The following is a 55,521-nucleotide window of genomic DNA, read 5'->3' as shown; positions in this document are numbered from 1 at the left end:
GCTTCTTCATCAGCGGGTTGACGAAGCGCCAGCCGATGGTGGTGTCATAGATCTCGGCGTTGCGCGAAAACGCCGTGTCGGCCTTGGGCATGACGAAGGGCGCGCGACTCATCGATTCGACGCCGCCTGCGATCATCAGTTCGGCCTCGCCGGCCTTGATCGCCCGCGCGGCGATGGTCAGCGCATCCATGCCGGAGCCGCACAGCCGGTTGACGGTGGAGCCCGGGATCTCCTTCGGCAGACCGGCCAGCAGCAGCGCCATGCGCGCCACGTTGCGGTTGTCCTCGCCGGCCTGGTTTGCGCAGCCATAGAAGACGTCGTCGACGGCTTGCCAGTCGACACCGGGATTGCGCTCGACCAGTGCTCTCAGGGGTATGGCGCCGAGATCGTCGGCGCGCACCGAGGACAGCGAGCCGCCGAAGCGGCCGATCGGCGTGCGGATGTAATCGCAGATATAGGCCTCGGCCATGTTCATGCAGCCTTTGCTTTTCCGCTTCCCTCATGCGCCGCCTTGGTGCGGGCCTGCAGGTCGCGCAATGTCGTCAGTTCGAGTTCGCTTGGCGCCGGCGTTTCGTCAAGCGCCTCCGCGAACTTTACCATCCAGCCACAGGTCTCCTGCACCTGCTGGCGCGTGACACCGGGATGCAACGACACGACCGTGAATTCCTTGGTCACCGGGTCCGATTTCCAGATGGCGAGATCGGTGATCAGCAAGGTCGGGCCCGCAGTGTCGATGCCAAGCCGCTTTCGATGATCGCCGCCCTCGCCGTGGCCGAAGGAGGTGAAGAAATCGATCTTTTCGACCATGCCGCGCCTGGTCTGCGCCATGGTGATGTAGATCTCCTTCGACGACGTCGCGATTTCCGGCGCGCCGCCGCCGCCGGGCAGCCGGGTCTTGGGGTGGAAATAGTCGCCGATGACGGTGGTGTTGATGTTGCCGAACTTGTCGAGCTGGGCAGCACCCAAAAAGCCTATCGAGATGCGGCCGCCCTGCAGCCAGTAGCGGAACATCTCCGGCACCGCGACGGTGGTGACCGCGGTTTCGCACAATTCGCCATCGCCGATCGACAGCGGCAGCACGTCTGGCGCGGTGCCGATCGTGCCGCTCTCATAAATCAAGGTGATGTCAGGTGCATGCGTCAGCCGCGCCACATTGCAGGCGGCGGACGGCGCGCCGATGCCGACAAAGCAGACATCGTCATTCCGCAGCGCGCGGCTGGCGGCGATCGTCATCATCTCGTTGGGGGTGAAGTCCGGATTGTCGCTCATGCCGCTTTCCTCAGATGCTCGACACGGGCCGCGAAATCGTCGGCGCTCTTCTCGATGACATTCGCCTGCATCCACTCCTGGAATTTGTCTCGGTCGGCGGCGATCTCGTCCCATTCGAGATAGGCCGCATTGTCGCGCGCGTAATAGCCATGCGCGTAGGACGGATGCGAACCGCCGGGCACAACGGAGATCGCCGCGATCGTCCAGCGCGGCAGCACCGTTAGATTGGGGTGCAGATCGTCGAAATTGTCGACCACTTCCTCGACAGTCACGACCGCTCGGCTAGCCGCCAGCACCGCTTCCTTCTGGATGCCGACGATGCCTTCGACCAGCACATTGCCTTTCCGGTCGGCCTTCTGGGCATGGATGAAGGTGACATCGGGCCGGATCGAAGGAACGGCTGCCAGCACCTCGCCGGTGAACGGACAGGTCACCGACTTGATGTTCGGATTGACCGTTGCCAGCCCGGCACCGCGATAGCCGCGAAACACCGCGCAGGGCAGGCCGGCAGCACCCGCCTCATAGGCGTTGGCCATGCCGGCATGGCTGTGTTCCTCGATCTCGATCGATCTGGGAAAACCGTTCTCGATGGCGTCGCGGGCGCGCCGCAGCAGGCCGACGCCGGGATTACCGACATAGGAGAAGATGATCTTCTTCGCCATGCCCATGCCGATCATCTGGTCGTAGATCAGGTCTGGCGTCATGCGGATCAGGGTCAGGTCGCGAAACCCCTGGCGGATCGCCTCATGCGCCGCCGCCGTCGGGATCAGGTGGGTGAAGCCCTCGAAGGCGACAGAGTCGCCATTGTTCAGGTTCTCGGCCACAGCCTGTTTGAGCGGCAGGAACTTGACCATCGCATCGGGCTCCCGGGTTCAAAAAGTTCGTATTGCGAACATATGTTTTGTATGTGATACATCTATGCTGAGTGACGGCGTCGAGTCAATCCGGGCAGCGACGGCCGTTGGCGGAGGCGGGATGGACGAAGAGGCGGCTTCCCGCGACCATGTCGGCTCGCTCGAGCGAGGCCTTGCCGTCATGGAGATCCTGGCCCGGCATCCCTCTGGCATGACGCTGACGGAAATGGGCGAGGAGGCGGGCCTGACCCGCGCCGGCGCCCGCCGCTTTCTATTGACGCTTGTCGCCACAGGCTACGCCACCCAGGCCGGCCGCGTCTTTTCGCTGTCGCCGCGCCTGCTGACCATCGCCCGCACCTGGCTCGGCGGCGCCTCGCTATGGAGCTTCGCCGCCCCGACCATGCGGGCAGTGGCGGCTGAGTTGAACGAGGCCTGCTCGGCGGCGATCCTGTCGGGCCAGGATGTCGTCTACGTCGCCCGCATTCCCGGCCGCCGCATCCTCAGCGTCTCGCTCGAGGTCGGTACCAGGCTGCCCGCCTATTGCACCTCGATGGGGCGCGTCCTGCTTGCCGGCCTGACGCCCCAGGAATTGGACGCATTTCTCGGCCAGGCGACGATCGAGAAACGGACGCCAAAGACAATCACCGACACGCGGCTGCTGGCATATGCCATCGGCAAGGCCAAGGCGGATGGCTTTGCCGTCGTCGACGAAGAGCTGGAGCTCGGCCTGCGCTCGATCGCCGTGCCGATCCGCGACCGCGCGGACCGCACGGTCGCGGCCATCAACGTCTCGACCCAGTCCGCGCGTTTCACCGTCGCGGAGATGGAACGGGAAATCCTACCGGCGCTGCTCGAGGCCAAGCAGCGCATCGAGGATTTTTTCGTCGTCTAAAGAGATCTTTGCGAGCTTAGGAATAAGCCCTCATCGTCGGCGCCGCCCCTCATTGCCCTGCCGGGCATTTCTCTCCGTATAGAGACGGGGAGAAAGTAGCTGGCCGCAACGCCGACGCCTTTTTGCGACGCTGGCGATTGGCGAAGCCATAAATGAAAGCGCCCCTCTCCCCGTGACTATACGGGGAGAGGATGCCGGCAGGCAGGTGAGGGGCAGCGCGAACTTCGATGCGTAGCTGCGGCGTACTCACCCTCAATGCTTGATGCGGTCGCGCATCGCATACCACAGCATGCCGAGCACATAGAGCGGTCCGCGCAACGCCGTGCCGCCCGGGAATGGCATGGGCGTGAGCGTCGAGAACAGGTCGAGCCGCGAAGCGTCGCCGGTGATCGCCTCGGCCAAAAGCTTGCCCGACAGTGTCGACAGGATGACGCCTTTGCCGGAATAGCCATGCGCGAAATAGACCTCGCCATAGTGCCCGACATGCGGCAACCGCGACGTCGTCACCGACACCAGCCCGCCCCAGGCGTGATCGATGCGGCAGCCCTGAAGTTGCGGAAAGGTCTTTTCCATGTGCGGCCGCACAAAGCCGGCAATGTCGGCCGGCGGCGACGGCGTGTAGCGCTCGCCGCCGCCGAACAGCAGACGCCCATCGGCCGACATGCGGTAGTAGTTGACGACGAAGCGGGTGTCGGACACCGCGACATTGGCCGGGATGACATTGCGTTTGCCCTCCAGCGGCTCGGTGGCGACGATGTAGTTGCCGACCGGCATGATGCGGCTGTTGACGCGCGGCTCCAATCCGTTGAGCAGCGCATCGCCCGCCAGCACGACGTGTCTTGCACGGACCGAACCCTTGGCCGTCGAGACGCGGATCGATGGCTCGCGCTCCAGCCGCACGGCGACCGAATTCTCATGAATGGTAACACCGGCCGCAACCGCCGCGCGGGCAAGGCCAAGGGTGTAGTTCAGCGGATGCATGTGGCCGCCAAGCGGCTCGTACATCGCACCGTGGTAGGGCGTGTCGACCTTGCGGCGGGCTTCCGCCGCCGACAGGATCTCGGCATGCGGGAACTTCATCACTGTGGCAAGGCACTCAGCCTCTTCCTCGAGGTCTTTGAGGTCGGAGCCGTTGACCGCCCCGACGAGATGGCCGGTCAGCCTGAGGTCGCAATCGATGGCGTGGCGCTCGATGATGTCGAGCACCAGCCCGCGTGCCTCGAAGGCGAGGTCGAACAGGACCTTTGCCCGCTCGGGCCCGTAGAGCTTGACCAGTCCCTTGGCGCCCTTGCGCAGGCCGGGGATCATCTGGCCGCCATTGCGGCCCGACGCACCCCAGCCGATCTTGCCGCCTTCGAGCAGTACCACCTTCAGGCCGCGCTCGGCAGCGTGAAGGGCCGCCGACAGGCCGGTGCAGCCGCCGCCGACGACAACTAGGTCGGCGTCGACATCGCCCTGCAGGGCGGGATGGTCCAGCGACGGATTTGCCGTCGCGACATAGTAGGATTTGCCGATATCCAAACCGGAATTGAAGCCCATCATTACACCTTCAGCAGCAGGTGGTCGCGTTCCCAGCTCGTCACCACGCCCTGGAACAGGTCGAGCTCGACACTCTTGACGCGCAGATAGGTCTGGAAGAAGTCCTCGCCGAGCAGCTCCCGCACTGGGTCGCAAGCGGTGAAACGATCCAGCGCCTCCTCCATGGTTTTCGGCAGCGTGCTTTTGATCTTGTAGGCATTGCCCGACGCCTCGGCCGACCGCGTCAGCTTCTGCTCGACGCCGAGATAGCCCGCGAGAAGCGAACCGGCGATCGCCAGATAGGGATTGGAATCCGCACCCGGCAAGCGGTTCTCCACCCGCCGCGCGGCGCGGCCACCGGCCGGCACCCTCAGGCCGCAGGAGCGGTTGTCGTGCGACCATTCGATGTTGGCCGGCGCGCTGTGGTTCGGCCGGATGCGGCGGAACGAGTTCACGTTGGGCGCAAACAACGGCATGATCTCCGGGACATATTTCTGCAAGCCGCCGATGAAATGGCCGAACATTTCGGTGTCGGCATCGTCGCTGCCTGCAAACAGCGTGTTGCCGGCCTCGTCGATGACCGACATGTGCAGATGCATCGAGCTCCCCGCCTGTGCCGCGATCGGCTTGGCCATGAAGGTGGCATGCATGCCGCTCTGTTGGGCGGCCTGGCGCGTCAACCGCTTGAACAGCAGCACCTTGTCGGCCAGCGGCAGCGCGTCGCCATGCAGGAAGTTGATCTCCAGCTGCGCCGTACCCGATTCATGGATCAGCGTGTCGAGCGGCAGTCCGGATGCCGCCGCATGGTCATAGATGCGGCGGACCACCGGCTCGAACTCCTCCAGTGCCGCCATATCGTAGGGATGCTGCACGCTCTCGGCGCGGCCATTGCCGCCGACCGGTGCCGTCAGAGGCCGGTCGGGATCGGGATTGGGCGCGGTCAGGTAGAATTCGAGCTCCGGCGCCACCATCGCCCGCCAACCGCGCTGACGGTAGAGGTCGAGCACGGCTCTCAGCACATGGCGTGGCGAGGCCATCCATGGCCGGTCGTCCATGTGAAAGGCATCGGCGAAGACATAGGCCTTGCCTGCACCGGCGCCGGGCGCCAGGGTGAGCGTCGAAACATCCGGCACCATGCGCATGTCCGGGTCCGAGTAGGCAAAACCCTCGTCGATCGAACCGGTGTAGCGGCCGTCGATGCTGACCAGAAAGGCGCTGCTCGGCAGGTAGAGCGCGCGGTCCTCCAGCGCCTTGAGGAACTTGGCTGCCGGCAAGGCCTTGCCGCGCAGGACGCCGTTCATATCGGGCACCAGGCACTCGACCTCGTTGATGCCGTGCTGGGTCAGCCAGGCCTTGGGATCGTTGCCACTGGAGAGGGAAGTATTCGTGTTCATGTCAGGCATTTCGTTCATGTCCGTATCACAGAGAGTATGGCTTGCGCGGCCACATCCGTTCCGGGTTTCAGCGCCATATGGGCTGCATTGTCCCTGAGGCGGGCGCGCATTGCGTCATCGGCCAGCAGGCCGAGAATGGCTTTCTCCAATACTCCTTCGGTCCAGGCATCACGGCCGATATGGTCGCCAACGCCGGTTTCCTCGGCGCGTCGGGCATTGTCGTGCCCGTCCCAGCAATAGGGCATGATCAGCGACGGCACGCCGAAGCGTAGCGCTTCGCAAAAGCTGTTATTGCCGCCGTGATGGATGAACAGGTCGCACTTCGCAACCACCGACGGCTGCGGAAACCAGGCGTCGAGATAGACATTGTCCGGCACAGCGCGATAGGCGTCGCGCAGGCCGCCGGCATTGACGATGAAGCGGGCCGGCAGCCTGTCGAACACGGCCAGCATGCGCTCGATCAGGCCGACATCCATGGCGCCGAGACTGCCGAAGCTCACATAGACAAGCGGCCCGCCATTGCGCGGGAACACAGGCACTGCGAACGGCCCTTCCGAACGCACGCAGCCTTCGAGATAGACGAAGCGGTCCGGGTCGAGCGGCTCGGCGCGATCGCGGCGCACGATCGTCGGCGTCAGCAAAAGGTTGAGGTCTGGCGAGGCTTCGAGAAACAGGCCCTTCGGCAGCGGCGCCAGGCCGGCATCCGTCCGAAAGCGGTTGAAGCGGTCATGCGCCGGCGCCGAGGCTCTGAGATAGCGGGCCTCGAACGCCGCGCGTTGCGGGTCGTCGGCGCCAAGCCCCGACAGATAGGGGGGCACCCGAGCGTCCGGAAGCTCGGTCTCGGCGCAGGAGACCACCCGCACCCACGGGCAGCCGGCGGCAGCGATCGCCGGGAACATGATGACATTGTCGAGCACCACCGCGTCCGGCTTCAGCCGCGCCAGCAATTGGCGCAGCGGTGCTTCGGCGTTGACCGCGGTGTCGACGATCGCCTGCCAGGTCGGCGCGACATAGGTTTCGAGCTGGTCGATCGGGCTCAGCCTGAAATGCGGCAGATGCCTGCGCACGAAGGCCTGCCAGTAGCTCTGCCGCTCGCTGTCGCTCAGCGGCTCGTCGGTCGGCAGCTGGTATTCCTGAAAACCATAGTCGGCAAAGACGCCGGAGAACCCGGCATGACAGATGAAGACAGGCCGGGCACCTTTCGCCCGCAGCGCCTGCGCGATGCCGACGCAATTCAACGCCGCGCCGAAACTCGCTTCGGGAAACAGCGCGATGGTCGGGCTGGCTTTTCGCGTCAATTAATCCTCGTCATTCCGGCCGGCTGATCATGCCGAACAGGGCGGGCGCCCCGCGACTGGCCGCTTGCGGTCGCTGGTTGCGGGAGAGCCGCAGGTGAATGCGAAGCAGATCGGCAGCCACCTCATACTGCCGGCTTTCAAGATGGTCGAGTATGTTCAGGTGCTCACGCAGCGATTGCCGCAGCCGGAAGACGTTGACGCCGGCATAGATGCCCGGCAACCGGCGCAACCTGAGGTGATCGGCCAACGCGTCGGCCACGAACCGATTGGCGGAGCCCTCCGCCAGCATACCGTGAAAATCGATGTCCAGCCGCTGGAACTCGCGTGTGTCGAATGCGGCATCCGGCAGCGCCGACAGCGCTTCCATGCCTTGGCGCAAGGCCGCGGCCCGTGCGCCGTCGAGCCGGAAGCCGGGGGTCAGGATGGCGGCGGGCTCCAGCAGCAAGCGGTACTCATAGCTTTCGCCTTGCGCCTCCGGGTCGTCAGGCGCGCGGCGGAAGAGCCAGGACTGGCCGGGCGCACGGTCGAGCAGATTCTCTTCCGTTAGTCTGTTAAGCGATTTTAGTACCGTCTTGCGTTCAGCATTATACCGCCGCATCAACCCGGCGACGGTCACCGTCTGGTCCAGCCGCCGCGCCGACCGGTCGCGCAGGATCGCCTCGGCGAGTTCGTCCTCCTCGGTAAGCGGCAATTCAGCGGCAACGGCCGGCTGGCTCGTGAGGTCGACGGCAAGGTGATAGCCGGAATCCGCTTCCCAACGCACAACGCCCTGTTCCACAAGCAGGCTAAGCGCAGCCCGCACTGGCGTACGCGACACATTGCACAGCGAGGCGATCTGCTGTTCCGGCAGGCGCGCACCGGGTTCGAAGCCGCGCTGCCGGGCCACATCCAGGATGCGCTGCGCCAGGTCGAGGTGGTTGGTGCGGGGTCGTCGGGCGGCGGCTTGCATGACAATGCTCGTGAACGGACATGACCTATATGCTTTGACCGATCGGCCCCACGGACGCAATCGGCCAGATTCCACGGTCGCTTGGCAAATTATGGATTGACGTACTTTTTTCTGCAATAGTACTGTCAGGACAATCGGCACAAAAAAGACCGAGGGAACAGGATCGAGGCGGCGGCATGGGTCGCAGCCGGCGAATGAATTCGACGATCAACCAGAATGGGGAACCTGTCATGACCGCCACCACTCTCTTGCGGCACCGTTCGCTGAAGATGCCGTCAATCGCACTTGGCCTGGCCTTGGCGCTGGCCGCACCCGCGGCTGCGGCCGACCTGGTCATTTCCAACTGGGACGGCTACATGGCGCCCGACGCCATGGCTGCCTTCAAGACCGCCACCGGCGTCGCCGGCGAAGTGGTTGTTCATGCCACCAATGAAGAGATCATGGGCAAGCTAATCGCCGCCGGCGGCAAGGGCTATGACGTGGTCTTCGTCTCCTCGCCCTTCGCCGAGGTGCTGAATAAGCTCGGCCTGACCGAGCCGATCGACCACGCCAAGGTGCCCAACCTCGCCAACCTCTACCCTGAAGCGACCAAGCTGCCGCATGATGTCGGCAACGCCTTTTCAGTCCCCTACACCTGGGGCACGACAGGCCTCTGCTACCGCTCCGACCTGGTGAAGGTGGCGCCGACCAGCTGGAGCGACCTTCTCGCCCCCTCCGACGACCTCAAGGGCAAGACCACCATGCTGGCGACCGACCGCTGGCTGCTGGCCGCTGGCCAGCTCGACAAGGGTTTTTCGGTCAACGAGACCGATCCGGCCAAGATGGCCGAGGTCAAGGACCTGCTGATCTCGGCCAAGAAGACGCTGCTCGCTTATGACGACACCACCTTCTATTCGAAGCTGGTTTCCGGGGAGGCGCTGATGGTGCAGGCATGGGACGGCTGGTGCAACTACGGCATCGCCGAGAAGCCCGAGATCAAATACGTCATCCCGAAGGAAGGCTCGGATCTGTGGGTCGACACGATGGTGGTGATGAAGGCTTCCGCCAACAAGGACGCGGCCTTCCAGTTCATCAACTTCATGCTCGACGCCAAGAACCATGCCTGGGCGGCGCAGAACATCGACTACAAGGTGCCGAACAAGCCGGCTATGGAAAGCCTGCCCGCCGATTTCCTGGCCAAATTCCCCAACATGGCGATGCCGGTGGCCGATCTCGTCAAGTTCGAGCAGCTGCGTGACGTCGGCGACGCCCAGCGCGACTATTCGAAGATAGTCAGCGAGATCAAGGCCGCGCAGTAAGCGGCGTCAAACCAGACATCACGGCCGGCGGCGCTTCTGCTGCCGGCCTTGAGCGGTACCCGAAGAATTGTCCCAGACCCGACTTCGCTCCTCCTTGCTGATGGCCCCGGCGCTGGTCTGGCTGACCGCGCTGATGGTGGTGCCGTGCGCGCTGGTGCTGGCGCTCGCCTTCTTCCGCCGCGGCATCTATGGCGGCATCGAATACACCTTCACGCTGGAGAATTTCGGGCTGGTTTTCGACCCGCTCTATGCCGGTATCTTCCTCAAATCGGCGCGCATCGCCGGCACGGCGACGCTGATCGCGGTGGTGATCGGCTATGCCGCCGCTTATGCCATATCAGCCGCACCGCGCCGGCTGCAGCCGGTGCTGCTGTTCTTCGCCGTGCTGCCATTCTGGTCGAACTATCTGATCCGCACCTATGCGTGGATCGTGTTGCTCAACCGCGAGGGCCTGATCACCCAGCTGTTGCGCTGGTTCGGCTACACCGGCGAGCCGCCATCGATGCTCTACACCGAAGGTGCCGTCATCGCCGGCCTGGTCTACAACTACCTGCCCTTCGTCATCCTCGCCTGCTACGCACCGCTGTCGCGTCTCAACCCAGAACTCGCCGAGGCTTCGCGCGACCTCGGCGCTTCGGCCATCACCACCTTTCGCCGTGTCATCCTGCCGCTGACCGTGCCCGGCATCGCCGCCGGCGCCGTGTTCGTCTTCGTGCTGTCGATCGGCAACTTCGTTACGCCGGCCCTGCTCGGCGGTGGCCGCTTCCAGATGATCGGCAATCTCGTCTACGACCAGTTCCTGACCGCCAATGACTGGCCCTTCGGCGCGGCGCTCGCCATGATGCTGATCGCCATCATGCTGCTGGTGCTGATGGCTCAGGCGCTGGCCGCCGATCGCGCCTCGGGCCGCGCCGCGCAAGTGAGCGGAGGCGCCGATGGCTGAGCGCTCTCCCGCCACGCGGCGCACGCTCTGGCTCGTACTGAGCCTGGTCTTCGCCTTCCTCTACATCCCGATTGCCGTGCTGGTGGCGCTGTCCTTCAACGAGGGCGGCCTGCCGACCGCATGGTCGGGCTTTTCGCTGAAATGGTATGTCTCGCTGGCCGGCAATTCCGCCATCCTCTCCGCCGCGCTCAACACGCTGATCGTGGCACTGGTTTCGACCGCCATCGCCACGCTGCTCGGCACGCTGCTGGCGATCGGCGTCGAGATACGCCGGCATTATGGCAAGGGTCTCGAAGCGCTGATCTTCGCGCCGATGATCATTCCCGACATCGTGCTGGCGATCGCGCTGCTGTCGTTCTTCTCCATGCTCAACCTGACCATGGGTCTGCACACAATCATCCTTGCCCATGTCGTGTTCAACCTCGCCTTCGTCTGTTCGGTGGTCCGGGCCCGGTTGAAAAGTTTCGACTGGTCGATCGTCGAGGCGTCCACCGACCTTGGCGCCTCCGCAGTCACCACCTTCCGGCGGGTGACATTGCCAGTCATCTTGCCGGCGGTCATCGCCGGCGCGCTGCTTGCCTTCACGCTGTCGGTCGACGAGTTCATCATCGCCTTCTTCACCGCCGGCGCCGGGCGCGCCTCGACCACGCTGCCGATGCAGATCTACGCGATGATCCGATTCGGCATCACGCCGGAGATCAACGCGCTGGCGACCATCGTCATGGCGGTCTCGATCACCGCGCTGACCTTGTCGCAGCGGCTCAATCGAGGGGTCATCGGCCAATGAGCGAACCGCGCACGCTGCTGGCCATCGATCATGTGTCGAAGAATTTCGGCCGCGTGACCGCTGTCGACGGCATCTCCCTCGATATCCGCGAGAACGAGTTCTTTGCCCTGCTCGGGCCTTCGGGCTGCGGCAAGACTACGCTGCTGCGCATGCTGGCCGGCTTCGAGACGCCGAATGACGGCCGCATCCTGCTGGACGGCCGCGACATCGCCAGGACCCCGCCCAACAAGCGGCCGGTCAATCTGATGTTCCAGTCCTACGCGCTGTTTCCGCATATGAACGTCAGGGCCAATGTGTCCTACGGCCTGGAAATGGAGCGTTTGCCGGCTAGCGAAATCCGTTCCCGAGTCGATGCCATCCTGGCGACGACCGAACTCGTCCCCTTCGCCGACCGCAAGCCGGAGCAATTGTCGGGCGGCCAGAAGCAGCGTGTCGCGCTCGCCCGGGCTCTGGTCAAGCGACCCCGGCTGCTGCTGCTAGACGAGCCGCTCGGCGCCCTCGACAAGAAACTGCGCGGCGCCATGCAATTGGAATTGAAGCGCCTGCAGCACGAGGTCGGCATTACCTTCGTCATCGTCACCCACGATCAGGAAGAATCGCTTGTCATGGCCGACCGCATGGCCGTGCTCAAGGACGGCCGGTTGCTGCAATGCGACACCCCGCATGCGGTCTATGAGCATCCGGCCGACCGTTTTGTTGCCGACTTCATCGGCGTGATGAATTTCGTGCCGGGCAAAGCCGCCGCCCATGGCGTGATGGCCGGCAATGGCACGCGGATCGCCGGCAAGGTACCCGCCACGCTTGCACCCGGTGCGTCCGCTGTCGCTTCGGTGCGGCCAGAGCGCATCCGGCTTTTCCCGTCGGTGGAAACCGCCAACCGCACCACCGGCGCGGTCGAGGCATTGGCCTATCAGGGGCTCGACCTGCAACTGCATGTCCGCACCCCCCTGTCGCCGAAACCGTTCCTGGTGCGCGTTACCGCCGATGCCGCGGACCGCCGGCCGGTCTCGTCGGGCGACCAGGTCGAACTCGGCTGGGATGCCGCCGATGTCAGAATTTTCGCAGAGTGAAGGAGAAGCTTGATGGCGCAGAAGACGATCGCGTTTTTTCCAGAAGCGGCCTATGGCCCGGCGCTCAATTCCGTCGGCATCGCCCAGGCCGTCGAAGCGCGTGGACACAAGGCCGTGTTCCTCTCCGATCCCGGCTTCGTCGACGTCTACAAGGGCTACGGCTTCGAAGCCCATCCGGTGAACCTGTCCGAACCAATGCCGCCGGAGCAGATGGCCAAGTTCTGGGAGGACTTCATCAACGGCCACATCCCGAACTTCCGCAAATCGCCTTATGACCAGGTCAACAATTACGTCAAGGATTGCTGGACGGCGATCGTCGACAGCGCCAAATGGGCGCAGAAGGACCTGCCGCGCGTTCTGGCTGACATCAAGCCGGACGTCATCTGCGTCGACAACGTCATCCTGTTCCCGGCAATCAAGCAGTACGGCAAGCCGTGGGTGCGCGTCATCTCCTGCTCGGAAAACGAGATCGAGGACGAGGACATCCCGCCGCATCTGTCCGGCTGCGGCGAGAACGACCATGCCGGCCACCAGCGCTACCGGGACCATTTCAACGCGGTGATCAGGCCGATCCATGACGACTTCAACGCCTTCCTCACCGCCAACAACGAGACGCCCTATCCGATCGGCCAGTTCTTCGAAGCCTCGCCCTACCTGAACCTGCTGCTTTATCCCGAGGCGGCAAAGTTCAAGCGCCGCCATCCGCTCGACCCGGCAAAATTCCAGTATCTCGAAGGCTGCGTGCGACAGGAAAAACCCTACACGGTGCCGACCTTCGCCGAGAACAATGACGGACCGCTGCTTTATGTTTCCTTCGGCAGCCTCGGCGCCGGCGATGTCGACCTGTTGAAGCGCATCATCGCGACGCTGGGCAAGACGCGCTACCGGGCGTTGGTCAATGTCGGCGGCTACAAGGACCAGTACACGGACGTGCCCGGCAACGTCATCGTCGAGAGCTGGTTCCCGCAGCCCTCGGTTATCCCGCAGGTCGATGCGGTGATCCACCATGGCGGCAACAACTCGTTCACCGAGTGCCTCTATTTCGGCAAGCCGGCTATCATCATGCCCTATGTCTGGGACGGCCACGACAACGCCACCCGCGTCGAGGAAACCGGCCACGGCTTCGGCATGCCGCGCTACGACTGGAACGATGCCGAGCTGGTCGCCAAGATCGAGGCCTGCCTGACCGATCCGGCGATGAAGGCCAGGCTGGCGAAGACCTCGGCGCAGATGCACGCGCAGAACGGCCCGGAAAAGGCAGCTGGGTTGCTGGAGGCGCTGCTATGAGCTCCTCCGCACCACACCTCCATCAGGCCTCGACCCGCACCGATCTCGTCGACTGGGGCGCCCAGCCGGATGCACTGGACGGCGCGTCCCGTTCCACCGGCAGGCTGGTGCACAAAGGGCCGAACAACCAGCCGGAATCCGGCATCTGGGTCTGCACGCCCGGCCAATGGCGGCTGGCGATCCCGCGCGATGAATTGTGCCATTTCGTCGCCGGCCGCGCGACCTACAGGTCGAATGTCGGCGAAGTGATAGAAGTCAGTGCTGGAACCGTGGTCATGTTCCCGGCAGGCTGGGCGGGCGAATGCACCGTGCATGAGACCATGCGCAACGTCTACATGCTGGCCTGATCCTCGGAGCTTCACGATATGCCGACACCGCACTGGCAAAACGCCTCGACAGTGGACCTGGACGATTGGGGCGCGGGCACCAACACGCTCGCCGGCTCGCCGCGCGCCTCGGGCAAGATCCTGTCGCAGAACCCGGACGGATCGAGCGAATGCGGCCTGTGGTCGTGCACATCGGGCACACGGAAGGTCACCTTTCCTGCCGACGAGTTCTGCCATTTCCTGTCGGGACGCGGCAGCTATGTCCATGAGAGCGGCGAAGAGGTTCCGGTTGAGGCCGGCACGCTTGTGTTCTTCCCCGCCGGCTGGACCGGCATCTCCATCATCACCGAAACGCTCACCAAGGCCTTCATGTGCCGGTGAGCACCAATGCCATCCCAGGGAAAATCGATATGACAACACCGATCATGAAGTCCCCGCTCACTATTACCGACCTTGTCGACTGGGGCGTCATCCCGACGATGATCGAGGGCGAATCCCACACCTCGGGCAAGCTGCTTTACAAAGGACCGGAGGGCCGCTCGGAATGTGGCCTGTGGGTCTGCACGCCCGGAAAATGGCACTGCCACGTCACTCGCGACGAGTTCTGCCACTTCCTCGAGGGCCGCTGCACCTATGTCCATGAATCCGGCGAGATCATGGAGATCGAGCCGGACACGGCGGCGTTCTTTCCGCAGGACTGGAAAGGCGTCTGCACAGTCCATGAGACCATCAAGAAGGTCTACATGATCCGCTGAGCGGATCTGAGAGGGATGTCCATGCATTTCGCCCCTGACCGGCCGGCCTTCTTCGTCAATCCGAACTACCTGCCGATGACCGCCGCGAACAAACCGGTGATCGATCCGGCAACGCTGGAGACAGTTGGGGCCATCGCGTCGGCCAGCGACGGCGAGATCGACGCCGTGCTGACTGCGGCGACCAAGGCGCAGGCCGCCTGGAAAAGGCTCGACGCCAAGAGCCGCGCCAGGCACCTCCATGCCGTCGCCAATGCGAACGAAGCGGCCGACTTCACGCGTTGTGCCGAGCTGATGGTGCGCGAGATGGGCAAACCCTATCCGGAAGCCATCGGCGAGATCGCCAACTGCGCGCCGATCTTCCGCTACTATGCCGAGATGGCGCGCGACGATGCCGGCAAGATCGCCGGCACGACGCAGGCCGGTTCCTTCCAGTATGCGCGTTACGAGCCCTATGGCGTCTCCGTCCACATCATGCCTTACAACTTCCCGATCCTGCTGATGTGCTGGACTGTTGCGGCATCGCTCGCCGCCGGCAACGCCTGCGTCATCAAGCCGGCCGAGGCGACGACGCTGTCGACGCTCGACTACATGACCATGTTCCGCTCGCTGCCGGAGGGGCTGGTCTCCTGCCTGCCCGGCGGCGCTGCCACCGCGCAGGCGCTGATCGTTTCCGACCGCACCCATGCTGTCGCCTTCACCGGCTCGGTCGCCGCCGGCAAGGCGGTGGCGGTGGCCTGTGCCGAACGCATGAAGCCTTGCGTCATCGAAGCCGGCGGCAGCGATCCGCTGATCATCAGCCAACACGCCCCGCTCGATGTCGCCGCGGCCGGCAGCGTCACCGCCGCCTTCCACCTCACCGGCCAGGTCTGCACCTCGGCCGAGCGCTTCTTCGTCGTCGACGCCGTGCATGACCGCTTTGTCGACCTGTTCGCCGAAAGGACACGCGCGCTGCGCATCGGCAACGGCATGGACAAGACCGAGATCGGCCCGCTGGTCAGCGAAGGCGCGCGGGCGAAAGTGATGCGCCTCGTTGACGATGCTATTCGCAACGGTGCCAGGGCGGTCACCGGCGGGCGCATCCCGCCCGCACACAACACAGGCTGGTTCTACGAGCCAACGATCCTGACCGGTGTCACCCCTGATATGGCGATCGTGCGCGAGGAGTGTTTCGGGCCGGTCGCCGCGATCTGCCGTGTCCGGGATTTCGACGAGGCGATCCGGCTTGCCAATGACAGCCCGTTCGGGCTTGGCGCCTCGGTGTTCACCACCGATCTGGCCGAGGCGCATGAGGCCGCCGAGCGGCTCGAGGCCGGCATGGTCTGGGTCAACAACCCGCTGATCGACAATGACGCCTTGCCCTTCGGCGGCTGGAAGGCTTCGGGCCTCGGCCGCGAACTTGGCCGCCAGGGCCTCGACGCCTTCCGCCGCTCGAAGATGGTGATTATCGACCACAAACCGACGATCCAGGACTGGTGGTATCCCTACCCCGACAGCTGGTTCCGCGAGACCGGTGGCCGCAAGCATGTATGAAGGCAGCGGCGCGGCAAACACCGCGCCGCTCGATACAAACATTTACGCCGCGATCGCTTCGACCAACGCGTGCGAGACAGCGGCAATGACGGCGTTGCGTTTGGCCAGGCTCTGTTTCGTGCCCGTCAGATAGACCGACATCAAAATCGGGTTGCCGGAAGCCGGCCAGATGACGGCCGCGTCGTTGGTGCTGCCGTGCGCGCCGGTTCCGGTCTTGTCGCCACATGTCCAGCCTTTCGGCAGTGCCGCCCTTATGCGCTCGTCGCCGGTCTTGTTCGCCACCAGCCAATCGACAAGCTGCACCCGGCCCTTCTCCGACAGGCTGTTGCCGATCGTCAGCCGTTCAAAATTGCCGGTCATGGCCAGCGGCGAGGTCGTGTCGCGCGCGTCGCCCGGCAGCGACTCGTTCAGCTCCGGTTCGATCCGGTCCAGCCTGGTCACCTTGTCGCCTATCGAATGCAGATAGGCTGTCAGCTGCGCCGGCCCGCCAAACGACTCCAACAACAGATTGGCCGCCCCGTTGTCGCTGACTGTCACGGCGGCCTCGCAAAGCTGCGCCACCGTCATCTCGCCGCCGGCATGTTTCTTGGTCGTCGGAGAGTTCGCGATGACGGCGTCGTGCGGGATCTTGATGCTGCGGTCGAGCTGCTCGATGCCGCCATCGACCCGATGCAGGATGAACGCCGCCGCGAGTGCCTTGAAGGTGCTGCACATGGGGAACAGCTCGCCCTGGCGATAGCCGAATTGCGCGGTCGTTCCGGAGATCCGGCAGGACACGCCGAGCCGGCCACCGCTTTTCGCCTCGATCCGCCTTATTTTCGGCAAGACCCCATCAAATTTTGTCGGGCTCGTTGTCGCCTTCGCGATGGCACCAACCGGGGCCGTCAAAACCACCGCGAGACCACTGATGAAACTGCGTCTGCTTGTCATGTCCACACTCTCTGTCGCCCCGCGCAGCAGAACTGGACCGAATCCGGCGCCATCGCAAACGAGTAAACATCGCCCCCGCCATAAGAAAAATTAGGGCTGGATGATGAAGCGATCGCACCTCCCGTTGAATGGCTTGCGCGCCTTCGAGGCCTCCGCAAGGCATCTCAGTTTCACCGGCGCCGGTCTCGAACTGCGCGTCACCCAGGCTGCCGTCAGCCATCAGATCAAGGGCCTCGAAGAGGTCCTCGGCATCAGGCTTTTTCGCCGATTGCCGCACGGCCTCGCTTTGAGCGAGGAAGGCGAAGCCCTGCTGCCCGTGCTGAGCGATGCCTTCAACAGGATCAGCGTCACGCTCGACCGCTTCGAGGGCGGCCGCTTCAACGACATCGTCACCGTCGGTGTCGTCGGGACTTTTGCGTCAGGATGGCTGATCCCCAGATTGCCGGCATTTCACCAGGCCTATCCGGACATCGAGCTGCGCATCTCGACCAACAACAACCGGGTCAATCTCGCCGCCGACGGTCTCGACTTTGCCATCCGCTTCGGCGATGGCTCCTGGCAGGGCACCGAGAACACGCCGCTGCTGCCAGGCGGCTTCTCGCCGGCCTGCACCCCCGACATCGCCGCGCGTCTGCGCGACCCTTCCGATCTCGCGCGCGAAACGCTGCTGTGTTCCTACCGGGAAGACGAATGGCTGTGCTGGTTCGAGACGGCAGGCTGCCATTGCCCGCCGATCAAGGGCATCGTCTTCGACTCATCGGTCACCATGGCGAACGCTGCCGTCCAGGGCGCCGGAGTGGCGCTGCTGCCGATTTCGATGTTCAGCCGCGAGCTCTGTTCGGCTGAGCTGGTGCAGCCTTTCGACTGCACCGTCGACGTCGGCCGTTACTGGCTGTCGGCGCGGCGCCGGCGCCAGAACTCGCAGGCAATGACGATATTTGCCGACTGGTTGAAGGCCGAGACGGAGTGCAATTCCAGGAAACGCGTGTAGCGATTTTCCGTCCGGAATTGCACCAACAAATAGGCCGCGTCAGCCGATGCTTTCGCCACCGTCGATCACAAGCGCCTGGCCGGTCATGAAGGATGAACGGTCGGAAACGAGGAACAGGATCGCCTCGGCGATCTCTTCTGCGCTGGCCCAGCGCCCCATCGGGATCTTGGTGCGGACATAGTTTTCGATCGCCTCGCGACCGCCCATCTGGGCGATGAACGGCTCGTTGAACGGCGTATCGACCCAGCCTGGGCAGAGCGCATTGACGCGGACATTGTGGCTGGCATAGTCGAGCGACATCTGCCTGGTCATCGCCACCACCGCATGTTTCGACGTGGCGTAGGCGATCATCTCGCGGTCGTAGAACACGCCCGAATTCGAGGCGGTGTTGAGGATGACGCCACCGCCCTGTGCGATCATCGACGGCATGACCAGCCTGGCCGCCAGGAATTGCGCCCGGACATTGACCCGCCACGAGGCATCCATGCCGCCGACCTCGACTTCGGTCAGCGTGCCGCCGACCTGGATGCCGGCATGATTGTGCAGGATGTCGATACGCCCGTGCCTGTCGAGCGTGCCGGCAATGAGCTGCTCGACCGCCGCGTCATCCGCGACATCGGTGGCGAGCGCCTCGGCCCGGCCGCCCGCCGCGCGGATGTCGCAAGCCGTTGCCTCGCCGCTGGCCCGGTCCCTGTCGGCGATGACGACCAGCGCGCCTTCCCTGGCCATGATCATGGCGCCGGCGCGCCCGATGCCGGAGCCGGCACCCGTCACCACGGCGATGCGGTCTTTGAGAATCATGGCGCGACTTTCAGTTGGATGGTTTGCGTTGGCGCAGCTGCCATTGGGCAAGCACCACAAGCAACACGGAGGCGACGAGCACGATCGTCGCGATGGCATTGATTTCCGGCGTCACGCCGCGCCGGATCGACGCGAAGACATAGATCGGCAGCGTCGTCTGCGCACCGGCGACAAAGAAGGCGACGATGAAATCGTCGAAGGAAAAGGTGAAGGCGAGCAGGAAACCGGCAACCACCGCCGGCATGATCTGCGGAAGGACGATGCTGCGGAACGTCGTCAACGGCGTGGCGTAGAGATCGCTCGAGGCCTCGACCAGGTTGCGGTCGAGGCTACCGAGACGCGTGCCGACGATCATCGTCACCAGCGCCATCGAAAACAGGCCGTGTGCCGCGATGATCGAGCCATAGCCGAGCGACAGGCGCGGCGGCTGGTCGTCGGGCCATATCGAGGCGAGGAACGGGTTGACGACCGCGAACAGCTGGACGAGCGCGACCAGCGTCGAGATGCCGATGACGACACCCGGGACGACGATCGCGGCACCCAGAAGCGCATCAAAGACAGCGCGGGTCCGGACGCTGACGCGCGCCAGGCCAAGCGCGGCCGCGGTGCCGCACAGCGCCGCCAGCGAGGCGCTGGTGGTGGCGATGAAAAGGCTGTTCTTCAACGCTTCGACCAGGAACGGGTTAGCCAGGGCCTTGCCGTACCATTGCACCGAAAAGCCGGTGAACTCGCTCGCATGGTGCCCGGCGTTGAAGGAGAACAGCACCACCAGCGCGATCGGCAGGTAGAGGAAGGCGAAGACGGCAATGACGAAGGCGCGCATCAGATCAGATCCACCCGACGGGCGCCCGAGACTCGGGTCGAAATGCGGTTGGCCGCAATCAGCACCACCACCGAAACCAGCACCAGCGTGATCGCGATGGCCGATCCGAACGGCCAGTTGCGCGACTGCAGGAACAGGTCGACCAGCGCATTGCCGATGAAGAACACCTTGCCGCCGCCAAGCAGCGTCGGGATCAGATATTCGCCGAGCAGCAGGATCATCACCAGCGAGAAGCCGGTCATCACCCCCGGCAGCGACAGTTTCAGCGTCACGCCAAGGAATGTGGAGAGTGGCGTCGCACCGAGATCGGCGGAGGCTTCCAGCAGCCGGCGGTCGAGCCGCTCGAGGCTGACATAGATCGGCAGGATCATCAGCGGCAGATAGCCATAGACGATGCCGAGCAGCACGGCGCCCGGCGTGTTGATCAGCCTGATATCCTCGAAGCCGACATAGGCGAGCAGAGCCGGAATGCCGCGCCCGCCCAGCACATACATCCAGGCATAGGTCCGCATCAGAAGGCTGGTCCAGAACGGGATGACCACGAGCGCGAGCAGGATCAGCCGCCAGCGCTGTGGCGCCTGCAGGGCGAGGTAATAGGCCACCGGATAGGCGACGAGAAGACAGGCAAGCGCGCCCATCGGCGCCAGCATCATGGTGTTCCAGAAGGCGGTCGCCCGCGCCGGAAGGTTGGCATATTGCGCCAGCGTAAAGGCCGCCTGGTAGCCGCCTTCCGGCGCCCGCTCGCCAACGCTGAACACGGCGATGGCTATGAACGGCAGCACCAGGAAGACCACCAGCCACGCCGCTGCCGGACCGAGCAGCAAGGCGGTCAGCAGATTATGACGAAGTTTATTGCCGTGCATTGAAACCGCCCCGGTGCCGGCGGACACACGCCCGCCGGTCAATTGTCTGCATCAGGCCGGTCGCTCAGGCCGACTTGAAGCGGGCCATCAGTTCGGCCCGGCCGGGATCGGTCAGCGTCGCCGCCGCACCGAACTCGAGCGACGTCAACAAATCGGCCGCCGGATAGAGGATCGGATTGTCGAGCACCTCCTTGGGCAGCAGCTTGTTGACCCGCGCATCGGTCGACGGCGCACCGTTGGCCAGGTGCTCTTTGACCGCGACCTGCGGGTTCATCAGGTAGTTGAGCAGCGCGTAGCCGGCGGGCTTGTTCGGCGCGTCCTTGGGGATGGCGTAGAAGTCGGTCCAGATCTCGCCGCCCTCCTTGCCCAGCACATAGGCGATCTCGGGAATGTCGCGATGCAGCTGCGCACCGTCATTGGTCCAGCACATGGTCATCCAGGCGTCACCGGCGCGCATTCCCGGCTGGTAGTCGGATGAGACCGCGAACAGATGCGGCTTGACTTTCAGCAGCAATTCCTCCGCCTTGGCGAGTTCGTCCTGTTTCAGCGAGTTGAACGAATAGCCGTAATATTTCAGCGCATTGCCGATCGTGGTCAGCTGGTAGTCGTGCACCATGGTGCGGCCATCGCCCTCCGCCATGGCGGTGTCCCAGAACTCCTTCCAGCTGGTCATCGGCTTGGTCAGCTTCTTGGTGTTGACGGCAAACCCGGTGGTGCCCCAGTTCTTCGGCACGGCGTAGGTCGTCCCGTCGATCGTGCCTTCCGAGGTGAAGCGCGGATCTTCCTGCGAGCCGTCGAAATTCGGCAGTTTCGCCATATCGAGCGCCTCGATGATGCCGAGCTTCTTGTAGGTCGAGATCGTATAGTTGGTCGGCACGAACAGGCTCCAGCCCGACGCGCCGGCCTGCAGCTTGGCCAGCATCTCTTCGTTGGAGCCGAACACGTTGACCTCGACGGCAACGCCGGTATCCTTCTTGAAATTCTCGAATGTCGCCGGGTCATGATAGTTCGGCCAGGTGGCGATCGACATACGGTCGCCGAGGCTTTCAGCGGCAAAGGCCGGCGTCGGCATGATGCCCATCTCGCGCGCCATCACCGCCGTCGCAATGCCGAGGCCGGTGAGGCCGAGGAAGTCGCGGCGGCCGATCGAGCCGCGCTTGAGGCGCATCAGTTGGTCGACGAAGTTTTCAGGGCTTATTGGCAGTCCGTCACGATATGATTTCGACATGTTTGGTTACCCTCTGGTTGGTCCCGTTGTTCTTGGGGTCCGGAAACGCCAAGGGCGTTCCGGCGGCAAAGCCGATGGCGACGGGTTCACCCGGCTTGAAGAGATTGCCGTGGCCGATCAGGTGATCAGCCTTGGCGAGCAGCGTTCCGATGCCCTGGACCTCGATCGCGTATTCGGCGGTCGAGCCAAGGAAAATCCGGTTGCGGACGATGCCCTTGAACCGGCCGCTTTCCGGAGCGCCGAGACTGAGCGATTCAGGACGCAGGCTGACCGAGACGGTCTCGCCCTGCCGCAAGGCCGTCCGCTTGCGCGCCCCAATGACGGTGCCGTCGGCAAGCGCGATGTCCACCAGTTCGCCCGAATGTCCGGCGACCTTGCCGCTCAGCAAATTGGTCTTGCCGACGAAATCGGCGACGAACAGATCGGCCGGCTCGTCATAGATCTCACTCGGCTGTCCGAGCTGGACGATGCGGCCGCCATTCATGACGCAGACGAAATCGCTCATCGACAGCGCCTCCTCCTGGTCGTGGGTGACCAGTACGAAGGTGATGCCGATCTCGCGCTGCAGGTTCTGCAACTCGATCTGCATGTCGGTGCGCAGCTTCTTGTCGAGCGCGGCCAGCGGCTCGTCGAGCAACAGCACGGCCGGCTTGTTGACCAGTGCGCGCGCCAGCGCGACACGCTGCTGCTGCCCGCCGGACAGTTCATGGATCTTGCGGCGGCCATAGCCGGCGAGCCGCACCATGGCCAGCGCCTCGCCTGCCCTTGAGGTGATCTCGCGTGACGACAGCCGCGGCCGTGCCTGGCGCAACCCGTAGGCGACGTTGTCCTCGACATCGAGATGCGGAAACAGCGCGTATTGCTGGAACACCATGTTGACAGGCCGCCGGTAGGGCGGCGTGCCGGCCATGTCCTGGCCGCGAATGAACACCTGGCCTTCGCTCGGCTGTTCGAAGCCGCCGATCATGCGCAGGCAGGTCGTCTTGCCGCAGCCGGACGGTCCGAGCAGGGCGACAAAGGCGGAAGGCGGGACGGCAAGATCGATGCCGCTGACCGCGGTCACCGCACCATAGCGTTTGGTGACGCCGCGAAACTCGATGTCGGGCACTGCGGTCAAGGCTGCGGGCTCCAGCAACAGGGCGATTTCAGGACGCTACCAGAGCCAATGGCGGCTAGTATATACCTCGTAGGTGGTATATCTGATCTATTTTCTCGTTTAAGGGGGTATGGATTGTCCCGCCGCGACGAATACGGCCAGCTTGCAACGCTTGTCACCGCGACGCGGGAGACGAGCGGCGACCTCTTCGGCAAGGCGATGGTCGATTGGCTGCGCCAGCATGTCAGTTTCGACCACTGCGTGATCTTCGGCTATCGCGGTGCCGCACGCCCGCCGCTGCTGTTCGAGACCTTTTCGCCGGCCGAAAGCCATGTCTTCGTCGCGCTCTATCAGGAGGGACCCTATCTGCTCGACCCGTTCCACCATGCGGCGGTGGAGCGCAAGGAAGGATTCTGGCGCATGCGCGAACTCGCCCCGGACCGCTTCTACGCCAGCGAATATTTCCGCTCCTATTACAGCCAGACCAGGCTGGCCGAGGAGGTCGGCTTCTTCGTGCCTTTGCCGGGAAAGGACGCGCTGGTGTTGTCGCTGATGCGGCTGCGTGCGTCGGGTCCGTTCGGCACCGCCGATGCCAGGCTTCTGCGCGACATGGCGCCGGCGGTGATCAGCTTCGCCAGATTGCGCTGGCCTAACCTCCCGGCCGACGAACCGCCCGAGACAAAGCAGGACGAGACGATTGCTCCGGTCAACGAGTTCGATCGCGCCCATATCTGGCAGAGCCTGTCGCTGACGCCGCGCGAAAAGCATGTCGTCGATCTGGTGCTGCAGGGGCATTCAACCGAATCGATCGCCAGGGCGATGCGCATCGTGCCGGGAACCGTGAAGGTTCATCGCCGCAACATCTACCGCAAGCTCAAGATCAAGTCGCAGGCCGGCCTGTTCGCGCGCTTCGTCGAGATCATCGACGCACGGGTCCGGTAGTTCCTTAGCCCCCGGTTTCCCAGGAGCCGGTTTCGGCCATCCGCCTGAGCAATGGCGCCACCTTGAACACGTCCTTGCCCGTCCGCTGATGCCAATGGTCGAGCCGCTCGATGAGCTTGGCTGGACCTTCGAGGCCAGCCCAGAACATCGGCCCGCCCTTGCCGACGGGAAAGCCGTAGCCGTTGGCCCAGACGACATCGATGTCGGAGGCGCGGGTGGCGATGCCTTCCTCCAGGATCTTGGCGCCCTCGTTGACCAGGGGATAGAGCGTGCGTTCGATGATTTCTTCCGCGCCGATCGCGCGCGGCACGATGCCCTTCTCGGCCGCCTTGTCGCGGATCAGCGCCTCGACTTGCGGGTCGGTGACCGGCGTGCGCGCGCCGGCCTCGTAGAGATAGAAACCACGGCCGGTCTTCTGGCCGAACCGTCCTTGCTCGCACAGCGTGTCGGCGATCACAGCCGTCTGGCCGCGCGCCTTGCGGTTACGCCAGCCAATGTCGAGGCCGGCGAGATCGCCCATCTGGAACGGTCCCATCGGCCAGCCGAAATCGGTGAACGCCTGGTCGATCTGGCGCGGCGTTGCGCCCTCCAGCAGAAGCGCCTCCGACTCGGCGCCACGCGCCGCCAGCATACGGTTGCCCACAAAACCGTGGCAGACGCCGACGACGACAGCCACCTTGCCGATCCGCCGCGCCAGGTCGACGACGGTAGCCAGCGCATCGGGAGCGGTCCTCTCGGCGCGCACGATCTCCAAGAGCTTCATGACATTTGCCGGCGAAAAGAAATGCAGTCCGAGCACATCCTGAGGGCGTGAGGTCGAGGCGGCGATTTCGTTGATGTCGAGATAGGAGGTGTTGGTGGCGAGGATGGCGCCGGGCTTGGCCACTGCGTCGAGCTTGCCGAAGACTTCCTTCTTGACCGCCATGTCCTCGAACACCGCCTCGACGATCAGGTCGCAATCAGCGAGATCGGCATAGTTGGTGGAGCCGGTGAATTGGGCCAGCCGCTGCCGCTTCGCATCTTCGGTCAATGATCCCCGCGTGACAGAGACGGCATAGTTCTTGTCGATCGTGCCCAGGCCGCGTTGCAGCGCCTCCTGGCTGGTCTCAAGCAAGGTGACGGAATAGCCGCCGTTGGCGAAAGCCATGGCGATGCCGGCGCCCATGGTGCCGGCGCCGATGACGCCGATACGCGCGACCCTGCGCTTGATGATATCCTTGCCGGGAATCTTTGCCGCCTCACGTTCGGCGAAGAACAGATGGCGCTGCGCGCGCGACTGGTTGCTGGCGACGAGCTCGACGAACAGCACGCGCTCCGCCGCCAGCGCCTCGTCGAATGGCAGTGTGACGGCATTACGCACCGCCTGCGCGCAGGCGATCGGTGCTTCGAGGCCGCGCGCTTTTTTGGCAAGGTCCGCCGCCTCGGCGTCGAAAGCCGCCAGGTCGGTTTCCCTAGGCCCATCATTTCGATCGCGCACCGGCGTGAAGGGACCACCCTTGCGGGCTATTTCCCTGGCGAAGTTCACGGCATGCGTGGTCAGATCGCCTTTGAAGACGGCGTCGACCAGACCGGCGGCATGCGCCTCTTCTGCACCGATCGGCGAACCGGAAACGATCATCTTGAGCGCCTTCACCGCGCCGACAAGGCGCGGCAGCCGCACCGTGCCGCCGCCACCCGGCAAGAGACCGAGCTTTACCTCCGGCAGGCCGAGTTTGGCGCCAGTGTCGGCGACGCGGAAATGGCAGCCGAGCGCAAGCTCAAGGCCGCCGCCCAGCGCGGTGCCGTGGATGGCGGCGATCGTCGGCTTGGCGATGGTTTCCAGCGTCGCCACGATGGTGCGCAGTTCGGGCTGCTGCACTGGCTTGCCGAATTCGGTGATGTCGGCGCCGGCAACGAACGTTCGGCCGGCGCAGGCGATGACGATCGCGGCGACCGACGGATCATCCCGCAGCCCAACCAGAGCCTGCATCAGCGGTTCGCGAACATGAAAACTCAGCGCATTGACCGGCGGATTGTCGATGGTGACGATAGCGACATCGCCGTCGCGGTTGACCTTCAGGAAATCGGACACGCAAACCTCCCAGCATTGATGAGCGGCTTGCAGCCGCGCGCACGGGATTTACAGCGCCATGACGCGGATGGGAACCGGATGCAGGCCTGGCACAATGATTACCGGCCTTCACTGCCCTTGCGATGCCGGCAGTCTCCGCCGCCATCGCGCCGTGCGCTATCACAATTTACCGGAGCGCCTTCTGCCCACCCGCGGCCGTGATGACCCCGACGATGATCAGCCCGGTCAACAGCAACCGCACGCCGGCACTGACGCCGAACGTGTTGAGCATGGTCAAGAGCAGCACCAGGAACAGCGCCGCGCCCCAGACGCCCGGCACATTGGCCTTGCCGCCGGCCACCGAGGTGCCGCCAATGACGACCACCGCGATCGAGGCCAGCAGATATTCGTTGCCGATATCGACATTGGCGCCACGGAAATAGCCGGCAAGCAGCGCCCCGTCGATGCCGCCGAGCGCCCCCGACAGCGTGTAGGTGAGGAAGCGTATGCGGCCGACATTGACGCCGGCAAGCCACGCCGCACGGATGTTCTGGCCGATCGCCAGCACCGAACGGCCATAGATCATGCGCTGCAGCGCGATGGCCGCGCCGATGGTGAACAGCACGGTGAGGATCGCCAGCACTGGAATGCCCAGCACCTGCCAGTTGGCGAAATCGGCGAAGCCGGGCGGCGGCTTGATCTGCAGCCCGCGCCCATAGCTGATGTCGATCGACTGGATGATGAAGCTGGCCGACAGCGTGGCGATGATCGGCGGGATGCGCAGCGCCCAGATCAGCAAATAGTTGGCGGCGCCGATCGCGGCACCCGTGGCGAGCGCCGCCAAAAGCCCGACCACGATCATGGCATCGTTGCCGTCCATCACCTTCATGGCGACAGCGCTGGCAAGGCCGATATTGGCCGGCAGCGACAGATCGACATTGCCGGGCCCAAGCGTGATGACGAACATCTGGCCGACACCGACAATGACGGTGAACACCGCCAGCGACAGTGCCGCGGTGACCATGCCGCCGGCGCCATAACCGCCGGTGAAGGCGATCGTCGCCAGCCACACCAGCAAGGCGCCAAGGAACGACCAGATCCAGGGTTTGGCGAGCAGTGGTCTCAACGCGGCCATGGCTACCTCTCCCTGCGGCTGATCAGCACGCGGGCCGCCAGCACGATGATCAGGATGGCGCCATTGGCGGCCACCTGCCAGTCGGGCGGAATGTGCATGAAGGTGAGCAGCGGCGAGGCGGCCAGCGCCAGTGTCAGCGCGCCGATCACCGCGCCGATCGGCGACACCCGGCCGCCGACGAATTCGCCGCCGCCGAGGATGACGCCGGCAATCGCCAGCAGCGTATAGCCATTGCCGATATTGGCATCGGCCGAAGTGGTGATACCGATCAGTGCCATGCCGGACAGCACGCCGAACAGGCCGGCCAGCGCAAACAGCACGATTTTGGTCTTGAGCAGCGACCAGCCGGCGCGGCCGAGGGCGGCCGGATTGCCGCCGGAACCGCGCAGGATCACGCCGTAGGAGGTACGCATCAGCCCGAAATGGACGATGAGCCCGATCAGCAGCGCCGCGATGATCGGGAACGGCACGAAAGGCGGCTTGAATGCCATGAACGCCAGCAGCCAGTCCGGCGCCTTGCCGCCGGGTTTGGGCAGGACGAGGATGGCCAGCCCTTGCCAGACGAAGCTCATGCCAAGCGTCACCACGATCGAAGGCAGGTTGCGCAGATGGATCAGCGCGCCGAGCAAGGCATAGACGCCGATCGAGCCGAGCAGGATGGCGACACCGATCAGCGGCGCGTCCTTCAGCCACGTCGCGGTAACGCAGCCGACGAAACCGACGAAAGTGCCGATCGACAGGTCGAGCTCGTTGCCGGCGATGACGAACATCTGCGCGATCGTCGCCAGGGCGATCGGGATCGCCAGGTTCAGCATCAGGCTGAAGCCGAAATAGCTGATGGCCCGCGGATTGAGCCAAGCGATGGCGAGTAGCACCAGCGCCAGCGACAGCGCCGGCAACAACCCGCGCAACAGGCGGGCACGGGCCAGCGCGCCACGCTCGGCGGAACTCCTGGCAGTGGTGTCGAGGCTGGCGGCCTTCATCTCAGGCCGCATCGCCGAACGAAGACTGGATGATCTTCTCTTCGGTCAATTCGTCGCGGCCCAGATTGGCGACGATGCGGCCGTTCTTGAAGACATAGATGTGGTCGCAATTGTCGAGCTCTTCGGTTTCCGTGGTGTACCAAAGGAAGGTGCGGCCGCGGCGAGCCTCTTCCTGTACGAGGTCATAGACCTCCAGCTTGGTGCCTATATCGACGCCGCGCATCGGGTCGTCCATCAGCACGATCTGCGCGTCCGAGCCAAGCGCCCGGGCAAACAGCGCCTTCTGCTGGTTACCGCCCGACAGCGAGAAGATGTTGTCGTTCATGTCCGGGGTGCGGATGCCGATCTTCTTTTGCCAGACTGCAGCGAGCTCGGCCTCGCGCTGCGGCGAGATCAGCAGCCCGTTGCGCAAACGCGCCAGCGAGCGGATGCCGATATTCTGCGCAATCGACCATTGCGGGAAGATGCCGTCCGACTGGCGGTCGCCGGCCACCAGCGCCACCGGCGCGGTGACCTCGATACCGGCTCGGGCACGCGATGCAGCAGCGAAGATCGCCAGCAACAGGTCGGTCTGGCCATGGCCCGCCAGACCGGCCAGGCCGATGATCTCGCCGGCACGGGCGACAAGGTCGGTGCCGTCCTTCTGCACGGCGGGTCGCGCCCGCACCCGCAGCGCGCTGGCCCCCGGTTTGGCGTCGGCGACTTGCGCCGCGATCTTCTGGCGCGCTTCCGCCCCGCCCATCGCCGTCACCAGCCGGTCGCGGTCGAAGGCACCAGCGGCGTCGGCGACAACCACCTTGCCGTCGCGCATCACCACGATGCGGTCGGCGTTCCGCAGCACCTCGCCCAGCACATGCGAGATCAGGATGCAGCTTTTGCCGCCGGCGACGAAGCGGCGCACGAAGGCTAGCAACTGTCCTGCCGTGTGCGCGTCGAGCGACGATGTCGGCTCGTCCAGGATGACGAGGTCGAGCCTATCCTGCGTGACCGTGAAGGCGCGCGCCACCTCGACCATCTGGCGCCGGCCGATCGACAGGTCGCCGACGATGTCGGACGCCGAGATGCTGTGACCGGGAAAGATCTCGTCGAGCTTGACGGCGATCAGTTCGGCCGCCTTGCGCCGCCAGCCGAAGCCGCGCAGCGACGCATGGTTGATGCGCGTGTTTTCGGCGACGCTGAGATTGGGACACAACGACAGTTCCTGGAACACGCAGCGTATGCCCAGTTGTTGGGCCCGCGACACCGAGTAACTATCCTCGATGCCGCCATGCACGCCGATCTGGCCGCTGTCGGGCACCAGCGTGCCCGCAACCATGTGCATCAGCGTCGACTTGCCGGCGCCATTGTGGCCGACAAGCCCGACGCATTCGCCGGGGCCAACGTGGAAATCCACGCCGCCCAGCGCGCGAACGGCGCCGAAATGTTTTTCGGCGCCGTTCAGTCTGATGATGTCAGCGTTCCCTGCAACCATGCTCAACGATATCCGCTCGACGATACGGACGGCAACGCTTCTCCGACACTCACTTGATATTGGCTTTGATGGCCGCGATCGCGTCCTCTTGCGTGTATTCGTGGCTGGCAACGCCACCCTTGACGATCTTCGGCAGCTCGGCTTCGAAATCGTCCTGGGTAAAGGCCAGATACGGCACCAAGAGATCGTGCGGGATGTCGGTGCGGCCGTCGAGCACCTGTTGCGCCACCCAGAAAGCCAGCGACGACACGCCCGGCGCGATCGACGCCGACCAGGTCTTGTAGCCGTCCTTGTCCTTCTGCTCCTTCCACCACTGCAATTCGTCCTGGCGGTTGCCCATGATGATGGTCGGGCGCGGCTTGCCGGCGGCGGCAAAGGCCTGCGCAGCGCCATAGCCGTCACCGCCCTGGTCGACGATGCCGACGACATCGGGCAGCGACGGCAGGATGGTCGCGACCGCCTTCTGCGCGGTGGTCTGGTCCCAATCGCCGGTCACCGAGCCGACAATCTTGAACTCGGGATGGGCAGCGACACCTTCAAGGATGCCGGCATGGATGGCGTCGTCGATCGAGGTGCCGGCAAGGCCACGGATTTCCAGCAGATTGCCGCCCTTGGGCTGGAACTTGGCCATCTGCTCGACTTCCTGCTTGCCCATGTCCTTGAAGTCGACGACGACGCGATAGGCGCAAGGTTCGGTGACGGTGCCGTCGAAGGAGACGACGGTGATGCCGGCGTCACACGCCTGCTTGATGGCGCCGTTGAGTGCGTCCGGCGAAGCGGAGTTAATGACGATCGCGTCATAGCCCTGCAGGATCAGGTTCTGCACCTGAGCCGCCTGCGTCGGCACTTCCTTGTCGGCGGTCGTGAAGATATCGGCCGCGCCGACGACCTTGTCGGCGACCGCCTTCTTGGTGACGATGCCATAGCTGTCGAGCATCGCCTGCCGCCACGAATTGCCGGCGTAGTTGTTGGAGAAGGCGATCTTCTTGCCACTGGTGTCGGCAAGTGCGGTGCCCGAGGCGAGCATCGCCGCCAGAGCGCCCAAGACAAACAGTTTCTTCATGTCGTAATCCTCCCAGATGTTTACTGCTGCAGTTCCTGCCGGTTTTGACCCCGGCCTCACTCCCAATCTGATTTGAGCACGGACGGTCCCGAACTCAAAACAGTCTCAATCCCGGCACGCGCACCCGGAGCCGGTACAGCGACGTCGATGCGGCGATGTAGAGGCTTCTCAGATCATCGTCGCCGAAGGTGAAATTCGCGCAGTCTTCCGGCGTCCGGATGACGCCCAGAATGGCACCCGACGCGTCGAAGACATGGATGCCGCCGGGGCCGGTGCAGTAGACATTGCCGCGGCTGTCGATCTTCATGCCGTCCGGCGCTCCCGGCCCGTCACCCTCTGTCACCGCCCACACCGCACCGCCGTTGAGGTCGCCATCCGCCTCGACGCCGAACACCCTGATATGTCCGCGTTCGGTGTCGTTGATAAACAGCCGCGACTCGTCCAGCGAGAAGCAAAGCCCGTTCGGCTGGACGAAATCGTCGGCCAGCAATGTCAGCCGGGCGCCGTCGCCGTCGATGCGGTAGACGCCCTGGAAAGACAATTCCTGCGGCCGCGGCACGCCGTAGAATTCCACCCGGCCATAACCCGGATCGGTGAAGTAGATCGAGCCGCCGGTGGCAACGACGATATCGTTCGGGCTGTTGAGCTGCTTGTTCTGATGGTGTGTGGCAAGAACGGTCACGCTGCCATTGGGCTCGGCGCGGGTCACTCGGCTCGTCGCGTGCTCGCAGGTGACCAACCGTCCCTGGCGGTCCAGCGTACTGCCATTGGCCTTGTGGCTCGGCTCGCGGAACAGTTCGATCTCGCCCGAGGCACTGCGGCGATACATGCGGCTTTCCGGAATGTCGGAGAAAACCAGCCACTTTTCATAGGGGTGCCACACCGGCCCTTCGAGGAAACCGAAGCCGCTCGCCAGCGTTTCGATCGTCGCATCGCCGACGACGTCGTCAAAGCCGGAATGGCGAGCTCGCGCCGACACCGACATCACTGGTGCCTGGCGGCGCGAACAGCCGTGCGAATTCGCATGGCGACGAATGGCATGAGCGCTTCCCTGACATGTTTTCTTATTGGGGATCGAAGGTAGTTGCGGCACCGGCGTGGCGATACGGGTCAAAGCGCACGCCCGACTGTGCATTTGCACAGTCGGGTCCAAGCAAAGCAGAAGTGTCAAACGGCTTTCCGAACCGCTCTGGCTGCGGTCAGTGATCGGGCGAAGCCTGCGCCAGCCAGGCGTCGAGCCGGTCCTGCTCGCGGCGCAGCGCGTCGATGTTGATCAGGCCGCGCGCCATGGCGAGATAGATCGCCCGCGTCCGCGAGTTGAACACGGATGCATCGCCGGCCCCGTCCTCCGCCGGCACGATACCGAGCTTGTCGTAGACATGCTTGATGCGGCTCTGCGCGCCGCGGATCGACAGGCCGCGGCGCGCGGCGATCGCCCGGTCGGTCAGGCCAAGCGCGATGTCGATCAGGCTTTCATATTCGCCGTCGGTGATTCCTTCGAACTTGTCCTGGACGCGGTGCTGGATGCCGCGAATCTCGCGGTCGATGATGCAGTGGCCCTCGCGGAAAACGCCGCGCAAGGCCGACCGCATGCCTTCCTCCGTTGCCGATTTCAGCACATAGCCATAGACCGAGCCCGGCGGCACGATACGCGCCACACCGCGCACATAGGCCTCGTCGGCGAAGTTCGACCAGAATAGGATGTGCGTGCCGGCGCGGCGGTTCCAGATCGCCCTGGCAACCTCGATCCCGGTCGCCTTCGGCATCTGCAGGTCGAGCACGACATGCGGCGGCTCGCGCTCGGCCGCCAGGTTGATGGCGTCCTCGCCGTCGCTCGCTTCGATCACCTCGACGTCGCCGGGCCACAATTGCTCGACGGTGCGCCGCGCGAAGGTGCGGTGCAGTCCGTCATTTTCGGCGATCATCACAAGCATCAAATGGCCTCCGACACGGCGAGCTGGCCAGGCGCCGCTGCAGCCGCCGCAACCGGCAGCTCCCGCAACGGCCGGCGGTCGATCTCCACGACGACACGGGTGCCGCCACTCTTGCGGCCGGCCTGCCCGATGCGCAGCCGCGCACCGATCAGCGCGGCGCGCGTATGCATGTGGCCAATGCCGCCATGGGCGGCCGGATCGACAGCGCCGCAGCCCTGGCCGTCATCGGTGACAATCACCCGCAGCACGCTTGCGGTCGACGCCAGCAGCACATCGATGCGGCGCGGCGCGGCGTGGCGAACCGCGTTGTTGATGGCTTCCTGCACGATCCGGTAGAGTGCCGTGCGGACGGGCTCCGGCAGATTGTCGGCGCCGCCGTCGCTGGTGTCGGCGATGCGCACGGCGATGGGCGGTTTGGCTCTGGCGACACTGCGGTTGAGATGCGCTTCGACCGCATCGCGCAGGCCGAACAGTTCGAGCACGCTCGGCCGCATGTCGTCGACGATGTGGCGCAGTTCCGTTAGGCAGCCGGCGACCTCCTGCTCAAGGTCGGCAAGCTGCGCCGCCCGCGCCACGCCCTGGCCGCGCAGGGCCGAAAGCTGGCGTGCGATGCGGGCGAGGTCGGCAAGCGTCTGGTCATGCAGGTCCATCGCCATGCGCCGGCGTTCGCGCTCCATGCCTTCGGTCAGCTGCGAGGCGCCGACGCGCAGCAATTCGACGCGGTTGCGCGCCTCGCTCTCGGCAAGCATGGCGCGGCGCGCCTCCTCGGTCTGGATCAGCGCAAAGATATAGGGCGCGATCAGGTCCGCGCATTGCTGGGCGACTGCGACATCGGCAAGCGTGTAGCAGCCGACCTCGTGCCGGCTGATGTTCAGCGCCCCGATGATGCCGCCGCGCGCCCTGAGCGGCACGACGATGCGGCTGCGCAGCTTGGCGGCGAAGATCGGTCCGTCGATGGCCGTGGCGAAATGGAAGCGCTCGTCGCGCAGCGCGTCGTCGGAGAGCAGATATGCCACCTCGCCCCACAGCACGGAGCGAATCGGGCTGACTTCGGTCGGCAGCGGATGCTGGGCAAGCTCACTCCAGCTGGTGTGGAAGCCGGCTTCATAACAGGCATGCCTGCGCCCATCATGCGACAGCACCGCCAGATCCATATGGTCGTGCGGAATGAGCGTGCCCATCTCGATGGCTGTGGCGCGAAACGCCGTGCCGGGATCGATATGGCCGGCAAGCGCCGCCGAAATCGCCAGCAACCGGTCGATCAGGACCAGGGACACCTCCGGCATGGCTTCGCGATCCTCCCGTGCCGGGAATAGTGGACGCTACGCGGCGCCCCTGTCAACGAGGGCGCCATTGGCGGTGGCGATCAACTTGCGGTGCAACGATTGAAAAGGGTTCGCGTCCTGGTCTAGGGAAAGGGCCAGGAGATCGCAATCGAATGCCAGTGACGCCAACCGTTGCTCCGGGCGCCCCGGGAATCCCGGCTCGCTGGACGTCAAGCGCCAAGAGTGGCGTTGGAACGTCCCTTTCGCCAAGCGGCCATATCTGGTTCACGATCAGCCATGGCATTCTCAACGAGATTTACTATCCGCACCTCGACAGCGCCTGCACGCGCGACCTCGGCCTGATCGTCACCGGCCCCGACGGCTATTTCTCCGAAGAAAAACGCGATGCTGTGCACGCCATCGAGCCATTCGAGGACGGCGTGCCGGCCTACAGGCTGGTCAACACCGCGACTGACGGCGCCTACCGGATCGAAAAGCGCATCCTTGCCGACCCGGCGCGGCCCGCTTTGCTGCAGGAAATTACCTTCACAGCGCTCAAGGGTGCCGCCGGCGACCATCGCGTCTACACCTTGCTGGCGCCGCATCTCGTCAATGCCGGCATGGGCAACACCGCCTGGGTCGGTGACCACAAGGGAAAACCTGTGCTGTTCGCCTCGGGGCGCGGCACCTGCCTGGCGCTGGCCTCGTCACTGCCCTGGCGCACCGGCTCGGCCGGCTATGTCGGCGTCTCCGACGGCTGGCAGCAGCTCCACAATACAGGCGAGCTCGATCCGGCCTGCCAACGGGCCGAGAACGGCAATGTCGCGCTGACGGGCGAGATCGGCTTTACCGCTTCGGAGACAACGGCCTTGCTGGCGTTGGGCTTTGGCGCGACATCGGACGAGGCGGCCGAAAATGCCTTCGCCAGCCTGAAGCAAGGTTTTGAGCCCGCCGCCAAAGCCTACGTCGAGAGATGGCGGAAGTGGCAAAAGAGCCTGCTGCCGCTGGACCGGCATGGCGAATCCGGGATCAACTTCTATCGTATCTCGACCGCGGTTCTGTCGACCCACCGGTCGATCGCCATACCGGGTGCGGCGGTCGCCAGCCTTTCGATTCCGTGGGGCTTCAACAAGGGTGACGACGACCTCGGCGGCTACCATCTGGTCTGGCCGCGCGATCTGGTCGAGACGGCCGGAGGTTTTCTCGCCGCCGGCGATGCCGCGTCGGCCCTGCAAATCCTCGACTATCTCAGCTCCATCCAGCAGCCGGACGGCCACTGGCCGCAAAACGCCTGGCTCGACGGATCGGCCTATTGGCCAGGCATCCAGATGGATGAATGCGCCTTCCCGTTGCTGCTGGCCGATGCGCTGCGCCGCGCCGGGCACCTGCCGCAGGCCAGGCTGCTCGCCTTTCAGCCGATGATCGAGCGCGCCGCCGGCTATGTCGTGCGCAACGGACCCGTCACCGGTGAGGACCGCTGGGAAGAGGATGCCGGCTACAGCCCGTTCACGCTTGCCGTCGAGATCGCGGCACTGCTTGCCGCGGCCGACCTGCTCGACGCCTGCGGCAAGCAGGTCGCCGCGACCTATCTGCGCGAGACCGCCGATGTCTGGAACGACCAGGTCGAGCGTTGGACCTATGTCACCGGCACCGCACTCGGCAGGCAGGCCCGCGTCGACGGCTATTACGTGCGCATCGCGCCACCCGACAGCGCGGAGGCCGGTTCGCCGAAGGACGGCTATGTCCCGATCAAGAACCGGCCGCCGGGCGATACCGACCAGCCGGCCGAGGCGATCGTCAGCCCGGACGCACTGGCTCTCGTCCGCTTCGGCCTGAGGGCAGCTGACGATCCGCGTATCGTCGACACGGTCACGATCATCGATGCGCAATTGCGCTGCGACCTGCCGCAAGGGCCGCTCTGGTACCGCTACAATGGCGATGGTTATGGCGAGCATGAGGATGGCGCACCCTTCGACGGTACCGGCCAGGGCCGGCCGTGGCCGTTGCTCGCCGGCGAACGCGCCCATTACGAGCTTGCAGCCGGACGCAACGACAGAGCTGTAGACCTGCTGGCCGCGCTGGAAGGCTCGGCCGGGCTGGGCGGCCTGCTGCCCGAACAGGTCTGGGACGGCGCCGGCATGGCCGAGCGCGAACTGCTGCACGGTCGCCCCTCGGGCAGCGCCATGCCGCTGGTCTGGGCGCATTCGGAGCATATCAAGCTGTTGCGCTCGGTACGCGACGGCACGGTCTTCGACATGCCACCTCAAGGCGTCAAGCGCTACATCGAGGACAAGACCGTGTCGCCGTTCAGGACATGGCGCTTCAACAACAAGATCCGCACGCTGCCGGCCGGCAAGACGCTGCGCGTCGAGCTCTTGGCCCCGGCGACGGTTCGCTGGAGCAGCGATCACTGGGCGACCGCCGCCGACAGCCAGACGATCGAGAACGCCTTCGGCATCCATCTTGCCGATCTGTCCACCGCCAGCCTCCCCGCCGGAAGCACGCTGATCTTCACTTTTTTCTGGCTCGGAGCCGGCGATTGGGAGAATGTCGACTTCACCGTCATATCAGGCGATCAGGATAGCCAGTCGATCCTTCCTCGATAAACCCAGTAAATCTCCAGGAAACAGGGACGAAACCATGCAGATCGGAATGATGGGATTGGGCCGGATGGGCGCCAACATGGTCCGGCGCCTGATGCGCGACGGCCACGAATGCGTCGTCTACGACATCAACCCGGCCAGCGTCGCGGCTCTGGTGACCGACGGCGCCTCAGGAACGGCATCCATGGAAGAATTCGTCGGCAAGCTGGTCAAGCCGCGCTGTGTGTGGCTGATGCTGCCGGCGGCGATCACCGGCAAGATCATCGATCAGGTGGCCGCCCTGATGGAACCCGGCGACATCATCATCGACGGCGGCAATTCCTACTATCACGACGCCGTCGACCAGGCCGCGAAACTGGCTGCCAAGGGTATCCATCTTGTCGATGTCGGAACCAGCGGCGGTGTCTGGGGCCTTGAGCGTGGCTATTGCCTGATGATCGGCGGTCCCGACGTGGCGGTGCAGCACCTTGATTCGATCTTTGCCACGCTGGCGCCCGGTGCCGATGCCGGCTCCAATCCGCCCAAGGATGCCGGGACCGCACCCTTTGGCTATCTGCATTGCGGGCCGAGCGGTGCCGGCCACTTCGTCAAGATGGTGCACAACGGCATCGAATATGGCGTGATGGCCGCCTATGCAGAAGGCATGAATATCCTGAAGTCGGCCAATGCCGGCAAGCGGCAACGAACGGCGGACGCCGAGACCAGCCCCCTGGAAAACCCGCAATACTACCAGTTCGACGTCGACCTCCCTCAGGTGGCCGAGGTTTGGCGGCATGGCAGCGTCATCGGCTCCTGGTTGCTTGATCTCACCGCGGGCGCACTGAAGAATGATCCGGGCCTGGCGAATTTCGGCGGCCGCGTCTCGGATTCCGGCGAAGGCCGCTGGACGCTGAAGGCGGCGATCGACACCGGCGTGCCGGCGCCGGTTCTGTCCTCGGCGCTGTTCGACCGCTTCTCCTCGCAAGGCGAGTCCGAATTCTCCGACAAGCTGCTCTCGGCAATGCGTTATGCCTTTGGCGGCCATGTCGAGAAGCCGAAGTCCGGCTCGTGACGGCGGCAGGGGAGACACGCCGATGAGCCCGGAACGGTCCGACACGCTGGTGCTCTTCGGAGCCACCGGCGACCTCGCCCACAAGAAGATATTTCCAGCCCTTTACCAGATGGTGGCCAAGGGCACGCTCACCGAACCGGTGATCGGCGTGGCGTTCGACGCCTGGGATCTCAAGCAATTGCAGGCGCGCGCCCACGACGGCATCGTCAATGCACTCGGCAAGATCGACGAAAAATTGTTCGCCAAGTTCGCCTCCCTGCTGCGCTATGTCAGTGGCGACTACCGCGATCCGGCGACGTTCGAGAAACTCAAAACTGCGCTCGGCACCGCCCAGCGGCCGCTGCACTACATGGCGGTGCCGCCGACCATGTTCGAGACCGTCGTCCAGGGACTGGAGCAATCGGGCACGGCTCGTGGCGCACGGCTGATGGTGGAAAAGCCCTTCGGCCACGACCTGCAGTCGGCGCGCTGGCTGAACCGGGTCCTGCATCTGGTTTTCGACGAACAATCGATCTTCCGCATCGACCATTATCTCGGCAAGGAAGCGATCCAGAACCTGCTCTATTTCCGCTTCGCCAATTCCTTTCTGGAGCCGATCTGGAACCGCAACTTCGTCGAGAGCGTGCAGATCACCATGGCCGAGGATTTCGGCGTCGAGGGGCGTGGCCGCTTCTATGACAATGTCGGCTGCATCAGGGACGTCATCGAGAACCATCTGCTCAACATCCTGCTGCTGCTTGCCATGGAGCCACCCGTCGGCCGTTCGGCCGACGATTTGATCGACGAGAAGGTGCAGGTGCTGCGGGCGATCCGCACCTTGACGAAAGACGATGTCGTGCGCGGTCAGTTCACCGGCTATCTCGCCGAACCCGGCGTGGCACCGAACTCACCGGTCGAGACCTTTGCCGCGGTGCGTTTCTTCGTCGACACCTGGCGCTGGCAGGATGTGCCGTTCTTCATCCGCGCCGGCAAGAACATGCCGGTGCATGTCACCGAAGTGGTGGTGCGGCTGAAGCGGCCGCCGCTCGACGTCTTCGATCCGATCAAGCCGGCCGACCAGAACTACGTTCGCTTCCGCATCGATCCGCAAGTGGTGATCGCCATCGGCGCCCAGCGCAAGGCGGCGGGCGACGACATGATCGGCGAACAGGTCGAGCTGACGGCGCTCGACGACAGCAAGAGCGACATGCCGCCCTATGAGCGGCTGATCGGCGATGCCATGAACGGCAACGGCCAGCTGTTCACCCGCCAGGACGCCAGCGAAATGGCCTGGCGCATCGTCGGCCCGGTGCTCGGCGACACCACGCCGCCGCACGTCTATGAACCGCTTACATGGGGTCCGGCGGACGCGATGGCCGGGTTCGGGCCGCCCAATGGCTGGATCGATCCGGTAAAGTGAGTGGAGGTGGCGCAATGGCCAAAGCGGTGAAACAACCGGCATCGGCTGAGAAGATCGTGCTTGCGATCGATATTGGCGGCTCGCATGTCAAGATTCTCAGCAGCGCCGGCGGCGTGGAGCGGCGCGCCGACTCCGGGCCCGGCCTGACGCCGCAGCAGATGACCAATACGGTAAAGAAGCTAGCCGAGGGCTTGTCCTACGACGTCGTCTCGATGGGCTACCCCGGCCCGGTCACCCACAACAGGCCGCTCACCGACCCTGCCAATCTCGGCAAGGGTTGGGCAGGCTACGATTTCGCCGCGCAATTCGGCAAGCCTGTGAAGGTGGTCAACGACGCGCTGATGCAGGCCATCGGCAGTTATGAAGGCGGCCGCATGCTGTTCATCGGGTTGGGAACCGGTTTCGGTGCCGCGATGATCGTCGACAACGTCGCCCAGCCGATGGAACTCGCCCATCTTCCCTACAAGAAGGGCAAGAGCTTCGAGGACTATGTCGGCGAACGCGGCTTGGAAAAGCGCGGCAAGAAGAGATGGCGCAAATATGTCTTCGACGTCGTCGACCGGCTCCGCGCCGCCATGCAGCCTGACTACGTCGTCATTGGCGGCGGCAATGTCGACAAGCTCGATGAATTGCCCGCCGACAGCCGGCGCGGCGACAACACACGCGCCTTTGAAGGCGGATTTCGTTTGTGGCGCGACAAAGCGCTGATAGTCTGATATTGTTATTGTTTAATATAGTTGTTCAAAATAACGTGTGCCGCGGCATCAAGTCATTGCGCTGCGCAGATTTGCCGACTAGGAATCCCGCGCCACAACAACGCTGCCGTCCCGTGGATGCACAAAGGACGCCGTAGCATTTTGATTTTGCGCATGATCCTTTCCGGGAATCGAATCCGATTTTCAGGTCATTCGCTTTAGACGGAGAAATAGATTGACCGACGATAACGACAGCGCCCGTAAAGACATCGACCTGCTCGAGCTGACCGCTCACATCGTGTCCGCTTACGTCGAGAAGAACCGCCTGCCCGCTTCTGGTCTCGCCGATCTCATCGCCAGCGTCAGCACTTCGATAAGCGGGCTCGGCCAGCCGGTGGTCCCGGTGGCAGCTCCGCTGGTCCCGGCGGTCAACCCCAGGAAATCGGTGACACCGGATTTCATCATCTGCCTCGAGGACGGCAAGAAGTTCAAATCCCTGAAACGTCACCTCGGCGTCCATTTCGGCCTGACGCCGGACGCCTATCGCGCCAAATGGGGCTTGCCGGCTGACTATCCCATGGTCGCCCCCAACTATGCCGCTTCGCGTTCGCTGCTGGCGAAGTCGATCGGCCTCGGCCGCAAGGCCGCCGAAGTCGTGCCCGCCAAGGGCAGGGGCAGGAAGAAGGCCTCGGCCTGAGCAATTCGGTCCTGAGCCAACACTTAGGACGACTGGAACAGAAGCCTGCCGGCGAATCCGCCTTGGCAGGCTTCATGTTTTTGTGGCTTGGATGAACCGAACGGGGTCTTTTGGGGGAAGCCATGAACTACACCAGGATGGTGATCGAGAAAGAGGCGCCGGAAGAGTACGGCTACGACCGGATCCGCTACAATCTTTCCGAAAGTTCGATCGCCGACCAGAAACTCTCCGATATCGGCCTATCCTTGCCCGATCTCACGCTCTTCTACGGCGAGCATCGCGGCGACAAGGAATTGCGCGCGCTGATCGCCGCACAGGACGCCGGCGTCTTGCCCGACGATGTGCTGGTCACCGCTGGTGCTGCTGGCGCCCTGTTCATCATCTCGACCTCGCTGTTGTCGCAGAGTGATCATCTGGTCGTCATCAGACCCAACTACGCCACCAACATCGAGACCCCAAGGGCGATCGGCTGCGCCATCAGCTTTGTCGACCTGGCCTTCGAGGACGGCTTCGCCATCGATGTCGGCCAGGTCGCGGCGGCGATACGGCCGAACACCAGGCTGATCAGCGTCACCTGCCCGCACAACCCGACCGGCACGATGATGAGCCGCGCCGACCTCGACGCCCTGGTCGCGCTCGCCGAAAGCAGGGACTGCCATCTGCTGGTCGACGAAACCTATCGCGACCTCTCCTATGGCAAGCGCCTGCCGTCCGCGGCATCGCTGAGCCCGAAGGCGATCAGCGTCTCGTCGCTGTCCAAGGCCTTCGGCATTCCCGGCATCCGCATCGGTTGGCTGATCACCAGGGATGCGGAACTTCAGGAGAAATTCCTCGCCGCCAAGGAGCAGATCGGCATCTGCGGCAGCGTCATCGACGAAGGCATCGCGCGCGGCATGCTGGAGCGGCGGGACGTGTTCCTGGCGACGCTGCTGCCAGAAATGGCCAGGCGCCGCGACATCGTCCAGGCCTGGATCGACCGCGAGCCGCTGGTCGACTGGGTGCGCCCTGAAGGCGGTGTCGTCGGCTTCCCGCGCCTGAACGTCGACCCCGACTTCGACCTCGATCGGTTCTATGTGAACCTGCTGGAAAACCATGGCGCCTATGTCGGACCCGGCCATTGGTTCGAAATGCCGAAGCGCTTCTTCCGCGTCGGTTTTGGCTGGCCGACGGAAGCCGAGTTGAGGAGCGGCCTCGACGCCATCTCCGCGGCGCTCAGGCAATAATGTCCCCATGCAATCAACGGAACAGGGCGAAATTTCGTTGATCCAGCGCTGATTTTGGCGCACATCGCGCTGCGAACTTTGTTAGAAATTCCCTTGGCCGGAACAGCGCCCATCCGGGAAGTGCCCCGCCGGCCATCGCATCGGCCCGAAAATCGGTTCCGATTTTCGGAAAGCACGATGCGAAAACCAAAGTGTTGGAGCGTACTTTGTGCGTCCGATTGGACGCACGTCGCTCCAATGCCATCGCAACGGGGCCTCGATCCATGACTGCCGCACAAACCTCGCCGGACCAGCGCTATGCCGCGTTCCGCCACCGCTCCTTCCTGAGCTATTGGGCGGCGCGTTTCCTCACCACCTTCGCCACCATGATCGTGTCGGTCGCGGTCGGCTGGCAGATGTATGACCTGACGAGGGATCCTCTCGATCTCGGCCTGGTCGGCATCGTCCAGTTCCTGCCGTCGCTGCTGCTGGTGTTGGTCACCGGTGTCGTCGCCGACCGCTTCGGCCGCCGCCTGATCATGGCGCTGGCGGTGGTGATGGAGGCGATCTGCGCGCTGACCCTGCTGTTCCTGACCCTGCATGGCATCAGCGGACCGCTGCCGATCTTCGTCGTGCTTGCCATGTTCGGCGTCGCCCGCGCCTTTTTCGGGCCGGCCTCGGCCTCGCTGTTCGCCAATCTCGTGCCACCTGAGGATTTCGCCAACGCCATCGCCTGGAACTCGTCGGCCTGGCAGACGGCGACCATCGTCGGCCCGGTCGCCGGCGGCCTGCTCTACGGCGTGTCGGCGGAAGTCGCCTATGGCACCGCCGCCGTGCTTATGCTTGCGTCCGGGTTGCTGATCTTCACCATCCCGAAGCCTTCGCAACGCACCGAGACCGAGAAGCCGACGCTGCAGAACCTGTTCGGTGGGTTCAGCTATATCTGGAGCGAGAAGATCGTGCTGGGCGCCATCTCGCTCGATCTGTTCGCCGTGCTTTTGTCGGGCGCCTCGGCACTGCTGCCGATCTATGCGCGCGACATCCTCCAGCTCGGCCCCTGGGGCCTAGGCCTGCTGCGCTCGGCGCCGGGCGTGGGCGCCATCTGCGTCGCCATCTGGCTGGCCGGCCACCCAATCCGCAACCATGCGGGGCTGATCATGCTCGGCTTCGTTGCGGCGTTCGGTGCCTTCACCGTGCTGTTCGGCCTGTCGACCATCACCTGGCTGTCGATCGCAGCGCTCGCCTTCCTTGGCGCTACCGACATGTTCAGCGTCTACATCAGGGAGACTTTGATCCAGCTGTGGACGCCCGACCATGTGCGCGGCCGAGTCAATGCCGTGAACCAGGTCTTCGTCGGCGCCTCCAACGAGGTCGGCGAATTCCGCGCCGGCACGATGGCGGCGTTGATCGGCACGGTTCCGGCCGTCGTGGTCGGCGGCGTCGGCGCGATCGCGGTCGCCGGGCTGTGGATCGTGCTGTTCCCGCAACTGCGCAAGGTGCGCCACCTCAACGGGCGAAACTGACGTCTATCGCAGCGCCGGTTTGCCGAAGATCGTGCGCAGGAATTCATCCAGCCAGCGCTTGAGATGCATGTCCCAGATCAGCCGGCCGCCGAGATGATCGCGGCCGGGCTGCGCCCCGGGCAACTCGAAGCGATGCGCGCCGCGCACCACCCAACGCTGCATCATCGCCCTGGTCAACTCGCCATGGAACTGGATGCCCCAGGCATTGTCGCCATAGCGGAAGGCCTGGTTGGGATAGGTCTCGGCCGTCGCCAGCAGCGTCGCGTCCCTGGGCAGCGAAAAACCCTCGCGGTGGAACTGATAGACCATCTCCGGCCAATGCATCAGGGTCTTGCCGGCTTCGGTCGCCTTCAGCGGATACCAGCCGATCTCGACCAATCCTTCGCCGTGACCTTCGACCTTGCCGCCGAGATGGTTGACCAGCATCTGCGCACCAAGGCAGATGCCTAGGAACGGCCGGTTCTCCTTGAGCGGTACTTCCAGCCAGGCAGTCTCGCGGCGGACGAACTCGTCCTCGTCATTGGCGCTCATCGGTCCACCGAACACCACCGTGCCGGCGTGGCCGTCCAGCGTTTCCGGCAGCGTATCGCCGAGCGGCGGGCGACGGATGTCGAGCTCGAAGCCTTCTTCCAGGAGCATGTGGCCGACACGTCCGGGGCTCGAATTCTCCTGATGCAGCACGATCAGGATTTTTGGCTTCGAACTCGTTTGGCGCGGCATGGGCAGGCGAAATCCGTCTATTCGTCGCTCGATGTTCCGGTGGCGCCGGGTGCCTGCTCCGCCGCCTTGCGACGTGCCTCGATGCGGTCGCGGCGTTCGACGCCGATCAGCTCGGCGACGCGCCAGACCGTGTTGTCCTCCAGCTCGTGCAGCTCGCCATCGGCGTAGACGATCTCCCACATCAGGCCGATGAAGGCCTTGCGCGCCTCAGCATCGAGATGGCGCTTCAAGACACTGGTGAAGGCATAGAGATCGATCGCCTCATTGTCGGCCCGCTCGCCGGCGGCGGCGAGCGCTTCGAGCTCGGCGCCGCTGATCGAGTAGCTCTGGGCCAGCACCGCCTTGAACCGCTCCCACTCGACATCCTGGCGCACGCCATCGGCATTCATGACGTGATAGAGGAGCGCCGAAGCCGCAACGCGCGGATCGTCGCTGCTCGCATGCGTGCCGGCGCCGGCCGGCAAATCCCTCAGAAATGACAGAACGCGTTCAAACATATCCTATTCCTTAGAGCATGATGCCGAAAAGTGTGAAGCGGTTTTCGGACGACATCATGCTCTATCTGCTTGGGTTACAGGGCCCTCACGGCCGGCCCAACTCAAAACAACCGAAACCGACGCGGCGATTTTTCCGCTTCCTCGCCCGGATCGACGCCGGGATCATCCGGCAGCCGCGCATGCTCCTCGGCCGGCTCGACCGCTTCCGCGTTGGTCGGCACCTCGGCGAAGGCGGCGGCCGTAATCGGCCGGACGTGATCTTCCTCGCGGCTTTCAGCCTGCTTGCCCGTCGAAATATCGCCGCCGGCGTCATCGATCACCTCGACCGGCCTCTCGCTCACCGGCTTTGCCAGCGCTTCGATGACCGGAACGGGGGCGGCCGCTGCATCATCATGGTTGTCGATCAGCTGGCCGAGACGCTCCATCGGCGCGCGCCACTCGAAGGCGTCGAGCCGGCCGGTGACCGGCGATACCGGCGCCCACCGCTCCGAAACGACGCCATCGGCGACCCAGGCCGGATCGCGCGGCGCCCGCACCGCCCTGGACAGAAGCTGCCGCACCTTGCCCTGGTCGCCGGTGTCGGCCTCCTCGATGTCGGCCAATAGCAGATAGGCACCCTCGCGGCGGTCCATCCTGATCGCTGCCTCGGCCTCGCGGCGGGCAGTCGAAAAATCCAGCGCATCAAGTGCTGCGCGTGCCACCGTCATCGACGACTCGGCGTGGTTCTTCTTCATCTCCTGCAGCTTTTTCGCCCGGTTGAGGCGGTCGAGCACCGCATCGCCTGGCCGTGCATGGGTATAGAGCTCGGCGATCTCAGGATGCGGCTCGGCCCTCCACGCCGTCTCGAGGATTTTCGAGCCCTTGCGCACGTCGTTCTGCTTGAACAGCGCGGCCGCGGCGGCGACAGCGGCGGGGGCGAAGTCCGGCCGCAGCCGGTTGGCCTCGATTGCCGCGGTTCTGGCGGCAGTCGGATCGCTACCGGCAAGCGCCTGCGCCTTGGCCGTCAACAGCACGGCGCGACGGCGGTTGGCGGCATCGCGTTCGATCTGCCGTGTCGACTTCTGCGCGTCGACCAGTTTCAAGGCACCGTCCCAGTCGCCGCGCGCGGTCAATTCTTCCAGCGTCGATTCGGCCGCCCAGGCCAGTTGCGGCGCCATCACGGCGGCGCGGCCGGCATAGTGCCTGGCGGCGTTGCGGTCGCCGAGCCGTTCGGCCTCGAGATAGAGCCCGCGCAGGCCGAGCAGCCGCATTTCGGGATCGTCGAGCATGCTCTCGAATTTCTGCCGCGCGCCTTCGTGATCGCCTTCGAGCAGCGACGCCTGCGCCTCGAGCAGATGGATCAGCGGCTCCTGGTCGGAGCGGATCAGCTTGGCCGCTTCCTTGGTTTTCTTGCGAGCCAGTGCGCCGTCACCGGCGCCGGCGGCGATCATGCCGGTCGACAGCGCCTGATAGCCACGGTCGCGGCGGCGAACGCGGAAATAGCGCGAGATGGTGTAGGGGCTGTTCCACAGCGACTTGATCAGCCACCAGAAGATCATCACCGCGGCGACGACGGCAACGACGGCCACTGCCGCCACCATCAGGCTGACCTGGTATTGGTAGCCGCTGAAAGTGACGACCATGTCGCCCGGCCGGTCGGCCAGCCAGGCAAAGCCCAGCCCGAGGGCGAAAACGACAATGAGGAAGGCCAAGAGGCGGATCATGGTGTTGCCCTCATGCCTTCATCGCGCCGGAGATCAGCGCGTCAACCTGTGTTTCGACCTCGATGCGTGCTTTCAGTTTGCCGGCAAAGTCGGCACCGGCCGCCTTCACGGCTTCGGGCAGCGCGTCATACTCGCTGAGCGCCTTGGCATAGTCGCCCTGGTTGACCGCTACTTCTATGCGCGCGACGGTTTCCGGCGCACCGGCACCTTCGACGGCGCCGATCGGCCGGACCTTGACCAGCGATTCGGCGCTCGACAAAAGGTTCTGCAGGAAGCCGGCATTCTCATCGACCGGCCTCGCGGCGGCGACCATGGCATTGGCCGCGGCATCCGCTTGCGATGCGATCTCGGCGCGGGTCGGCACGCCTTTTTCAGCGTAGGTGCGCAGTGTCGCGAGTTGCGGCGCATCCGGCGAAATCGCGGCAAAGGTTTCGAGTTCGGCCGAGAATGGCGCGCCACGGTCGAGCGCGGACTTGAGCGCCGACGCGGCGATGGCGAGCGCGATCTTCGGCTGTCCCGCCGCCGCTTCGACCTTGCCGGAAAGCTGCGACACCGACTGCTCCAACGCAGTGAGCCGGCCATCCAGCGCCGTCGTCGCTTCGCCGGCTGACTTCGCCTGCGCGTCGAGACCAGCCAGTTTTTCGTTGAGCGGGCCGAGATCGACCGGTGCCGTGCCGCCGGCCTTACCTAGGGCGGCGACCGCGGTTTCGATCTGCTTGATCTTGTCGCCAAGCGCTGCGAGCCCGGCAGTGTCGCCCGCTCCACCGGATTCGACCGCCGACTTCAGCGCCGCGACATCGGTCTTGACCTGATCCAGCGCCGACGACAGGCCATCGACCTTGGCCGACGCGTCGGTGTTGCCGCCCGTTTCCTTCAGGCCGGCGATTTCGCGATTCAGCGCGGCGATCTCGCTGTTGACGCCGTCGAGCGATACGCCGGAACTGGACCCCGGCGCGCCGAGCAGCCCGGCATATTGCAGGCCACCCGCGCCGACCAGCGCGATGACGCCGCCTATGATGCCGGCGGCAATGCCATTGAGGCCGCTACGCTTTGCCGGTGGTGTTGGCGCCATTCTGTCGTCCCGTGTCTCGGTTCTCGCCTTGTTGTCGTCGGCCTGGGAGCGCTTCGCCGACGCATCCTCGAAATTGTAGTCGAAGGCTTTGGTCTTGTTGGCCGGCGCCTCGGACGCTCCGGGATAGGCAGGTTCAGCTTCGCTGGCGCCCTTGGCTGCCGCTTCCGCGGCCGTCGCCGCTGGCTGTTCCGATTCGGCCTGGGCGTCCGCATGCTCCCAGGGCTCGAGATCGGTCTGGTCGGCATGCACCGGTTCTTCGGGAATCTCGGCCTGCGAGACGGCCTCCTCCGGCGCCTCTTCGGCGCCGCCCTGGGGCTTGGCGGCGTCCTCGTCGGCGATGCGCGAGACCGCGCCGGGCTCGAGATCGATGGTCACCGGCTCGCGGCGGCCTTTCGAGTGTCGCATCTTCGGCGTCTTGACCATGCTTGGGCTCCGCACAATTCGCTTCGTCTCAACGCCTGGCGGCGCATGATGGTTCAGAAAATGGTCTAGCACATCACCAAGCGGTGAAAAGGGGCGGTGTGATGACGCGGCTCAGAGCCGCGTCTGCAAAAGTGCCAGCAGCGTTTGCTCGTCGGGCCGCTCGGCTATGCGGATTCTTTCGTTGGCGGTATCGTCAAGCGCTGCCGCGATGCGCGCGGAAAGGGCGAAAAACCTTGTCTTTTCAAAGAGTCCTTGCAGAGCGGTCCGACTTGCCAGAATCCGCATCGCGGCGGCGGCCTTGGCTGAATAAAGCAGCACCGCATCGGCGGGTCGGCCGGACAGGCGCTCGAGGATGGCTTCATCGGAATAACCCGCCGTAAGCGTGTCATATGTCTCGACGGCTTGGACCTGGACGGCTGCTGCTCTCAGCCTGTGTTCGAACACTGGAAAGCGCACGCGTCCGCAGAGATAGACGATGGTCTTCCCCGAGAGACGACCGGCAAGACCGTCGGCAAGCGCCTCGGCATCGCCCGGGCCTTCGCTGACGGACAAGAACCCCGCTTTGCGCGCCGCTTCCGCCGTCCTTGTTCCCACGGCATGGCAGGGCAGACCGGCAAGCGCCGCGATGAGCTCCCTGGAAGCAAGCCGCACGGCATTGGCGCTGGTGATGGCCACCGCGACGGCATCGCCCGGAAACAGTCCGGCATCGACCGGCAACGCCGCCGTTTCGGTCAAGGGCAGAAGGATCGGCTGGAACCCTGACTCCTGAAGCCGCTGTGCCGTGCGCGAGGCGCCCGGTTCCGGTCTCGTCACCAGGACGCGAAGCATTTCAGAGCCAGCCGTCGAAGAACTTTTCGCCGGCCCTGGCCCGCACGGTCCGGGCGGCTTCCTGGCCGATGCGGCAAGCATCCTGCGCCGGTCCCTGCAGATCGACCGTGTGCGACTGCGTGCCGTCGGGCGAGATGATCAACCCGGCGAAGGAGAGCTCTCCGGCCTCGATCGCCGCATAGCCGGCGATCGGCGTGCGACAGGAACCATCGAGCGCCGCCAGGAAGGCACGCTCACAGGCGAGCGCCTGGCCGGTCGGCACATCGTGGATGGCCGCCAGCATCTTTTCGACGTCGCCATCGCCGATGCGGGTTTCGATGCAGATCGCGCCCTGTCCCGGCGCCGGCGGAAAGATGTCGAGCGGCATCAGGTCGGTGACGACGTGGTCGAGCCCGAGCCGCTTCAGCCCGGCATAGGCCAGGATGGTGCCGGCGGCGAAGCCTTCATCAAGCTTGCGCAGGCGCGTCTGCACATTGCCGCGGAACATCACTACGTCGAGATCCGGCCGCATCCGGCGGATCAGCGCCTGTCGCCGCAGCGATGACGAGCCGACTTTCGCTCCATGCGGCAGTTCGGCAATGGTCTTCGCCGCCTTGCCGATAAAGGCGTCGCGCGCGTCCTCGCGCGGCAGGAAGGCGCTGAGTTCGAGACCGTCGGGGAGTTGCGTCGGCATGTCCTTCGACGAATGCACGGCGATGTCGATCCGGCCCGCCAGCAATGCCTCCTCGATCTCTTTGGTGAACAGGCCCTTGCCGCCGGCCTCCGACAGCGGCCGGTCCTGGATGCGGTCGCCGCTGGTCGAGATGACGACGATCTCGAACGCTTCCGCCGGCATGCCATGCGCGGCCATCAGCCGCGCCTGCGTTTCATGCGCCTGTGCCAGCGCCAGCGGGCTGCCGCGTGTTCCGATTCTCAAGATTGTTTGCATGGCGTGCGGTCCGTGATAACCCCCGGGCAGACCGAGGCCTTTCCGGGCTTTCTCCTAATGGGGAAAGCGCCGACAGACAATCTCTAGGGACAGCGACGAATTGATCCGCGTTCTGGGCATTGAGACGAGTTGTGACGAGACCGCTGCCAGCGTCGTGGCGCTGGACGGTGACGCTGCGCCAAAAATTCTGTCCAGCATCGTGCTCAGCCAGATCGAGGAGCATGCCGCCTTTGGGGGCGTCGTGCCGGAGATCGCGGCGCGCGCCCATGTCGAGGCGCTGGACGGCATCGTCGAGGCAGCCCTTGCCGATTCGGGCACAGCACTTGCCGATATCGACGCGATCGCCGCCACTGCCGGCCCCGGTCTGGTCGGCGGGCTGATTGTCGGGCTGATGACCGCCAAGGCGATCGCCGCGGCGGCGAACAAGCCGCTGATCGCCATCAACCACCTCGAAGGCCATGCCTTGACCGCAAGGCTGACCGACGGGCTCGATTTTCCCTATCTGCTGCTCCTGGTCTCCGGTGGCCACACGCAGATCCTCGCCGTGCGCGGCGTCGGCGACTATCAGCGCTGGGCAACCACCATCGACGATGCGCTCGGCGAAGCCTTCGACAAGACCGCCAAGATGCTCGGCCTGCCCTATCCCGGCGGACCCAATGTCGAGAAGGCCGCCCAAACCGGGGATGCGTCGCGCTTTGCCTTTCCGCGTCCGATGAAAGGCTCGGCCCAGCCCGACTTCTCCTTTTCCGGCCTGAAGACCGCCGTGCGCCAGGCGGCGACAGCCATCGCGCCCTTGAGCGACCAGGATGTCGCCGACATCTGCGCTTCGTTCCAGGCAGCGGTGGCCGATGCGCTGGCCGACCGTGTCGCGCGTGCGCTGGCGCGCTTTCGCGAGACGTTTCCCGGCACCAAAAATCCGGCCCTGGTGGTTGCCGGCGGCGTCGCCGCCAACCGCACCATCAAGGCTACGCTGGAGCGGCAGTGCGACGAGGCCGGCTTCACCTTCGTCGCGCCACCGCTGAAACTGTGCACCGACAATGCGGCGATGATCGCCTGGGCCGGCATCGAACGGTTGCGCGAAGGCATGGCGGAGGAAAACGGCTTCGACTTCGTGCCGCGCTCGCGCTGGCCGCTGGACAGCATTTCGACGCCGATGGTCGGCTCCGGCCGGCGCGGAGCCAAGGCATGAATGGCCGGGAGATGAACAGCCAAGACAAGGAAAACCCGGGCAAAAGCTGCTGGCGCGTCAGCGTGCTTGGCGGTGGCGCCTGGGGCACGGCGCTGGCGCTGGCCATGCTGCGTGCAGGCCATTCGGTGCGGTTGTTCGCCCGCGACCCCGAAACCGTCGCGGCGATCGATCGCGGCGAGAACCCGCGCTATCTGCCCGGCATCGCCATCGCGCCCGGCATCGACGCGACGAGCGACATCAAGGCGGCACTCACTGGCGCCGATTGCGTGCTGGCGGTGACGCCGGCGCAGTCGCTGCGGGCAACGCTGGCGGTCGCGAAAGGCCATGTGCCTGCCGATATTCCGCTCGTCCTCTGCGCCAAGGGCATCGAGCGCGACACCGGCGCCTTGCTGTCGGCGATTGTCGGCGAGATCCTGCCGCAAAATCCGGTCGCCGCTCTATCGGGTCCAAGCTTTGCCACCGATGTCGCCCGGGGCCTGCCGACTGCGGTGGTCGTGGCCGCCCGCGACGAGGCATTGGCAGCGGACCTCGCCGCCCGCTTTTCGGCGGAGAATCTGCGCTGCTATTCGAGCGACGACCTCATCGGCGTCGAGATCGGCGGCGCCTTGAAGAACGTCTTCGCCATTGCCGCAGGTGCTGTCACCGGGGCGGGGCTCGGCGCCAGTGCCCAGGCCGCCATGGTGACGCGCGGCTTCGTCGAACTGCGGCGCATCGGTGCCGCGTTCGGCGCCAGGCCCGAAACGCTGATGGGCCTGTCCGGCCTTGGCGACCTGCTGCTCACCTGCTCGTCGACCCAGTCGCGCAACTTCGCCTATGGGCTGGCGCTGGGGCAAGGCAAGCCGCTTGCCGGATTGCCGCTGGCAGAAGGCGTGCCGACAGCGGCGATCGCCGCCCGCATCGCCACCGAGCGAAGCATCGACGCGCCGATCATTGCCGCCGTGGCGGCCATACTGGACGGCACCATCACCATCCGGCAGGCTGTGACAGCCTTGATGACCCGGCCGCTGAAGACCGAAACCAACGATTGATCCCACAACATCGATCCCACGACCAGGAGAAAGACCATGCTGTTTGCTTTGATTTGCAAGGACAAGCCCGGGACCCTGCAGGTGCGCCTCGACACGCGTCCCGAGCATATCGCCTTTCTCGAAGGGTTGAACGGCGACAAGAAACTGGCTTTCGCCGGTCCCTTCCTTGACGCCGAAGGCAAGCCCAATGGCAGCCTCGTCGTCGTCGAGGCGCCGGACCTGGCAGGGGCACAGGCCTTGTCGGCCGCCGACCCGTACGCCAAGGCCGGACTGTTCGACAGCGTCGAAATCCGCCAGTGGAACTGGACGTTCAACAAGCCGGCGGCTAGTTAATTCCGGTCGCTGGCGGACGCACGCCAAGGAGGAGCAAAAGAAATGAACTACTGGCTGTTCAAATCCGAACCCTCGGTCTTCTCCTTCGAGGCGCTGAAGGCGAAGGGCAAGGCCGGCACGCAATGGGATGGCGTGCGCAACTATGCCGCGCGCAACAACATGAAGGCCATGCAGATCGGCGATCTCGGCTTCTTCTACCATTCCAACGAGGGGCTGAACGTGGTTGGCATCGCCGAAGTCTGCGCGCTTGCCCATCCCGACACCACGACCGACGACCCGCGCTGGGAATGCGTCGACATCCGTGCCTTCAAGGACGTGCCGAACCCGCCGACGCTTGAAGAGGTCAAGGCCAATCCAAAGCTTGCCGAAATGGCGCTGGTGCGGCTCGGGCGGCTTTCCGTGCAGCCGGTGACGCCGGCGGAGTGGAAGGAAGTCTGCCGCATGGGCGGCCTGACACCCGCTCCGTGACGGCGCTCACACCAGACAGCGCGAAACAATTCATCCTCGACAACACGGCGCTGATGGCGCCGCCGCATGTGCCGGAAATCCTGCTTCATCTTGCCGATGAGGCGCATGATTTGTGGCAGCGGACGGAGGATGAGCTGGTCGAGATCGGCCTGCCGCCGCCCTTCTGGGCCTTCGCCTGGGCCGGCGGCCAGGGCCTTGCCCGCTACATCATCGACAATCCGGCTATGGTGCGGGGAAAGCGTGTGCTCGACTTCGCTTCCGGCTCCGGCCTTGTCGCCATTGCCGCGGCCAAGGCCGGTGCTGCCGGCATGATCGCAACCGACATCGATCCTTTCTGTGCGACCGCCATCCGCCTCAATGCGCAGGCCAACGATGTCGGGATCGACTTCCTCGGCACCGATTGCATCGGCACCGATGCGGGATGGGACGTGATCCTGGCTGGGGATGTTTTCTACGACAATTCCTTCGCCGTCCCGCTGATACCTTGGTTCGCAACGCTGAAGGCGCGCGGCGCCGAGATCCTCGTCGGCGATCCCGGCCGGTCGTATATGCCGAAGGCGGGACTGGAACCGCTTGCGGTCTATGAAGTGGCCGTCACCCGGGCGTTGGAGGATTCACTGGTCAAGCGCACCACCGTCTGGCGGTTTGCTTGACGCCTTCGCCGAACAGGCGTTCCATCAGATTTGCATTGGAGGGGGACGCATGGATTTTGAAGCAGTGAACTGGCTGGCGGTGATCGCCGCCGCCGTCGTCGCATGGTTGTTCGGCGCCGCCTGGTACATGGGCCTGAGCAAGCCGTGGCTCAAGGCCGCCAGGCTCGATCCCGCAACAATGAAGAAATCACCGCTGCCCTTCGTCATCAGCTTCATCGCCGAACTGGTCATGGCCTACATAATGGCCCTGGTGGTCGGCGCGATGACCGGCGGCGAGCCGACATTGCTAGCCGGACTTGTCTTCGGCTTCGTGCTTTGGCTGGGCTTCGTCGCCACGACGCTCTCGGCCAACCACCGCTACCAGGATTTCGGCTGGGACCTGACCCTCATCGACGGCGGCCACTGGCTCGGCGTGCTGCTGATCATCGGCGTGGTTATCGGCTGGTTCGGCGCGGCGGCAGGCTGACGACCTGCCGCGATCGTCAGGTCTGCGTCCTGGCGACTTCCTCGAGGATCCATTCGCGAAAGGCGGCGATGCGCGGATCGTCGGCAGTGCTCTCGGGATAAACCAGGAAATAGGCGAACTCGGCTCCCACCCGCAGGCCGAGTTCAAAAGGCTGCACCAGCCTGCCTTCGGAGAGGTCGTTTGCCACCATAGCGAAATCGGCGAGTGCGACGGCATTGCCCTCGATCGCCGCCTGAACGGCATCGGTGGAGTTCCTGAACACGATGGTGCGGCTGTCGTCGAAATCGCTGATGCCGGCCGCCGCCATCCACATCCGCCAGTTCGGCCATGTCACGCCTTGCCGCGCCCATTCGATATGGGCAAGCGTGTGGTTGAAGAGGTCACGCGGCTCGCGCAGCGGCGGACCGGACGTCAGCAGGCCCGGGCTGCACACCGGGATGATGATGTTGTCGAACAGGCGATGGGCGCGGAGGCCCGGGTACTTCCCGACGCCGAACCGGATGCCGACATCGACGTCGTCGAGGTCGAAATCCCGCACTTCGTAGGCGATGTCGAACCTGAGCTCGATATTGGGGTGATGCCTTCGAAAATCGTCGACGCGCCGCATCAGCCATTTTGAAGCGAACTGCGCGTCGAGCGTTACCTTCAGCAGTGTCGTGCCGCGGGTCAGCTTGCGTGCCCGCGAGACGGCCCGGCCAAGCAGGTCGAGTGCATCGATCGATGCCTCGAACAGCACCGTGCCCGCCGCCGTCAGCCGGATGGTGCGGCTGGTGCGGGTGAACAGCACGATGCCCAGTTGATCCTCGATTTCCTTGATCTGATGGCTGACCGCTGCCGGCGTCAGGCCGAGCTCGTCGGCGGCACGCGTGAAGTTGAGGTGCCGGGCGGCGGCTTCCAGCGTCCTCAGCGCTCGCGTTCCAGGCAGCAGGCGGGACATGCCATTCTCAAATAAAACTTGACGATCTCGAAAGAACTACTCGTTTCTCATTTAGATTTCAATGCGGCATGATCCTGCCATCGCAACACCATCAAACCGGATTTGATATCCGGATGAAACGGATCACGCCATGTCCCACATTGTCTTGAATGCGCCGGTATCCACGCCGGCTTGGCTTAGCGCGGTGCTTGACTGGTTTCGCCATGCCAGGGTCGCCATCCGCCTCGCCCGCTACGATATAGCCCACCAGAACGTCGAGAACCTCTCCGATCGCCAGCTACGCGACATCGGCGCCGAGCGCCGTAACGTCGCCCGCGCCGTGGACAGGGAAATGGGTCGGCTGGGCCTGCTAGACATCGGCTGGCAGAAGCCAGGCAGGCGATTAGGGGAGTAAGGAAATAGGGCAGTACGGCCGAAGGGGGAGTTAAGACAGCACCGACACACATGCCCTACTGCCCTACTGCCCTACTGCCCTACTGCCCTACTGCCCTACTGCCCTACTTACCGCATCACCCTCATCACCGTCTTATCTGACAGCAGCGGCAGCAGCCGCGCCATCGTGCGCGCGGTCACCGCCACACACCCTTGTGTCGGCGTGAAGCCGGGGCGCGCCAGATGGAAGAAGATGGCGCTGCCGCGCCCGCGCCGGCGTGGCGCCAGGTTCCAGTCTAGCACCAGGCAGGCGTCATAGAGGCGGTCGTCGCGCCGCATGCGTTCGTGGCTGGCGCCATAGGGAATCTTGACCGGCCTGTTATAGTTGCGGTCGTCAGGCACTTCGCACCAGCCCAGATCAGGCCCGATCGGCGTCATCGCCAAACGGGTTTTGCGGCCACTGGAGAACTGATCTCCCCGGAAGTAGCCCGACACGATCCGCATCGGGCCAAGCGGCGTGGCGCCGTCGCCTTCACGCTTGTCGGCCGAGATGCCGCCCCGCCCCAGCGCACACGCAAACACCGTTCTGCCGGCCTGCAGCAGGCCCTGGCTTGGGTTTCCGGGCCTCGCCCGCACGGTCAGCACGCGCAGCTCTTTTCGCAAAATTGCGCCGGCTGCATTGCTATCGCGTTTTTTCTTGTATGATCGTGCCACGGAACAAATCACTGTGATCGGCTGTTGTGCTGGTCAGCTTCCGCATAAAGAGACAGCGGTCAACTGAATTTTCTTTTCAAAACAACGGATTGATCCATGACTTCACGCACCATTCTAATCGTCGACGACGATGACGACCTGCGCGGCACTCTGGTCGAGCAATTGTCCCTCTACGAGGAATTCGACGTGCTGCAGGAATCGACTGCGGCAAAAGGCGTCGCCACCGCGCGCGGCGGCCTCATAGATCTGCTCATCATGGATGTCGGGCTGCCCGA

Annotated in this window: 56 protein-coding genes (2 of these 56 only partly in view); 27 read left to right on the top strand and 29 right to left on the bottom strand. The window is 64.6% G+C overall.

Annotated features, from left to right (window positions below; all coding sequences use genetic code 11):
* The 3 genes in view from pcaF to AC1D08_RS14800 are tightly spaced (at most 2 nt apart) and all read right to left on the bottom strand, a layout consistent with a single transcriptional unit that may run on beyond the window.
* On the bottom strand, positions 1-469 hold the 5' portion of the coding sequence (gene pcaF / locus AC1D08_RS14810; protein ID WP_457152154.1) for a 3-oxoadipyl-CoA thiolase. The gene continues 737 nt to the left of window position 1, outside the view; 469 of the gene's 1,206 nt are visible here — the first part of the coding sequence; the start codon lies at positions 467-469; its stop codon lies off the left edge, out of view.
* Between the two features lie 2 nt (positions 470-471).
* Entirely contained in the window at positions 472-1,269 is a 798-nt protein-coding gene (locus tag AC1D08_RS14805; RefSeq protein ID WP_457152150.1) for a CoA-transferase subunit beta, read from the bottom strand.
* The gene (locus AC1D08_RS14800; protein ID WP_457152149.1) at positions 1,266-2,123 is read right to left on the bottom strand and encodes a CoA transferase subunit A; all 858 of its coding nucleotides are present in this window, start codon (positions 2,121-2,123) and stop codon (positions 1,266-1,268) included. The genes AC1D08_RS14805 and AC1D08_RS14800 overlap by 4 nt, the downstream gene beginning before the upstream one ends.
* Before the next feature lie 121 nt (positions 2,124-2,244).
* On the opposite strand from AC1D08_RS14800, the gene AC1D08_RS14795 reads away from it, so the two are divergent.
* Complete coding sequence (locus AC1D08_RS14795; RefSeq protein WP_457152148.1) at positions 2,245-3,015, top strand: IclR family transcriptional regulator domain-containing protein; 771 nt, start codon at positions 2,245-2,247, stop codon at positions 3,013-3,015.
* A 252-nt stretch (positions 3,016-3,267) separates the two neighbouring features.
* On the opposite strand, the gene AC1D08_RS14790 is transcribed toward AC1D08_RS14795, so the two are convergent.
* From AC1D08_RS14790 to AC1D08_RS14775, 4 genes are read right to left on the bottom strand one after another with little or no spacing between them, the layout of a single operon-like run.
* Positions 3,268-4,557: an NAD(P)/FAD-dependent oxidoreductase gene (locus AC1D08_RS14790; protein ID WP_457152147.1), complete on the bottom strand. Its 1,290-nt coding sequence runs from the start codon at positions 4,555-4,557 to the stop codon at positions 3,268-3,270.
* On the bottom strand, positions 4,557-5,936 hold the full coding sequence (locus AC1D08_RS14785; protein ID WP_477227830.1) for a glutamine synthetase family protein: 1,380 nt from the start codon (positions 5,934-5,936) through the stop codon (positions 4,557-4,559). The genes AC1D08_RS14790 and AC1D08_RS14785 overlap by 1 nt, the downstream gene beginning before the upstream one ends.
* 5 nt (positions 5,937-5,941) lie before the next feature.
* The gene (locus tag AC1D08_RS14780) at positions 5,942-7,225 is read right to left on the bottom strand and encodes a nucleotide disphospho-sugar-binding domain-containing protein (protein WP_457152146.1); all 1,284 of its coding nucleotides are present in this window, start codon (positions 7,223-7,225) and stop codon (positions 5,942-5,944) included.
* Positions 7,226-7,235: 10 nt separating this feature from the next.
* Positions 7,236-8,174 carry a GntR family transcriptional regulator gene (locus AC1D08_RS14775; RefSeq protein ID WP_457152145.1) on the bottom strand — a complete coding sequence of 313 codons (939 nt, stop codon included), beginning with the start codon at positions 8,172-8,174 and terminating at the stop codon, positions 7,236-7,238.
* A gap of 230 nt (positions 8,175-8,404) precedes the next feature.
* Between AC1D08_RS14775 and AC1D08_RS14770 the strand changes: the two genes are divergently transcribed.
* The 9 genes from AC1D08_RS14770 (at position 8,405) to AC1D08_RS14730 (ending at position 16,170) form a co-directional block, all read left to right on the top strand.
* Complete coding sequence (locus AC1D08_RS14770) at positions 8,405-9,472, top strand: polyamine ABC transporter substrate-binding protein (protein ID WP_457152144.1); 1,068 nt, start codon at positions 8,405-8,407, stop codon at positions 9,470-9,472.
* Between the two features lie 100 nt (positions 9,473-9,572).
* Complete coding sequence (locus AC1D08_RS14765; RefSeq protein ID WP_457152152.1) at positions 9,573-10,415, top strand: ABC transporter permease; 843 nt, start codon at positions 9,573-9,575, stop codon at positions 10,413-10,415.
* Positions 10,408-11,202 carry an ABC transporter permease gene (locus tag AC1D08_RS14760; protein ID WP_477227591.1) on the top strand — a complete coding sequence of 265 codons (795 nt, stop codon included), beginning with the start codon at positions 10,408-10,410 and terminating at the stop codon, positions 11,200-11,202. Before AC1D08_RS14765 ends, AC1D08_RS14760 begins: the two co-directional genes overlap by 8 nt.
* On the top strand, positions 11,199-12,272 hold the full coding sequence (locus AC1D08_RS14755) for an ABC transporter ATP-binding protein (RefSeq protein WP_477227590.1): 1,074 nt from the start codon (positions 11,199-11,201) through the stop codon (positions 12,270-12,272). The genes AC1D08_RS14760 and AC1D08_RS14755 overlap by 4 nt, the downstream gene beginning before the upstream one ends.
* A 12-nt stretch (positions 12,273-12,284) precedes the next feature.
* Positions 12,285-13,559, top strand: a complete 1,275-nt coding sequence (locus tag AC1D08_RS14750; protein WP_457154625.1) for a glycosyltransferase — start codon at positions 12,285-12,287, stop codon at positions 13,557-13,559.
* On the top strand, positions 13,556-13,906 hold the full coding sequence (locus AC1D08_RS14745; RefSeq protein ID WP_457154626.1) for a cupin domain-containing protein: 351 nt from the start codon (positions 13,556-13,558) through the stop codon (positions 13,904-13,906). Before AC1D08_RS14750 ends, AC1D08_RS14745 begins: the two co-directional genes overlap by 4 nt.
* A gap of 18 nt (positions 13,907-13,924) precedes the next feature.
* Entirely contained in the window at positions 13,925-14,266 is a 342-nt protein-coding gene (locus AC1D08_RS14740) for a cupin domain-containing protein (protein WP_457154627.1), read from the top strand.
* Between the two features lie 29 nt (positions 14,267-14,295).
* Positions 14,296-14,640 carry a cupin domain-containing protein gene (locus tag AC1D08_RS14735; RefSeq protein ID WP_457150216.1) on the top strand — a complete coding sequence of 115 codons (345 nt, stop codon included), beginning with the start codon at positions 14,296-14,298 and terminating at the stop codon, positions 14,638-14,640.
* A gap of 21 nt (positions 14,641-14,661) precedes the next feature.
* Positions 14,662-16,170 (top strand): aldehyde dehydrogenase family protein, encoded by a 1,509-nt coding sequence (locus tag AC1D08_RS14730; RefSeq protein WP_477423442.1) that lies wholly within the window; start codon positions 14,662-14,664, stop codon positions 16,168-16,170.
* 42 nt (positions 16,171-16,212) lie between these two features.
* Here the strand turns inward: AC1D08_RS14730 and bla are convergent, their stop codons facing one another.
* Positions 16,213-17,100 carry a class A beta-lactamase gene (gene bla, locus AC1D08_RS14725; protein WP_457150213.1) on the bottom strand — a complete coding sequence of 296 codons (888 nt, stop codon included), beginning with the start codon at positions 17,098-17,100 and terminating at the stop codon, positions 16,213-16,215.
* A gap of 103 nt (positions 17,101-17,203) precedes the next feature.
* Here bla and AC1D08_RS14720 point away from each other — a divergent pair, with 103 nt between their 5' ends.
* Complete coding sequence (locus AC1D08_RS14720; protein ID WP_095084402.1) at positions 17,204-18,091, top strand: LysR family transcriptional regulator; 888 nt, start codon at positions 17,204-17,206, stop codon at positions 18,089-18,091.
* Between the two features lie 39 nt (positions 18,092-18,130).
* On the opposite strand, the gene AC1D08_RS14715 is transcribed toward AC1D08_RS14720, so the two are convergent.
* The 5 genes from AC1D08_RS14715 to AC1D08_RS14695 all read right to left on the bottom strand — a co-directional run bounded on the left by AC1D08_RS14715 (position 18,131) and on the right by AC1D08_RS14695 (position 22,923).
* On the bottom strand, positions 18,131-18,892 hold the full coding sequence (locus AC1D08_RS14715; RefSeq protein WP_477423440.1) for an SDR family NAD(P)-dependent oxidoreductase: 762 nt from the start codon (positions 18,890-18,892) through the stop codon (positions 18,131-18,133).
* Between the two features lie 10 nt (positions 18,893-18,902).
* Positions 18,903-19,715: an ABC transporter permease gene (locus AC1D08_RS14710; RefSeq protein ID WP_457150211.1), complete on the bottom strand. Its 813-nt coding sequence runs from the start codon at positions 19,713-19,715 to the stop codon at positions 18,903-18,905.
* Positions 19,715-20,578 (bottom strand): ABC transporter permease, encoded by an 864-nt coding sequence (locus tag AC1D08_RS14705; RefSeq protein WP_457150210.1) that lies wholly within the window; start codon positions 20,576-20,578, stop codon positions 19,715-19,717. Before AC1D08_RS14705 ends, AC1D08_RS14710 begins: the two co-directional genes overlap by 1 nt.
* Positions 20,579-20,642: 64 nt before the next feature.
* Positions 20,643-21,806, bottom strand: a complete 1,164-nt coding sequence (locus AC1D08_RS14700; protein WP_477423439.1) for an ABC transporter substrate-binding protein — start codon at positions 21,804-21,806, stop codon at positions 20,643-20,645.
* Positions 21,787-22,923 carry an ABC transporter ATP-binding protein gene (locus tag AC1D08_RS14695; RefSeq protein ID WP_477423437.1) on the bottom strand — a complete coding sequence of 379 codons (1,137 nt, stop codon included), beginning with the start codon at positions 22,921-22,923 and terminating at the stop codon, positions 21,787-21,789. Before AC1D08_RS14695 ends, AC1D08_RS14700 begins: the two co-directional genes overlap by 20 nt.
* Before the next feature lie 114 nt (positions 22,924-23,037).
* Here AC1D08_RS14695 and AC1D08_RS14690 point away from each other — a divergent pair, with 114 nt between their 5' ends.
* Positions 23,038-23,844, top strand: a complete 807-nt coding sequence (locus tag AC1D08_RS14690; RefSeq protein ID WP_457150207.1) for a helix-turn-helix transcriptional regulator — start codon at positions 23,038-23,040, stop codon at positions 23,842-23,844.
* A 4-nt stretch (positions 23,845-23,848) separates the two neighbouring features.
* Here AC1D08_RS14690 and AC1D08_RS14685 read toward each other — a convergent pair whose 3' ends face one another.
* The 8 genes from AC1D08_RS14685 to AC1D08_RS14650 all read right to left on the bottom strand — a co-directional run bounded on the left by AC1D08_RS14685 (position 23,849) and on the right by AC1D08_RS14650 (position 33,766).
* Entirely contained in the window at positions 23,849-25,915 is a 2,067-nt protein-coding gene (locus AC1D08_RS14685) for a 3-hydroxyacyl-CoA dehydrogenase NAD-binding domain-containing protein (protein ID WP_457150206.1), read from the bottom strand.
* A 166-nt stretch (positions 25,916-26,081) separates the two neighbouring features.
* Positions 26,082-27,029: an ABC transporter permease gene (locus AC1D08_RS14680; RefSeq protein WP_457150205.1), complete on the bottom strand. Its 948-nt coding sequence runs from the start codon at positions 27,027-27,029 to the stop codon at positions 26,082-26,084.
* Between the two features lie 2 nt (positions 27,030-27,031).
* A complete protein-coding gene (locus AC1D08_RS14675; RefSeq protein WP_457150204.1) occupies positions 27,032-28,012 on the bottom strand; it encodes an ABC transporter permease in 981 nt (326 codons plus the stop codon).
* Position 28,013: 1 nt separating this feature from the next.
* Positions 28,014-29,483, bottom strand: a complete 1,470-nt coding sequence (locus tag AC1D08_RS14670) for a sugar ABC transporter ATP-binding protein (RefSeq protein WP_457150203.1) — start codon at positions 29,481-29,483, stop codon at positions 28,014-28,016.
* A 49-nt stretch (positions 29,484-29,532) separates the two neighbouring features.
* A complete protein-coding gene (locus AC1D08_RS14665; protein ID WP_095084081.1) occupies positions 29,533-30,546 on the bottom strand; it encodes a substrate-binding domain-containing protein in 1,014 nt (337 codons plus the stop codon).
* Positions 30,547-30,640: 94 nt separating this feature from the next.
* A complete protein-coding gene (locus tag AC1D08_RS14660) occupies positions 30,641-31,531 on the bottom strand; it encodes an SMP-30/gluconolactonase/LRE family protein (RefSeq protein WP_457150202.1) in 891 nt (296 codons plus the stop codon).
* Between the two features lie 214 nt (positions 31,532-31,745).
* On the bottom strand, positions 31,746-32,480 hold the full coding sequence (locus AC1D08_RS14655) for a response regulator (RefSeq protein ID WP_457150201.1): 735 nt from the start codon (positions 32,478-32,480) through the stop codon (positions 31,746-31,748).
* A complete protein-coding gene (locus AC1D08_RS14650) occupies positions 32,480-33,766 on the bottom strand; it encodes a sensor histidine kinase (protein WP_457150200.1) in 1,287 nt (428 codons plus the stop codon). The genes AC1D08_RS14655 and AC1D08_RS14650 overlap by 1 nt, the downstream gene beginning before the upstream one ends.
* A 152-nt stretch (positions 33,767-33,918) precedes the next feature.
* Here AC1D08_RS14650 and AC1D08_RS14645 point away from each other — a divergent pair, with 152 nt between their 5' ends.
* The 7 genes from AC1D08_RS14645 to AC1D08_RS14615 all read left to right on the top strand — a co-directional run bounded on the left by AC1D08_RS14645 (position 33,919) and on the right by AC1D08_RS14615 (position 42,915).
* Complete coding sequence (locus tag AC1D08_RS14645; RefSeq protein ID WP_477423434.1) at positions 33,919-36,351, top strand: glucan 1,4-alpha-glucosidase; 2,433 nt, start codon at positions 33,919-33,921, stop codon at positions 36,349-36,351.
* Positions 36,352-36,385: 34 nt separating this feature from the next.
* The gene (gene gnd, locus AC1D08_RS14640; protein ID WP_095084076.1) at positions 36,386-37,399 is read left to right on the top strand and encodes a phosphogluconate dehydrogenase (NAD(+)-dependent, decarboxylating); all 1,014 of its coding nucleotides are present in this window, start codon (positions 36,386-36,388) and stop codon (positions 37,397-37,399) included.
* A 22-nt stretch (positions 37,400-37,421) separates the two neighbouring features.
* Positions 37,422-38,798, top strand: coding sequence for a glucose-6-phosphate dehydrogenase (gene zwf, locus AC1D08_RS14635; RefSeq protein ID WP_477300150.1), 1,377 nt, complete (start codon positions 37,422-37,424; stop codon positions 38,796-38,798).
* 14 nt (positions 38,799-38,812) lie between these two features.
* A complete protein-coding gene (locus tag AC1D08_RS14630; RefSeq protein ID WP_457150196.1) occupies positions 38,813-39,514 on the top strand; it encodes an ROK family protein in 702 nt (233 codons plus the stop codon).
* A gap of 214 nt (positions 39,515-39,728) precedes the next feature.
* Positions 39,729-40,190 (top strand): Ros/MucR family transcriptional regulator, encoded by a 462-nt coding sequence (locus AC1D08_RS14625; RefSeq protein WP_095084073.1) that lies wholly within the window; start codon positions 39,729-39,731, stop codon positions 40,188-40,190.
* Between the two features lie 122 nt (positions 40,191-40,312).
* A complete protein-coding gene (locus AC1D08_RS14620) occupies positions 40,313-41,413 on the top strand; it encodes an aminotransferase class I/II-fold pyridoxal phosphate-dependent enzyme (RefSeq protein WP_457150195.1) in 1,101 nt (366 codons plus the stop codon).
* 263 nt (positions 41,414-41,676) lie between these two features.
* Entirely contained in the window at positions 41,677-42,915 is a 1,239-nt protein-coding gene (locus tag AC1D08_RS14615) for an MFS transporter (RefSeq protein ID WP_457150194.1), read from the top strand.
* A gap of 3 nt (positions 42,916-42,918) precedes the next feature.
* On the opposite strand, the gene AC1D08_RS14610 is transcribed toward AC1D08_RS14615, so the two are convergent.
* From AC1D08_RS14610 to hemC, 6 genes are all read right to left on the bottom strand, one after another.
* Entirely contained in the window at positions 42,919-43,635 is a 717-nt protein-coding gene (locus AC1D08_RS14610; RefSeq protein ID WP_457150193.1) for a glutamine amidotransferase, read from the bottom strand.
* 17 nt (positions 43,636-43,652) lie between these two features.
* Positions 43,653-44,132: a tellurite resistance TerB family protein gene (locus tag AC1D08_RS14605; RefSeq protein WP_095084069.1), complete on the bottom strand. Its 480-nt coding sequence runs from the start codon at positions 44,130-44,132 to the stop codon at positions 43,653-43,655.
* Positions 44,133-44,233: 101 nt separating this feature from the next.
* On the bottom strand, positions 44,234-45,835 hold the full coding sequence (locus tag AC1D08_RS14600; protein ID WP_477423431.1) for a heme biosynthesis HemY N-terminal domain-containing protein: 1,602 nt from the start codon (positions 45,833-45,835) through the stop codon (positions 44,234-44,236).
* 10 nt (positions 45,836-45,845) lie between these two features.
* Entirely contained in the window at positions 45,846-47,330 is a 1,485-nt protein-coding gene (locus tag AC1D08_RS14595; RefSeq protein WP_457150191.1) for a COG4223 family protein, read from the bottom strand.
* Positions 47,331-47,441: 111 nt separating this feature from the next.
* The gene (locus tag AC1D08_RS14590; protein ID WP_477423429.1) at positions 47,442-48,158 is read right to left on the bottom strand and encodes a uroporphyrinogen-III synthase; all 717 of its coding nucleotides are present in this window, start codon (positions 48,156-48,158) and stop codon (positions 47,442-47,444) included.
* A gap of 1 nt (position 48,159) precedes the next feature.
* Positions 48,160-49,086 carry a hydroxymethylbilane synthase gene (hemC, locus tag AC1D08_RS14585; protein WP_457150189.1) on the bottom strand — a complete coding sequence of 309 codons (927 nt, stop codon included), beginning with the start codon at positions 49,084-49,086 and terminating at the stop codon, positions 48,160-48,162.
* Positions 49,087-49,186: 100 nt separating this feature from the next.
* On the opposite strand from hemC, the gene tsaD reads away from it, so the two are divergent.
* From tsaD to AC1D08_RS14555, 6 genes are read left to right on the top strand one after another with little or no spacing between them, the layout of a single operon-like run.
* Positions 49,187-50,275 carry a tRNA (adenosine(37)-N6)-threonylcarbamoyltransferase complex transferase subunit TsaD gene (gene tsaD / locus AC1D08_RS14580; RefSeq protein WP_457150188.1) on the top strand — a complete coding sequence of 363 codons (1,089 nt, stop codon included), beginning with the start codon at positions 49,187-49,189 and terminating at the stop codon, positions 50,273-50,275.
* Complete coding sequence (locus AC1D08_RS14575; RefSeq protein WP_457150187.1) at positions 50,272-51,303, top strand: NAD(P)H-dependent glycerol-3-phosphate dehydrogenase; 1,032 nt, start codon at positions 50,272-50,274, stop codon at positions 51,301-51,303. The genes tsaD and AC1D08_RS14575 overlap by 4 nt, the downstream gene beginning before the upstream one ends.
* A gap of 36 nt (positions 51,304-51,339) precedes the next feature.
* Entirely contained in the window at positions 51,340-51,636 is a 297-nt protein-coding gene (locus AC1D08_RS14570) for a YciI-like protein (protein WP_457150186.1), read from the top strand.
* Between the two features lie 42 nt (positions 51,637-51,678).
* On the top strand, positions 51,679-52,104 hold the full coding sequence (locus AC1D08_RS14565) for an EVE domain-containing protein (RefSeq protein ID WP_095084061.1): 426 nt from the start codon (positions 51,679-51,681) through the stop codon (positions 52,102-52,104).
* 53 nt (positions 52,105-52,157) lie between these two features.
* Complete coding sequence (locus tag AC1D08_RS14560; RefSeq protein ID WP_457150215.1) at positions 52,158-52,757, top strand: class I SAM-dependent methyltransferase; 600 nt, start codon at positions 52,158-52,160, stop codon at positions 52,755-52,757.
* A 49-nt stretch (positions 52,758-52,806) separates the two neighbouring features.
* Positions 52,807-53,223, top strand: a complete 417-nt coding sequence (locus AC1D08_RS14555) for a DUF1761 domain-containing protein (RefSeq protein ID WP_457150185.1) — start codon at positions 52,807-52,809, stop codon at positions 53,221-53,223.
* A 16-nt stretch (positions 53,224-53,239) separates the two neighbouring features.
* Here the strand turns inward: AC1D08_RS14555 and gcvA are convergent, their stop codons facing one another.
* A complete protein-coding gene (gcvA, locus tag AC1D08_RS14550; protein ID WP_457150184.1) occupies positions 53,240-54,160 on the bottom strand; it encodes a transcriptional regulator GcvA in 921 nt (306 codons plus the stop codon).
* A 130-nt stretch (positions 54,161-54,290) separates the two neighbouring features.
* On the opposite strand from gcvA, the gene AC1D08_RS14545 reads away from it, so the two are divergent.
* Positions 54,291-54,554 carry a hypothetical protein gene (locus AC1D08_RS14545; protein ID WP_457150183.1) on the top strand — a complete coding sequence of 88 codons (264 nt, stop codon included), beginning with the start codon at positions 54,291-54,293 and terminating at the stop codon, positions 54,552-54,554.
* Between the two features lie 107 nt (positions 54,555-54,661).
* Here AC1D08_RS14545 and AC1D08_RS14540 read toward each other — a convergent pair whose 3' ends face one another.
* Positions 54,662-55,198 carry a L,D-transpeptidase family protein gene (locus AC1D08_RS14540; protein WP_477423537.1) on the bottom strand — a complete coding sequence of 179 codons (537 nt, stop codon included), beginning with the start codon at positions 55,196-55,198 and terminating at the stop codon, positions 54,662-54,664.
* Between the two features lie 144 nt (positions 55,199-55,342).
* On the opposite strand from AC1D08_RS14540, the gene AC1D08_RS14535 reads away from it, so the two are divergent.
* Positions 55,343-55,521: the beginning of a response regulator transcription factor gene (locus tag AC1D08_RS14535; protein ID WP_023760937.1), read on the top strand. It continues 505 nt past the right edge of the window; only the first 179 of its 684 coding nucleotides appear in the window; the start codon lies at positions 55,343-55,345; the stop codon falls past the right edge of the window.

This window comes from Mesorhizobium sp. P2_E6 (genome assembly GCF_056403835.1).
The sequence above is the reverse complement of the archived record's forward strand: the minus strand, read 5'-3'. Positions and strand labels throughout refer to the sequence as shown.

What these genes read in the sequence shown, in the direction of transcription:
- AC1D08_RS14595 (WP_457150191.1), bottom strand. Translation starts at nt 47,330, where the DNA reads ATGGTCAAGACGCCGAAGATGCGACACTCGAAAGGCCGCCGCGAGCCG.
- AC1D08_RS14670 (WP_457150203.1), bottom strand. Translation starts at nt 29,483, where the DNA reads ATGGTTGCAGGGAACGCTGACATCATCAGACTGAACGGCGCCGAAAAA.
- AC1D08_RS14575 (WP_457150187.1), top strand. Translation starts at nt 50,272, where the DNA reads ATGAATGGCCGGGAGATGAACAGCCAAGACAAGGAAAACCCGGGCAAA.
- AC1D08_RS14645 (WP_477423434.1), top strand. Translation starts at nt 33,919, where the DNA reads ATGCCAGTGACGCCAACCGTTGCTCCGGGCGCCCCGGGAATCCCGGCT.
- AC1D08_RS14795 (WP_457152148.1), top strand. Translation starts at nt 2,245, where the DNA reads ATGGACGAAGAGGCGGCTTCCCGCGACCATGTCGGCTCGCTCGAGCGA.
- AC1D08_RS14800 (WP_457152149.1), bottom strand. Translation starts at nt 2,123, where the DNA reads ATGGTCAAGTTCCTGCCGCTCAAACAGGCTGTGGCCGAGAACCTGAAC.
- AC1D08_RS14790 (WP_457152147.1), bottom strand. Translation starts at nt 4,557, where the DNA reads ATGATGGGCTTCAATTCCGGTTTGGATATCGGCAAATCCTACTATGTC.
- AC1D08_RS14775 (WP_457152145.1), bottom strand. Translation starts at nt 8,174, where the DNA reads ATGCAAGCCGCCGCCCGACGACCCCGCACCAACCACCTCGACCTGGCG.
- gnd (WP_095084076.1), top strand. Translation starts at nt 36,386, where the DNA reads ATGCAGATCGGAATGATGGGATTGGGCCGGATGGGCGCCAACATGGTC.
- AC1D08_RS14650 (WP_457150200.1), bottom strand. Translation starts at nt 33,766, where the DNA reads ATGCCGGAGGTGTCCCTGGTCCTGATCGACCGGTTGCTGGCGATTTCG.
- AC1D08_RS14710 (WP_457150211.1), bottom strand. Translation starts at nt 19,715, where the DNA reads ATGCGCGCCTTCGTCATTGCCGTCTTCGCCTTCCTCTACCTGCCGATC.
- AC1D08_RS14765 (WP_457152152.1), top strand. Translation starts at nt 9,573, where the DNA reads ATGGCCCCGGCGCTGGTCTGGCTGACCGCGCTGATGGTGGTGCCGTGC.
- AC1D08_RS14770 (WP_457152144.1), top strand. Translation starts at nt 8,405, where the DNA reads ATGACCGCCACCACTCTCTTGCGGCACCGTTCGCTGAAGATGCCGTCA.
- AC1D08_RS14610 (WP_457150193.1), bottom strand. Translation starts at nt 43,635, where the DNA reads ATGCCGCGCCAAACGAGTTCGAAGCCAAAAATCCTGATCGTGCTGCAT.
- hemC (WP_457150189.1), bottom strand. Translation starts at nt 49,086, where the DNA reads ATGCAAACAATCTTGAGAATCGGAACACGCGGCAGCCCGCTGGCGCTG.
- AC1D08_RS14730 (WP_477423442.1), top strand. Translation starts at nt 14,662, where the DNA reads ATGCATTTCGCCCCTGACCGGCCGGCCTTCTTCGTCAATCCGAACTAC.
- AC1D08_RS14785 (WP_477227830.1), bottom strand. Translation starts at nt 5,936, where the DNA reads ATGCCTGACATGAACACGAATACTTCCCTCTCCAGTGGCAACGATCCC.
- AC1D08_RS14805 (WP_457152150.1), bottom strand. Translation starts at nt 1,269, where the DNA reads ATGAGCGACAATCCGGACTTCACCCCCAACGAGATGATGACGATCGCC.
- AC1D08_RS14760 (WP_477227591.1), top strand. Translation starts at nt 10,408, where the DNA reads ATGGCTGAGCGCTCTCCCGCCACGCGGCGCACGCTCTGGCTCGTACTG.
- AC1D08_RS14560 (WP_457150215.1), top strand. Translation starts at nt 52,158, where the DNA reads ATGGCGCCGCCGCATGTGCCGGAAATCCTGCTTCATCTTGCCGATGAG.
- AC1D08_RS14600 (WP_477423431.1), bottom strand. Translation starts at nt 45,835, where the DNA reads ATGATCCGCCTCTTGGCCTTCCTCATTGTCGTTTTCGCCCTCGGGCTG.
- AC1D08_RS14665 (WP_095084081.1), bottom strand. Translation starts at nt 30,546, where the DNA reads ATGAAGAAACTGTTTGTCTTGGGCGCTCTGGCGGCGATGCTCGCCTCG.
- AC1D08_RS14740 (WP_457154627.1), top strand. Translation starts at nt 13,925, where the DNA reads ATGCCGACACCGCACTGGCAAAACGCCTCGACAGTGGACCTGGACGAT.
- gcvA (WP_457150184.1), bottom strand. Translation starts at nt 54,160, where the DNA reads ATGTCCCGCCTGCTGCCTGGAACGCGAGCGCTGAGGACGCTGGAAGCC.
- AC1D08_RS14745 (WP_457154626.1), top strand. Translation starts at nt 13,556, where the DNA reads ATGAGCTCCTCCGCACCACACCTCCATCAGGCCTCGACCCGCACCGAT.
- AC1D08_RS14705 (WP_457150210.1), bottom strand. Translation starts at nt 20,578, where the DNA reads ATGCACGGCAATAAACTTCGTCATAATCTGCTGACCGCCTTGCTGCTC.
- AC1D08_RS14720 (WP_095084402.1), top strand. Translation starts at nt 17,204, where the DNA reads ATGAAGCGATCGCACCTCCCGTTGAATGGCTTGCGCGCCTTCGAGGCC.
- AC1D08_RS14605 (WP_095084069.1), bottom strand. Translation starts at nt 44,132, where the DNA reads ATGTTTGAACGCGTTCTGTCATTTCTGAGGGATTTGCCGGCCGGCGCC.
- AC1D08_RS14680 (WP_457150205.1), bottom strand. Translation starts at nt 27,029, where the DNA reads ATGGCCGCGTTGAGACCACTGCTCGCCAAACCCTGGATCTGGTCGTTC.
- AC1D08_RS14615 (WP_457150194.1), top strand. Translation starts at nt 41,677, where the DNA reads ATGACTGCCGCACAAACCTCGCCGGACCAGCGCTATGCCGCGTTCCGC.
- AC1D08_RS14590 (WP_477423429.1), bottom strand. Translation starts at nt 48,158, where the DNA reads ATGCTTCGCGTCCTGGTGACGAGACCGGAACCGGGCGCCTCGCGCACG.
- AC1D08_RS14755 (WP_477227590.1), top strand. Translation starts at nt 11,199, where the DNA reads ATGAGCGAACCGCGCACGCTGCTGGCCATCGATCATGTGTCGAAGAAT.
- AC1D08_RS14570 (WP_457150186.1), top strand. Translation starts at nt 51,340, where the DNA reads ATGCTGTTTGCTTTGATTTGCAAGGACAAGCCCGGGACCCTGCAGGTG.
- bla (WP_457150213.1), bottom strand. Translation starts at nt 17,100, where the DNA reads ATGACAAGCAGACGCAGTTTCATCAGTGGTCTCGCGGTGGTTTTGACG.
- AC1D08_RS14620 (WP_457150195.1), top strand. Translation starts at nt 40,313, where the DNA reads ATGAACTACACCAGGATGGTGATCGAGAAAGAGGCGCCGGAAGAGTAC.
- zwf (WP_477300150.1), top strand. Translation starts at nt 37,422, where the DNA reads ATGAGCCCGGAACGGTCCGACACGCTGGTGCTCTTCGGAGCCACCGGC.
- AC1D08_RS14655 (WP_457150201.1), bottom strand. Translation starts at nt 32,480, where the DNA reads ATGCTTGTGATGATCGCCGAAAATGACGGACTGCACCGCACCTTCGCG.
- AC1D08_RS14735 (WP_457150216.1), top strand. Translation starts at nt 14,296, where the DNA reads ATGACAACACCGATCATGAAGTCCCCGCTCACTATTACCGACCTTGTC.
- AC1D08_RS14630 (WP_457150196.1), top strand. Translation starts at nt 38,813, where the DNA reads ATGGCCAAAGCGGTGAAACAACCGGCATCGGCTGAGAAGATCGTGCTT.
- AC1D08_RS14565 (WP_095084061.1), top strand. Translation starts at nt 51,679, where the DNA reads ATGAACTACTGGCTGTTCAAATCCGAACCCTCGGTCTTCTCCTTCGAG.
- AC1D08_RS14700 (WP_477423439.1), bottom strand. Translation starts at nt 21,806, where the DNA reads ATGTCGAAATCATATCGTGACGGACTGCCAATAAGCCCTGAAAACTTC.
- AC1D08_RS14750 (WP_457154625.1), top strand. Translation starts at nt 12,285, where the DNA reads ATGGCGCAGAAGACGATCGCGTTTTTTCCAGAAGCGGCCTATGGCCCG.
- AC1D08_RS14660 (WP_457150202.1), bottom strand. Translation starts at nt 31,531, where the DNA reads ATGTCGGTGTCGGCGCGAGCTCGCCATTCCGGCTTTGACGACGTCGTC.
- AC1D08_RS14555 (WP_457150185.1), top strand. Translation starts at nt 52,807, where the DNA reads ATGGATTTTGAAGCAGTGAACTGGCTGGCGGTGATCGCCGCCGCCGTC.
- AC1D08_RS14545 (WP_457150183.1), top strand. Translation starts at nt 54,291, where the DNA reads ATGTCCCACATTGTCTTGAATGCGCCGGTATCCACGCCGGCTTGGCTT.
- AC1D08_RS14715 (WP_477423440.1), bottom strand. Translation starts at nt 18,892, where the DNA reads ATGATTCTCAAAGACCGCATCGCCGTGGTGACGGGTGCCGGCTCCGGC.
- AC1D08_RS14675 (WP_457150204.1), bottom strand. Translation starts at nt 28,012, where the DNA reads ATGAAGGCCGCCAGCCTCGACACCACTGCCAGGAGTTCCGCCGAGCGT.